At 29.5% G+C, this 55589-nt stretch carries 51 protein-coding genes, 2 tRNA genes and 1 pseudogene; 6 read left to right on the top strand and 48 right to left on the bottom strand.

Annotation, left to right across the window (positions count from 1 at the left end; translation table 11 throughout):
* Window positions 1–323 precede the first annotated feature (323 nt).
* Genes msrB through WAO56_RS09310 form a run of 4 tightly spaced genes read right to left on the bottom strand, consistent with a single transcriptional unit; the run spans window position 324 to window position 2939 of the window.
* The gene (gene msrB, locus WAO56_RS09325; RefSeq protein ID WP_422144147.1) at window positions 324–1298 is read right to left on the bottom strand and encodes a peptide-methionine (R)-S-oxide reductase MsrB; all 975 of its coding nucleotides are present in this window, start codon (window positions 1296–1298) and stop codon (window positions 324–326) included.
* 3 nt (window positions 1299–1301) lie between these two features.
* The gene (locus tag WAO56_RS09320; RefSeq protein ID WP_422144146.1) at window positions 1302–1751 is read right to left on the bottom strand and encodes a threonine/serine exporter family protein; all 450 of its coding nucleotides are present in this window, start codon (window positions 1749–1751) and stop codon (window positions 1302–1304) included.
* Between the two features lie 10 nt (window positions 1752–1761).
* Window positions 1762–2547, bottom strand: a complete 786-nt coding sequence (locus WAO56_RS09315) for a threonine/serine ThrE exporter family protein (protein ID WP_422144145.1) — start codon at window positions 2545–2547, stop codon at window positions 1762–1764.
* Between the two features lie 59 nt (window positions 2548–2606).
* Entirely contained in the window at window positions 2607–2939 is a 333-nt protein-coding gene (locus WAO56_RS09310; RefSeq protein ID WP_422144144.1) for an FMN-binding protein, read from the bottom strand.
* A 92-nt stretch (window positions 2940–3031) separates the two neighbouring features.
* Between WAO56_RS09310 and WAO56_RS09305 the strand changes: the two genes are divergently transcribed.
* Window positions 3032–4468: a leucyl aminopeptidase gene (locus tag WAO56_RS09305; protein ID WP_422146333.1), complete on the top strand. Its 1437-nt coding sequence runs from the start codon at window positions 3032–3034 to the stop codon at window positions 4466–4468.
* Window positions 4469–4770: 302 nt separating this feature from the next.
* Here WAO56_RS09305 and xdh read toward each other — a convergent pair whose 3' ends face one another.
* From xdh to WAO56_RS09160, 29 genes and pseudogenes are all read right to left on the bottom strand, one after another.
* Window positions 4771–7362: a selenium-dependent xanthine dehydrogenase gene (xdh, locus tag WAO56_RS09300; RefSeq protein ID WP_422144142.1), complete on the bottom strand. Its 2592-nt coding sequence runs from the start codon at window positions 7360–7362 to the stop codon at window positions 4771–4773.
* A gap of 583 nt (window positions 7363–7945) precedes the next feature.
* Window positions 7946–8971, bottom strand: coding sequence for a Gfo/Idh/MocA family protein (locus WAO56_RS09295; RefSeq protein WP_422144141.1), 1026 nt, complete (start codon window positions 8969–8971; stop codon window positions 7946–7948).
* Window positions 8972–8984: 13 nt separating this feature from the next.
* Window positions 8985–10316, bottom strand: a complete 1332-nt coding sequence (locus WAO56_RS09290) for a nucleotide sugar dehydrogenase (RefSeq protein ID WP_422144140.1) — start codon at window positions 10314–10316, stop codon at window positions 8985–8987.
* 4 nt (window positions 10317–10320) lie between these two features.
* Window positions 10321–10899, bottom strand: a complete 579-nt coding sequence (locus tag WAO56_RS09285) for a DapH/DapD/GlmU-related protein (protein WP_422144139.1) — start codon at window positions 10897–10899, stop codon at window positions 10321–10323.
* Entirely contained in the window at window positions 10899–12086 is a 1188-nt protein-coding gene (locus tag WAO56_RS09280; protein ID WP_422144138.1) for a DegT/DnrJ/EryC1/StrS family aminotransferase, read from the bottom strand. The genes WAO56_RS09285 and WAO56_RS09280 overlap by 1 nt, the downstream gene beginning before the upstream one ends.
* An 8-nt stretch (window positions 12087–12094) precedes the next feature.
* Complete coding sequence (locus tag WAO56_RS09275; protein WP_422144137.1) at window positions 12095–13345, bottom strand: glycosyltransferase family 4 protein; 1251 nt, start codon at window positions 13343–13345, stop codon at window positions 12095–12097.
* Window positions 13338–14027 carry a sugar transferase gene (locus tag WAO56_RS09270; protein ID WP_422144136.1) on the bottom strand — a complete coding sequence of 230 codons (690 nt, stop codon included), beginning with the start codon at window positions 14025–14027 and terminating at the stop codon, window positions 13338–13340. Before WAO56_RS09270 ends, WAO56_RS09275 begins: the two co-directional genes overlap by 8 nt.
* Window positions 14011–15216 carry a DegT/DnrJ/EryC1/StrS family aminotransferase gene (locus WAO56_RS09265; RefSeq protein ID WP_422144135.1) on the bottom strand — a complete coding sequence of 402 codons (1206 nt, stop codon included), beginning with the start codon at window positions 15214–15216 and terminating at the stop codon, window positions 14011–14013. The genes WAO56_RS09270 and WAO56_RS09265 overlap by 17 nt, the downstream gene beginning before the upstream one ends.
* Window positions 15217–15811: 595 nt before the next feature.
* Window positions 15812–17287, bottom strand: a pseudogene (lysS, locus tag WAO56_RS09260) (lysine--tRNA ligase); the annotation flags it as partial.
* 2 nt (window positions 17288–17289) lie between these two features.
* Window positions 17290–17766 (bottom strand): transcription elongation factor GreA, encoded by a 477-nt coding sequence (gene greA, locus WAO56_RS09255; protein WP_422144134.1) that lies wholly within the window; start codon window positions 17764–17766, stop codon window positions 17290–17292.
* A 95-nt stretch (window positions 17767–17861) separates the two neighbouring features.
* A complete protein-coding gene (locus WAO56_RS09250) occupies window positions 17862–18368 on the bottom strand; it encodes a hypothetical protein (protein WP_422144133.1) in 507 nt (168 codons plus the stop codon).
* Entirely contained in the window at window positions 18346–19344 is a 999-nt protein-coding gene (gene dusB / locus WAO56_RS09245) for a tRNA dihydrouridine synthase DusB (RefSeq protein WP_422144132.1), read from the bottom strand. Before dusB ends, WAO56_RS09250 begins: the two co-directional genes overlap by 23 nt.
* The gene (locus WAO56_RS09240) at window positions 19316–20101 is read right to left on the bottom strand and encodes a type III pantothenate kinase (RefSeq protein ID WP_422144148.1); all 786 of its coding nucleotides are present in this window, start codon (window positions 20099–20101) and stop codon (window positions 19316–19318) included. Before WAO56_RS09240 ends, dusB begins: the two co-directional genes overlap by 29 nt.
* A gap of 117 nt (window positions 20102–20218) precedes the next feature.
* The gene (locus tag WAO56_RS09235) at window positions 20219–20710 is read right to left on the bottom strand and encodes a DUF5673 domain-containing protein (protein WP_422146332.1); all 492 of its coding nucleotides are present in this window, start codon (window positions 20708–20710) and stop codon (window positions 20219–20221) included.
* Entirely contained in the window at window positions 20711–22639 is a 1929-nt protein-coding gene (gene ftsH, locus WAO56_RS09230; protein ID WP_422144130.1) for an ATP-dependent zinc metalloprotease FtsH, read from the bottom strand.
* 23 nt (window positions 22640–22662) lie between these two features.
* Window positions 22663–23214, bottom strand: coding sequence for a hypoxanthine phosphoribosyltransferase (gene hpt / locus WAO56_RS09225; protein WP_422144129.1), 552 nt, complete (start codon window positions 23212–23214; stop codon window positions 22663–22665).
* Window positions 23207–24565 carry a tRNA lysidine(34) synthetase TilS gene (gene tilS / locus WAO56_RS09220; protein WP_422144128.1) on the bottom strand — a complete coding sequence of 453 codons (1359 nt, stop codon included), beginning with the start codon at window positions 24563–24565 and terminating at the stop codon, window positions 23207–23209. Before tilS ends, hpt begins: the two co-directional genes overlap by 8 nt.
* Before the next feature lie 34 nt (window positions 24566–24599).
* On the bottom strand, window positions 24600–24998 hold the full coding sequence (locus tag WAO56_RS09215; protein ID WP_422144127.1) for a S1 RNA-binding domain-containing protein: 399 nt from the start codon (window positions 24996–24998) through the stop codon (window positions 24600–24602).
* Window positions 24999–25082: 84 nt separating this feature from the next.
* Entirely contained in the window at window positions 25083–25421 is a 339-nt protein-coding gene (locus WAO56_RS09210; RefSeq protein WP_422144126.1) for an FtsB family cell division protein, read from the bottom strand.
* Window positions 25422–25664, bottom strand: coding sequence for an RNA-binding S4 domain-containing protein (locus WAO56_RS09205; protein WP_422144125.1), 243 nt, complete (start codon window positions 25662–25664; stop codon window positions 25422–25424).
* 57 nt (window positions 25665–25721) lie between these two features.
* On the bottom strand, window positions 25722–26819 hold the full coding sequence (locus tag WAO56_RS09200) for an HAD-IA family hydrolase (protein ID WP_422144124.1): 1098 nt from the start codon (window positions 26817–26819) through the stop codon (window positions 25722–25724).
* Window positions 26820–26911: 92 nt separating this feature from the next.
* Entirely contained in the window at window positions 26912–27499 is a 588-nt protein-coding gene (locus WAO56_RS09195) for a CDP-alcohol phosphatidyltransferase family protein (protein ID WP_422144123.1), read from the bottom strand.
* On the bottom strand, window positions 27453–28475 hold the full coding sequence (locus tag WAO56_RS09190) for a lysylphosphatidylglycerol synthase transmembrane domain-containing protein (protein WP_422144122.1): 1023 nt from the start codon (window positions 28473–28475) through the stop codon (window positions 27453–27455). The genes WAO56_RS09195 and WAO56_RS09190 overlap by 47 nt, the downstream gene beginning before the upstream one ends.
* Window positions 28456–29037: a nicotianamine synthase family protein gene (locus tag WAO56_RS09185; RefSeq protein ID WP_422144121.1), complete on the bottom strand. Its 582-nt coding sequence runs from the start codon at window positions 29035–29037 to the stop codon at window positions 28456–28458. The genes WAO56_RS09190 and WAO56_RS09185 overlap by 20 nt, the downstream gene beginning before the upstream one ends.
* Window positions 29034–30866 carry a FeoB small GTPase domain-containing protein gene (locus WAO56_RS09180; RefSeq protein ID WP_422144120.1) on the bottom strand — a complete coding sequence of 611 codons (1833 nt, stop codon included), beginning with the start codon at window positions 30864–30866 and terminating at the stop codon, window positions 29034–29036. Before WAO56_RS09180 ends, WAO56_RS09185 begins: the two co-directional genes overlap by 4 nt.
* Complete coding sequence (locus tag WAO56_RS09175; protein ID WP_422144119.1) at window positions 30866–31105, bottom strand: FeoA family protein; 240 nt, start codon at window positions 31103–31105, stop codon at window positions 30866–30868. The genes WAO56_RS09180 and WAO56_RS09175 overlap by 1 nt, the downstream gene beginning before the upstream one ends.
* A 303-nt stretch (window positions 31106–31408) precedes the next feature.
* Window positions 31409–32317, bottom strand: a complete 909-nt coding sequence (locus WAO56_RS09170; RefSeq protein ID WP_422144118.1) for a TDT family transporter — start codon at window positions 32315–32317, stop codon at window positions 31409–31411.
* A complete protein-coding gene (locus WAO56_RS09165; RefSeq protein ID WP_422144117.1) occupies window positions 32310–32795 on the bottom strand; it encodes a C-GCAxxG-C-C family protein in 486 nt (161 codons plus the stop codon). The genes WAO56_RS09170 and WAO56_RS09165 overlap by 8 nt, the downstream gene beginning before the upstream one ends.
* Window positions 32796–32882: 87 nt before the next feature.
* On the bottom strand, window positions 32883–33014 hold the full coding sequence (locus WAO56_RS09160; protein WP_422144116.1) for a hypothetical protein: 132 nt from the start codon (window positions 33012–33014) through the stop codon (window positions 32883–32885).
* Window positions 33015–33104: 90 nt separating this feature from the next.
* Here WAO56_RS09160 and WAO56_RS09155 point away from each other — a divergent pair, with 90 nt between their 5' ends.
* On the top strand, window positions 33105–35015 hold the full coding sequence (locus WAO56_RS09155) for a bifunctional metallophosphatase/5'-nucleotidase (protein ID WP_422144115.1): 1911 nt from the start codon (window positions 33105–33107) through the stop codon (window positions 35013–35015).
* A 35-nt stretch (window positions 35016–35050) separates the two neighbouring features.
* Here the strand turns inward: WAO56_RS09155 and rpiB are convergent, their stop codons facing one another.
* Genes rpiB through WAO56_RS09135 form a run of 4 tightly spaced genes read right to left on the bottom strand, consistent with a single transcriptional unit; the run spans window position 35051 to window position 41741 of the window.
* Window positions 35051–35491, bottom strand: a complete 441-nt coding sequence (rpiB, locus tag WAO56_RS09150) for a ribose 5-phosphate isomerase B (RefSeq protein WP_422144114.1) — start codon at window positions 35489–35491, stop codon at window positions 35051–35053.
* 28 nt (window positions 35492–35519) lie between these two features.
* Window positions 35520–37274, bottom strand: coding sequence for a pyruvate kinase (pyk, locus tag WAO56_RS09145; RefSeq protein WP_422144113.1), 1755 nt, complete (start codon window positions 37272–37274; stop codon window positions 35520–35522).
* A gap of 13 nt (window positions 37275–37287) precedes the next feature.
* Entirely contained in the window at window positions 37288–38247 is a 960-nt protein-coding gene (gene pfkA / locus WAO56_RS09140) for a 6-phosphofructokinase (RefSeq protein ID WP_422144112.1), read from the bottom strand.
* Window positions 38248–38258: 11 nt separating this feature from the next.
* Window positions 38259–41741: a DNA polymerase III subunit alpha gene (locus WAO56_RS09135; protein WP_422144111.1), complete on the bottom strand. Its 3483-nt coding sequence runs from the start codon at window positions 41739–41741 to the stop codon at window positions 38259–38261.
* A 116-nt stretch (window positions 41742–41857) separates the two neighbouring features.
* On the opposite strand from WAO56_RS09135, the gene WAO56_RS09130 reads away from it, so the two are divergent.
* The 3 genes from WAO56_RS09130 to WAO56_RS09120 are packed head-to-tail and all read left to right on the top strand — an operon-like array spanning window position 41858 to window position 43599.
* Window positions 41858–42175, top strand: a complete 318-nt coding sequence (locus tag WAO56_RS09130) for a PadR family transcriptional regulator (protein WP_422144110.1) — start codon at window positions 41858–41860, stop codon at window positions 42173–42175.
* A complete protein-coding gene (locus WAO56_RS09125; RefSeq protein WP_422144109.1) occupies window positions 42168–42743 on the top strand; it encodes a DUF1700 domain-containing protein in 576 nt (191 codons plus the stop codon). Before WAO56_RS09130 ends, WAO56_RS09125 begins: the two co-directional genes overlap by 8 nt.
* Entirely contained in the window at window positions 42733–43599 is an 867-nt protein-coding gene (locus WAO56_RS09120; RefSeq protein ID WP_422144108.1) for a DUF4097 family beta strand repeat-containing protein, read from the top strand. The genes WAO56_RS09125 and WAO56_RS09120 overlap by 11 nt, the downstream gene beginning before the upstream one ends.
* 16 nt (window positions 43600–43615) lie before the next feature.
* On the opposite strand, the gene WAO56_RS09115 is transcribed toward WAO56_RS09120, so the two are convergent.
* From WAO56_RS09115 to WAO56_RS09105, 3 genes are all read right to left on the bottom strand, one after another.
* The gene (locus WAO56_RS09115; protein ID WP_422144107.1) at window positions 43616–44833 is read right to left on the bottom strand and encodes a metallopeptidase TldD-related protein; all 1218 of its coding nucleotides are present in this window, start codon (window positions 44831–44833) and stop codon (window positions 43616–43618) included.
* 7 nt (window positions 44834–44840) lie between these two features.
* Window positions 44841–45830, bottom strand: a complete 990-nt coding sequence (locus WAO56_RS09110; RefSeq protein ID WP_422144106.1) for a TldD/PmbA family protein — start codon at window positions 45828–45830, stop codon at window positions 44841–44843.
* Between the two features lie 83 nt (window positions 45831–45913).
* Window positions 45914–46165, bottom strand: coding sequence for a PmbA/TldA family metallopeptidase (locus tag WAO56_RS09105; protein ID WP_422144105.1), 252 nt, complete (start codon window positions 46163–46165; stop codon window positions 45914–45916).
* Between the two features lie 214 nt (window positions 46166–46379).
* Here WAO56_RS09105 and WAO56_RS09100 point away from each other — a divergent pair, with 214 nt between their 5' ends.
* Window positions 46380–46901 (top strand): hypothetical protein, encoded by a 522-nt coding sequence (locus tag WAO56_RS09100; RefSeq protein ID WP_422146331.1) that lies wholly within the window; start codon window positions 46380–46382, stop codon window positions 46899–46901.
* Between the two features lie 36 nt (window positions 46902–46937).
* Here the strand turns inward: WAO56_RS09100 and WAO56_RS09095 are convergent, their stop codons facing one another.
* The 8 genes from WAO56_RS09095 to WAO56_RS09060 form a co-directional block, all read right to left on the bottom strand.
* Complete coding sequence (locus tag WAO56_RS09095; RefSeq protein ID WP_422144103.1) at window positions 46938–47492, bottom strand: DJ-1 family glyoxalase III; 555 nt, start codon at window positions 47490–47492, stop codon at window positions 46938–46940.
* A 9-nt stretch (window positions 47493–47501) separates the two neighbouring features.
* Window positions 47502–50315 (bottom strand): excinuclease ABC subunit UvrA, encoded by a 2814-nt coding sequence (uvrA, locus tag WAO56_RS09090; protein ID WP_422144102.1) that lies wholly within the window; start codon window positions 50313–50315, stop codon window positions 47502–47504.
* 11 nt (window positions 50316–50326) lie between these two features.
* Window positions 50327–52294, bottom strand: a complete 1968-nt coding sequence (gene uvrB / locus WAO56_RS09085; RefSeq protein WP_422144101.1) for an excinuclease ABC subunit UvrB — start codon at window positions 52292–52294, stop codon at window positions 50327–50329.
* A 97-nt stretch (window positions 52295–52391) separates the two neighbouring features.
* Window positions 52392–53351 carry a DUF1002 domain-containing protein gene (locus WAO56_RS09080; RefSeq protein ID WP_422144100.1) on the bottom strand — a complete coding sequence of 320 codons (960 nt, stop codon included), beginning with the start codon at window positions 53349–53351 and terminating at the stop codon, window positions 52392–52394.
* A 69-nt stretch (window positions 53352–53420) separates the two neighbouring features.
* Window positions 53421–53765 carry a hypothetical protein gene (locus WAO56_RS09075; RefSeq protein WP_422144099.1) on the bottom strand — a complete coding sequence of 115 codons (345 nt, stop codon included), beginning with the start codon at window positions 53763–53765 and terminating at the stop codon, window positions 53421–53423.
* Window positions 53752–55047, bottom strand: coding sequence for a DUF1576 domain-containing protein (locus tag WAO56_RS09070; protein WP_422144098.1), 1296 nt, complete (start codon window positions 55045–55047; stop codon window positions 53752–53754). Before WAO56_RS09070 ends, WAO56_RS09075 begins: the two co-directional genes overlap by 14 nt.
* Window positions 55048–55322: 275 nt before the next feature.
* Window positions 55323–55399, bottom strand: a tRNA-Met gene (locus tag WAO56_RS09065).
* 72 nt (window positions 55400–55471) lie between these two features.
* Window positions 55472–55561: transfer RNA gene (locus WAO56_RS09060), tRNA-Leu, on the bottom strand.
* Window positions 55562–55589: the final 28 nt, after the last annotated feature.

The following is a 55589-nucleotide window of genomic DNA, read 5'->3' as shown; positions in this document are numbered from 1 at the left end:
TTCTTAATTTTACACCGAAAATTATTGTTTTGGTTGTACTTTTTCTCAAAGTTTTTTACACTTTTCTTTTGTCTAGGTTCTTGTTGCACTCTTGTGACAACTTTTTAAGTATACCATAGGGTATTTCTTTTTGTCAACACCTTTTTGTTTTTTTGTTTTCAATTAAAAAGGCACTTCATTTGAGTGCCTATTTATATTATCAAGTATTTTTAATATTGTCAAATCTTTTTTTACTTATTTTTAACTTTTCTTTAATATTTTGTTATTTTTAATAACATTTTAATATTATTAATTTATTTCTTCTTAATTTATACCTATTTTTCTTATTTAAGATATTTTATATATTCCTCATAACCTTCTTTTTCCATTGTATTTAATGGAATAAATTTTAAACTTGCTGAATTAATACAATATCTTAGCCCACCTTTTTCTTTTGGTCCATCGTTAAACACATGTCCTAGATGACTATCTCCTACTCTACTTCTTACTTCTATTCTTTCAGTTCTTAATTTATTGTCTTTTCTATATTGGATAACTTCCTCATCTATAGGCTTGGTGAAAGAGGGCCAACCACAACCGGCATTATATTTATCTGTAGATAGAAATAGTGGTTCCCCTGTTACAATATCAACATAAATACCCTTTTGAAAGTTATCATTATAGATGTTGTTATATGGTTTTTCTGTCATTTCTTTTTGTGTTACTAAATATTGTTCTTCTGTTAATCTATTTTTAATTTCTTCCTTATTGGGTTTACTGTAATTATTTTCATCTACTTCTGGCTTTTCATTTTCAAATTCTTCCATGTTAATATGACAATAGCCTAAAGGATTTTTCCTTAAATACTCCTGATGATATTCTTCAGCCTTAATAAAGTTTTTTATTTTTTCTACTTCAACTACTATTTCCTTACTATATCTATTAGCTACTTCATCAATATAATCCAATATTATTTTCTTATCTTCTTCTTTTTCATAGTATATTCCACTTCTATATTGTAAACCTACATCATTTCCTTGTTTATTTAAACTTGTAGGATCAATTATCTTAAAGAACTTTATTAGTAAGTTTTTTAAATCTATTATATTACGGTCATATATGATCTTTACTGTTTCACTGTGTTTTGTTTCTTTTAATCTATAATAATTGGTTTCTTCACCTATACCATTAGCATAGCCAACTTCTGTATATTCAACTCCTAGTATTCTTTTAAAATATTCTTCAACACCCCAAAAACATCCACCGGCTAAATATATTGTTTTATAATTATTACTACTATAATCTTTTTTTATTAGCATTTTTTACCTCTTAAATTTTCTACTTTTCATTCTTACCCTGTTTATAGATTTGGAAAATATTGTTGAAAGCACTATTCCTAGTGCCAATGCTGTTGCACAAATTAATGTATCTAAGGCATTTGATAAGACTGCATCTAAATTTTGCATTGCTAGTCCTTGCATTGTTCTAAACATTGCAAGACCTGGAACCTGTGGGATTAAACTAGGCACTAAATATACCGTTGCTGGAAACTTAAATATTCTAGCCAATAATTCTGCCATAATCCCTATTATAAAGGAACTTATAACCAAAGGGACAAATTTAGTGTCTAGTTTCCCAAAGAATATGTAATAAATAAACATTCCTATAAACCCTGTAATAAAGTTACCAATTATAGATTTTTTAGGAGAATTAAAAAATAGTCCATAAAATACAGATGAAGCACCTGCACTTATTGATTTTAATAAAATCATATACTTACCTCTAATAATAAAAATATAAAACTAAACTAACTCCTAAAGCCATACCTGCTGCAACTAAAATAGATTGCATTATTCCGTACATTCCCGACAATACATCTCCACTCATAAAGTCCCTTACTGAGTTGGTAAAATATATTCCAGGCAACAAGGGAATTATTGCTCCAGTTATTACAATATCTACATTGGTACCAATTCCTAAACTAATTCCTAGTACTGCTACTAGAGCAGCAGCAAAAGCACCTGCAATATTATTGAAAAAAAAGGAAAAACTAATTTCTGCAACTTTAAATAAGACTAAAATCCCTGCAAAACCAGCAAACAAAGTAACTATAAAATCTTCCCAGTTTCCACCAAAATTAAATATAAGTGCTGCAGCCCCTAGGCTACCAAATATTAAATAATTCTTTAAAGACTGATAGTTACTATATCCAATATCTTTAACAATTTGTGCTCCTTCACAAATACCATATTCTCCCTTTACAAATTTTCTAGAAAAATCATTTATTCTGGATATTTTACTTAAATCAAAGGAATATGAGTTTATTCTCCTCATAGTAATAATATCTTCGTCTTCATAATTAAAGGATACCATTACCATATTATAAGTTGCATATATATTTATATTTTTTATTTCTTTATATACACCGCACATTCTAGCTATTGTATCTTCTACTCTATAGATTTCAGCACCATTTTGAACTAATACTTGGGCAGTACTTACTAATAGAATTGAAAAATCCTTAGCTTCTTTATGGGTTTTTATTGTAATCTCTTTACTATTTTCCATACTGGAATTATATCATAGTATAACAAAAAAAAGACAATATATTGTCTTTTTCGTAAAAATTATTTAGCTTGTTCCACTGCATTTCTTACAGCTTCAATAATCCCTTTACTGGTTTCTGTTGCACCAGTTATTGTATCAACATCATATGAGTTTTTCTTTATTATCTCTTCTTTTATTTTTTCATAACAGGCTTCAACAAATTCTATATTGTCCTCATATTCAACTAATTCCACATCGGAAATTTCACCTTCTGAATTAATTGTAACTGAAACTTTTAAATCCCCATTTCGTCCTTTTCCTGTAGCCTCATAAGTTCCAGCCTTATTTACCCTACTACAAGAAGTAAAAAACAATAATGAGCCAATTAAAATACATGTTAAAATTTTTTTCATTTTCTCTTACCTCGAAGATTATATTATCAACTTATAATCTTTGTGTCAATTTCTAATAAATAGGGTATATTACATTTTGGAGGTGTTTGCAAATGCAATTAAAAATTAATAGTAATATTGATAATGCATTAGAAGTATATATTATTGACAATGATTTTGATGTTGAAAAAATTAAACCAAGTTTAAAAAAAGTATTAGAAGAAACAAATTATTTTGAAAGTGACAGATTCAAGATCTTCTACTATATTAATGAATTTGAAAAAATATATTTAGTAAATTTAGGAGACTCTAAAGATCTTTTATTAAATGATATACGTCATCTTGGTTTCAAAATTGCTAATGATTTAAAAAGCAAAAATTATTCTGATATAAATATTAATTATTTTGAAGTTGATTATTTCGAAAGTAATATATTTATTCCAGCCTTAATTGAAGGATTTTTACAATCTAATTATAGTTTTGATACCTACAAAACAAAAAAAGACAAAAAATTTGATTTTAATATTAATATTAAATTACCTAACAATGCTGAACTAAACGAAAGTTTTCTTACAGAAGTAAAAAATATTATTGAAGGTATAAATATAACAAGAGAATTGGTAAATACTCCTTCTATTGATTTATATCCTGAAACCCTAGCCCAAAAAGCAAAGGAAATATTAGAACCCTTAGGTATTAAAGTTACAATTTATAATAAAAAAGAAATTGAAGACATGAATATGCAGGCTTTTCTAGCTGTTGCAAAAGGCTCTTCAAAAGAACCAAAATTTATTAAATTAGAATACTCTCCTGTTAAAGACAAGAACAGTCAGTTAATAGCTTTAGTAGGTAAGGGATTAACCTATGATTCTGGTGGATATGCTATAAAAAACCCTGAAGGAATGGCTACAATGATGGGTGATATGGCAGGTTCTGCTACTGTTATTGGTACTATGTATTCTTTAGCAAAAAACAATGTTAAGCAAAATGTAGTTGGTTTAATTGCAGCTTGTGAAAATATGATTTCCGGAAATGCCTATAAAAACGGAGATATTATTAGTTCAATGAAGGGAACTACAATAGAAGTAAAGAACACAGATGCAGAAGGTCGTTTAACCTTAGCTGACGCCTTATATTATGCTGCAACTAAAACAGAAGCTAACACCATTGTGGATTTAGCAACTTTAACCGGCGCTTGTATTGTTGCCTTAGGCGAAGTTACAACAGGCATAATAACAAATAGTGACAATGTTTATAATAAAATTCAAGAAGCTTCAGAAAAATCTGGAGAATATGTTTGGAAATTACCATCTTTTAAAGAAACTAGGGATTTGTTAAAGAGTAAAATAGCAGATCTTACTAATTCTACTGGACCATTTGGTGGTGCTATTACTGCTGGTTTATTCTTAGAAGAATTTGTTGAAGGTAAGAATTGGGCTCATATGGATATAGCTGGTCCATCTTATACAACTAAACCATATAGTTATATTCCTTACGGCGCTACAGGTATTCCTGTAAAAACTTTATATAATTTTGTAAAAGATTTTTAATAATATATTTAATATATGTCCAGAGTAGAATTCTACTCTGGATTTTTTGTTTTTAAAATTATAATTTCATAGATTACTTTTTTTCTCTTTTATAGTTTAATAGCTTTTCTATCTACTGATTTCCCCAGTTTTAAGTTACTATCCTATTTCTAAATTAGGACTTTATATCCTTTGTAGGTATTACAGAGAAATTTTCCTAGTACTTTCTCTATAAGGTAATTCTAGCACTATTAATAAATTATAAATTCAAAGGGATTCATTCCTAAAATAGAAATGAATCCCTTTATTAAAAGAATTTTAAATTATTTTTTAACTACTTTTTTCTTCTTAACATAAGCTGTATCATCCATTGGTAATTTAGTTCTTAATACACCATCCATTGCATAATAAGCTCCTTGAGCAGCTGGTGCTGTAGGTATAGTTGCTATTTCACCAATACCTTTTGAACCGTAAGCAAATGGTAGCAACTCGTCTTTTTCTACATAAATCGCATTAATATGTGGTATATCTGTTGCTCTCATAAGTCCTAATGTACCAAATTTAGCTTGTGGAACACAATCTTTTAATGGGAAATCCTCTGTTAAGGCATAGCCTAATCCCATTAATACTCCACCTTCTATTTGACCTTGAATTGAAATTGGATTAACTACTTTTCCAGAGTCATGGGCAGCGTGAACCTCTTTAACTTTTCCGTCATCGTCTAATATTACAACATGTGTTGCAAAACCGTAAGCAACGTGACTTACAGGATTTGGTTTATCGGCACCTAACTTATCTGTTGGCTCAAAGAATTCTGCATAGTATTCTTTTCCTTCTAATTTAGATAAATCTCCACCTGCTGCATCTAGGTCTGCTTTTAAATCTTCTGAAGCCATACGAACTGCTTCACCTGTAATTAAAGTTTGACGAGAACCTGAAGTAGTTCCTGAATCCGGTGCTATTTCAGAGTTACATCCCATGTATTTTATTCTTTCTAAACCTATATTTAATGTCTCAGATATCATTTGTAGGAATACTGTAAAACATCCCTGTCCAATTTCAGAAGCTGCTGTATATAATTGAACAATTCCATCATGAACTTCTATTCTAGCTCTACCTTTGTCTGGCAAACCTACTCCTACTCCAGAGTTTTTCATAGCACATGCAATACCTGCACGACCAGGGTTAGCTTCATAAACATCCTTTACTGCTTCTAAAGTTTCTTTTAAAGCTGTTGAAACGTCTGCAATTTGACCATTTGGTAATACTTTTCCTGGTTCTATAGCATTACGGTAACGAATTTCCCAAGGGGAAATACCTACTTTTTCCGCCAATAGGTTTATATTTGATTCAAGGGCAAATTCACTTTGACAAACTCCAAAACCACGGAAAGCTCCTGCCGGTGGATTGTTTGTATAATAGCCATAACCTCTAATGTCTGTATTTTGATAGGTGTAAGGTCCAACTGAATGTGTACAAGCTCTTTCTAAAACTGGTCCACATAGAGAAGCATAGGCTCCTGTATCAAAGTAAATATCACAATCTAAGGCTGTAAATATTCCATTTTCGTCACAGCCTAAGGTAAATGTTCCCTCCATAGCATGTCTTTTTGGATGGAAATTAATGGACTCTTGCCTAGTTAATTTAACCTTTACTGGTTTTTGTAATTTATTTGCTGCAAGACAAGCAAGATGTTGTACAGAAACATCCTCCTTACCACCAAAACCTCCACCTACTAATTTATTTTCAACAACTATTTTATCTTCATCCCAACCAAACATTATAGCTATTTCTTTTCTTGTATCATAAACTCCTTGGTCAGATGTATATACTTTTACACCATCTTTATAAGGAAAAGCTACAGCACATTCAGGTTCTAAGAAGGCATGCTCAGTAAATGGCGTACTATAGGATTGTGTTACTACGTATTTAGATTCAGCTAAAGCTTTTTTAGCATCTCCTCTAGTAACATGTCTTTGTTGACATAAGTTACCATTTTCATGAAGCTTAGGTGCGTCTTCTGCCATTGCCTCTTTTATATTTCTTACAGGTTCTAATTCTTCATATTTTATTTTTACCATGGCCTTAGCCTTGTTCATTATTTCTTCAGTTTCTGCAACTACCATACAAATTGCATCTCCAACTGATCTAGAAATATCGCCTTTAGCTATAAATACATCCCAATCCTGTTGTATATGGCCAACCTTATTATTTGGTACATCTTCTGCTGTTAATACATCTACTACACCTGGAAGTGCTAAGGCTTTACTTGCATCAATATCTAAGATTCTTGCTCTTGGATATTTAGACCTTATTGCTGAAGCGTGTAACATACCATCCATTACAACATCATCACAGTATTCACCGGTACCTAAAACTTTTTCTCTTACGTCTATTCTAAAAGCTTTTTCTCCTACTCCGTATTCTTCGCCTTTTTCTAAATCATCTATTTTTTCATCTCCACGAAGAATAGCAGCAGCTAAATCAATTCCCTCTATTATTTTCTTGTATCCTGTACAACGGCAGATATTTCCTCTAATTGCTTTTTTAATATCTTCTTCTGTTGGATTTGGATTTTGATCTATTAATGCTTTTCCAGCTATAACCATACCTGGTATACAGAAACCACATTGTACAGATCCCTTAACTCCAAAGGCATATACAAAAGCTTCTTTTTCCTTTTCAGATAATCCTTCTACTGTTGTAATATTTTTCCCATGAGCTCTACTTGTTTTAAGTACACAAGCTCTCATAGATTTACCATCTACAATAACTGAACAAGTTCCACATGCCCCTTCACTACAACCATCTTTGACAGAAAATAAACCTAATTCATTTCTAAGATATGTAAGTAGTGGGATATCCTTTTCTGTTTCACACGTTTTCCCATTAACCGTAAAAACATACTTTTCCATTATAAATTACACCTCTACATTTTATTTTATATTTTTCTCTATAATATTTTAATTCCCATATGTATTAATTAAAATATGCCTACTTTTCCTAAACAAAATGAAATATTCCATAACCCCTTTATGTTTTACAAAATATATCGTATAATGATAATAACCATACTTTTGTTTATAATTCTAAATATAGTTTAACAATAATTCCAAATATTTACAATAGCTAAAAAAACCTTTTCAGACCTGCTATCTTTTGTTTTTCAATGTTATAAATATATTGTGGAATTATTTTTATAAATATAAAATCTCAGCTAAGCAGTTAAAATCCATATATAACAGATCTTTATTTTCTTCCGTATTTTTATGGAGCATTCTATAATAAAATATCGCCTTCTTTTTCAACATAATGTTTTCTTATGTAAAAATCTAAAATTCTTTTTTATAAAACAATTTTATAGGATTATTATTTCTCTAGCTAAGTCTTTAATCCCAAGGATTAAATCATAATCTAACAGATTTATCTTTAATATAACTTTATAATAAAGGCTCTATAATTAATTATTATTTCCAAATAAAAAGACCTTAGAAAATTCTAAGGCCATTTCTTTTCTTCATATGATTTTAAAATTACTTCAACAGGTTTTCTAGCTTCATATCCAGTAACTAATGGTTGAGTGTCATTATTTACTGCATCAATAAAATCTTTATATAATGGAGTATGTCCATTGCCATAAACATTTTCTACTTTTCCTGAATCTAAATCATCTGCTTTTTCATTCTCGTCTTCAAAGTTCCAAGTTTTTATTTCATTTACTGCAAGTCCACCTATAACTGCTGTTCCAGTTTCTCCAAAAATACTTAAAGTCTCCTCTAAATTCTTTGGATAAACACATGCTGAACCTTCAATTATTCCAATTGAACCATTTGCAAATCTTAAGAGTATAGCTCCAAAGTCTTCCATTTCAATATCCCTTAGGAATGTACCTCTTTCAGATTTTACAGATACTACTTCTGAACCCATCATCCATAATAATAAATCTATATTATGAATACATTGATTCATTAAGGTACCACCATCTAAAGCTTTAGTTCCCCTCCATGGAGCCATGTCATAATAATTCTGATCTCTTGTCCAAAGAATTCTTGCAGTACCATTAATTAAATTTCCAAATTTACCCTCATCAATTGCTTTTCTTAATTTTTGAATAGGAGGATTAAATCTATTTTGATGACTAACAGCTACCTTTAATCCTTTTTTGTCAGAAAGTTCATTAATACTATCTATTTCTTCTAAGGTCATAGCCATAGGTTTTTCTATTATAATATTAACATCTTCATTTAAACAATCTAAAGATATTTCACCATGATAGCCACTTTCTGTAGCTATTGCTACATAATCTATATCAACTTCTTTAAGCATTTTTTTATAATCTGTATAGATGCTAACTTTAGCTTCTGGAAATTTTTCCTTATATTGTTCTTGTCTAGCTATGGCTCTATCTTCTATTAAATCACACAAAGCCACTAGTTCTGTTTCTTCACTATTATTAATAATAGCTTCCACATGTTTATATGAAATTCTACCACAGCCAATTATTGCACATTTTAATTTTTGCAATTTTTGCCTCCAATTATAAAAGTTCTATATTATTCTTATTATTAACAACATTTTTTGTAGCATATCTTGTATCAAATACAAATTTCGCATTATCTGCTACCATTTGATAATCAACATTTGAATGATTAGTTGTTATTACAACTAAATCATAAGAAGATACTATTTCAGGTGTTATTTCTTTTAATGAATAAACTAAATTACCGTCCTTGTCCTTATAGGAAGGATTATAACCATCATAGTAGTCTATTTCAGCACCTTCTTCTAGGAAATGATCTATTACTACAAGAGCCGGACTATCTCTTAAATCGTCAATATCATTTTTATATGCTACACCTAAGATTAAAACTTTTGAGCCATTTAAAGCTTTCTTGAAATGCTTAGATAAAATTTTCATAGATCTTTCTACAACCCATTCAGGCATATAATCATTTACAGATCCTGAAGCTTCAATTATTCTCATATGTGAATCATATTCTTTTGCCTTCCAAGTTAAATAAAATGGATCTAATGGTATACAGTGACCACCTATTCCTGGACCTGGATAAAATGCTTGGAAACCATATGGTTTTGTTCTTGCTGCATCTACAACTTCCCAAATATTAATTCCCATTTTATCTGCTATTAAAGCAAATTCATTTACAAGTCCTATATTAACATTTCTATATGTGTTTTCTAATATTTTTTCTAATTCAGCAATTTTAGGTGAAGAAACTGTATAAACTTCTCCTTCTAAAACATTTCTATATAATGCTGCTGCTACTTCTGTAGAGTCTTCCCCAACTCCACCTACAACTTTAGGAGTGTTTTTAGTTTTATATACCTTATTACCAGGATCTACTCTTTCTGGTGAAAATGCTAGGAAGAAATCTTCTCCACATTTTAAGCCTGAACCTTCTTCAAGTAAAGGTAGCATTAATTCTTCTGTTGTTCCTGGGTAAGTTGTAGACTCTAGTACAACAATACTTCCTTTTTTCAAATATTTTGAAACATCTTTTGTAGACTTTTCAACATAGGAAATATCCGGTTGTTGATATTCATCTAAAGGAGTTGGTACAGCAATTGCTATAAAATCACAAGAAGCAACTTCTTCAAAATTATCTGTAGCTCTTAACATTCCCTTTTCTACTAACTCAGCTAATTCTTCATCAACTACATCTCCTATGTAGTTGTGACCTTCGTTTACCATTTTTACCTTATCTGGTAAAACATCAAATCCTATAACCTTATAACCTGCATTAGCTTTTTCTACAGCTAAAGGAAGTCCTACATAGCCTAGTCCTATTACACCGACTACTAATTCTTTTGATTCAATTTTTTCTAATAATTCATTTTTTATATTTGACATTGGATTACTCCTCTTCTTCTAAAGTATTATCTTTTAACCTATATATTTTACCACAAATATTGCATTTATATTTATCTGAATTAGATGACTCTTCTAATCTTTCACCACATTCACAAACATAACCTATTTTCCTAGCAGGATTACCTACTACTAATTCATAGTCACCAATATCTTTAGTGACTACAGCTCCTGCTCCAACAAGGGCAAATCTCCCAATAGTATTACCACAAACAATTGTAGCATTGGCACCTATTGATGCTCCCTTTTTTAAAAGAGTTTTTTTGTATTCATCTTTTTTTTCTATTAAAGATCTAGGGTTTATTACATTTGTAAAAACACATGATGGTCCTAAGAAGACACCTTCTTCACATTCAACACCTGTATATACTGAAACATTGTTTTGAACTTTTACCTTATCTCCTAATTTTACACCTGGAGAAATAACAACATTTTGTCCAATATTACAATTCTCTCCTATTATACACCCTGGCATAATATGTGAAAAGTGCCAAATTTTTGTCCCAGCTCCTATTTTACTACCTTCGTCTACATAGCTTGATTCATGAACAAAATAATCTGACATTAATTAAACTCCTTAACAGCATTAATAATATAATTTATTTCTTCAGCTTCTAGTTCCGGAAACATAGGTAGTGCAAAAGTTCGCTTAGATAAATACTCTGCATTAGGACAGTCTCCTTCTTTGTAGCCTAAAGGCTTAAAAACTTTTTGTAAGTGCATTGGAACTGGATAGTAGATACCAGTAGCTATTCCCTTAGTCTTTAAGAAATTACATAGTTCTTCTCTTCTTTCAGATTGTAATATATAAAGATGATATACATGCTTTCCATCTTTTTCAGTTACAGGAGTAACTAAATCAGTATCCTTTAATCCTTCACTATATAGTTTTGCATTTTTGATTCTATTATTTGTCCACTCGTCTAATTTTCTTAATTTTATTCTTAAAAGAGCAGCCTGTAATTCATCTAGTCTTGAATTTTGTCCTATTATATAGTTATAGTATTTTAAAGGATTGTAAACAGTATTATCGGTAGATTTATCCTCTTCTACTTCCTCATCTATATTATTTAATATATTATAGGCCCTAAGTCCATTTTCTCCAGAACCATGTACCCTTAATGCCTTTACAATAGTTGCTAGCTCATCATTGTTAGTAACTATCATACCACCATCACCAGCACAGCCTAGATTTTTTGTCGGAAAAAATGAGAAACAAGCTAGGTCAGATAAACTTCCTATTTGTTTACCCTTAAATTCTGACGCAACTGCTTGAGCAGCATCTTCTATAACAAAAAGTGAATGTCTCTTCGCTATTTTGTTTATTTCATCCATATTACATGGATTTCCGAAAATATGAACTGCAATAATAGCCTTTGTTTTGCTATTAATTTTTTCTTCTATTAATTTTGTATCTATATTATAAGTATCTATATCTACATCAACAAATACCGGTCTAGCTCCAACATAGCTAATTGCCTCAGCTGTTGCAAAGAAGGTATAACTCGTTGTTATAACCTCATCTCCATGACCAATTCCCAATGCTCTTAAGGCAATTATTAAGGCATCTGTACCATTGCCTACAGATATGGAGTTTTTTACACCTAAAAATTCCGAAAATTCTTTTTCAAAGGATTTTACATTTTCACCCATAATATATTGAGCATTATTTAAAACCTCTAAGACAGCCTTGTCCGACTCTTCTTTTATTGTCTTATACTGTCTTTTTAAATCAATTAAAGAAATATTCATATTTCCTCCTATTTTATTTTTCTAAAAGTATCTTCAAGTCTATCTGTTAAAACAGAAAAATCAAACTCTTTTACTAGATTTAAGGCATTTTCACAATAAACATCGTATTCTTCTCTGTTATTTTTAAACAGATCATAGAAGAACAGAATTCCATTTGCCATATCTTCTATTGAATCGCCTTTTACAGTCTTTCCACATTTATTTTCTTCTAAAAGATCATATCCACATTCACCATTTGAAATTACAGGCTTTCCTGCAGCCAAATATTCAAACAATTTATTTGGACTTAATCCATATTTAAATAAGCTAGGTAGATTTGCTAAGGATAATACCTGTAAGTCCGATTGAGTTAAAATTGAAGGAACTTCACTTTTATTAACTCTGCCTTTGAAGATTACATTTTCTATTCCCTTTTCTTTACAGTAGGCTTCTAGTTCTTCTTTTTCGCCTCTGTCACCAAAAATTAAAAATTTAATATCATCATAGCCTTCTTTTTTTATTATTTCAAAGGCTCTAATAAATCTTCCTAAATCATTAGCCCTTCCTATTGCTCCTGTAAAAACAACTTTAAAAATATTCGGGTTTGATAAATCCTCATCAATAAAATTATTGTTTTTTACATCGTTATAGAAATTCTTCAATACTATACCATTGTTAATATAGTCAGCTTTCGACGGATCCAGTCCTATTTCTCTAACATAATCTGCCCCACCAGGCATTGTAAAAACCAATCTGTCAGAAGCTTCAAACATCTTTCTTTCAATTTTATACAAGATTTTCGCTGGTATACTATTTTTTTTCATTTTACCCATAGCAACAAAAGTTTCTGGCCATAAGTCCCTTGTTTCTGTTACAAAATAAGCACCTGTTCTTTTTGCAACTCTTTGTGCTGCTATCCAAGTTAAAGGATGGGGTGAAGATGCAAAAACCAAATCTGGTTTACCAAATTTTTTTGTAACAAAAGGCACCTTAATAAAATATTGAAGAATATTCAATACCCTTTTATAATCACTATTATCATAGGTGCTGGTTTTTATAAAAACATATTCTACGCCATTATAATAGTCTACTTTATACTTACTACCATTTGTTATCATATTAATTGGTGTAGTATGAATTGTTGACGCTGTGAATATTTTAACATTATATCCTCTTTCTATCAAGTTTTTAGCAAAATTATAATGTCTATTAAACTTACCAATATTTGGTGGATCTGCATAGTGGTTAATTATCCATATATTTTTTATATCTTTACTCATTTTCACCTTTCCCAATTATCCTAAATAATGTTAAAAATATTAATTTTATATCATAAAGTAATGATATTTTTGTTATATACTCTAAATTAATATTTAACTTAATCGGCATAATTTCTTCTATATATGTTTTTTCAGGATTTTCACTTTTCCCTAATAATGTTGATTCATCTCTATATTTAATAGATGCTAAATCTGTAATACCCGGTTTAATCTTTAGTACATTTCTTTGAAAATCATCGTATAATTCAACATATTTTCTAACTTCTGGTCTAGGCCCTACAAAACTCATATTGCCTATAAAAACATTTATTAATTGAGGTAACTCATCTAACTTAGTCTTTCTTAGAAATTTTCCAATTTTTGTAATTCTCTTATCTTCTCCTACTGTAATTAGCATACCTTTTTTATCGGCATCAACTATCATAGTTCTAAATTTAAAAATTTTAAAATCCCTATTATTCTTACCAACTCTAGTTTGTCTATAAAAGACAGGTCCTTCAGAAGTAATTTTAATTATTAAAGCAATTATTGCTAATGGAATCCCTAAAATTAATAAACCTATAGTTGAAGCAACAATATCAAAAGTTCTCTTTAAAAAAAACTGTATTTTTTTACTTTCTAAAATTTCATCTACTGTTTTAGAATACAAAATAGGTTCTTTTATATTATCGAGTGAATTCATTTACTATTTCCTTAAAATTATCTGCAACATATTTTACCTCTTCATCTGTTAGTAAAGTATGTAGGGGCAAAGTAATTTCATTTTTATATTGGTTATATGCATTAGGGAAATCCTCTATCTTAAATCCTAGTTCCTTATAGGCTGTAAGCATAGGTAAAGGCTTATAATGTACATTAGCTGATATGCCTTTTTCTGCTAGTTTTTCTATTATAGTATTTCTTTCTTCCTCATTAATACCCTTTACTCTAGTTAAGTATAAATGCCCATTACTGTTGTAATTTTCACTACTGTGTTTTAAAGGTTCTATTATAGTATTTTTAAAAGATTCATCATACTGTTTTATTATTTCTTTTCTTCTTTTAAGTAGGCTATCGTATCGTTTAAACTGTGCAAGACCAATAGCTGCAGTAATATCTGGCATATTGTATTTATAGTTTAAACCAATAATGTCATATTCCCATGAGCCTAATTTAGTCTTTGATAATGCATCTTTATTTTGTCCATGTAAAGTTAATAACTGAAGTCTCTTGTAAATTTCTTCATTGGTAATTCCTTCTATGGTTTTCCATGACAAAGAGCCACCTTCTCCTGTTGTAAAATTCTTTACAGCATGGAATGAAAAATTGGAAAAATCAGAATCCTCGCCTGTTTTCCTGTTTTTATAAGTAGAACCTAAGGAATGAGCATTATCTGATACTATAGCTATTCTACCTAAAAGTTCTTGAATATCAGAATTAGGTTTAAACTTATATTTATTATTTAAAATAATTTCTTTTAATTTATCATAATCAACAGGAACCCCAGCAATGTCTACCGGAATAATAGCTTTGGTTTTTTCAGTTATTAAATCATTTAATTTGTCATAATCCATCATGAAACTATCTTCCAAGGTGTCAACTAAAACTATTTTAGCACCAACATGGTTAATTACACTAGCTGATGCAGTGTAGGTATATGCCGATGTAATAACTTCATCGCCTTTGCCTATTCCTAAAAGTCTTAAGGCTGTTTCCATTGCTGCAGTAGCTGAATTCAAACATATAGTTCCATCTACATTTATATATTCTGTAATTAGTTTTTCTAATTTTTTTGTTTTTAGTCCAGTTGTAATCCAACCAGATTTTAATGTATCGACAACTTCATCAATTTCAAGTTGTGTAATATCTGGTGGAGAAAAAGGTATATTCATATATCCTCCTAATTGTAATTATAATTCTCTAATATAGTATAAAACACTTAAATGACTTTTCCAAATCATAATAAAATTTCAATAAAATATTTTAATTTTCCAATAGATTTTCTAAATCTATCAAATAATAATTCAACTTAGTTTATAAGTCAAGTTTCCATTTTTTTAACATATTACTGCTACCTATAAAACTAAAATTTAATTATATGTACTTTTAACCCTAGAATACTTAGTTAGCCAAAAACAAGTTTTGGACTAGACTGCATCTTAAGAACCTAGTTCTAATCTTGATTTGTTAACAGGTTCTATGCAACTCCGTACCCAAATTTTATATTTGGCTTCAAGGATCTGCTGACCTACGACGTAATCGAAGATTTCTGTTAGGTCATAATACAACTTAGTTTGCCAAAACAAGTTTTGGACTAGACTGCATCTGACCTACGACGAAATCAAAGATTTCTGTTAGGTCATAATACGACTTCACCACCAAATCCGAGATTTGGGGTTCGCTGGATCTGACCTACGACGAAATCAGAGATTTCTGTTAGGTCATAAAAAAAGTAAGACATATGCTGTCTTACTCTTCAATATTTTCCTTTTCAATTCCTACTGGCTTCATTGTTGGGAACAATAAGACATCTCTTATTGAAGACTGGTTGGTTAGTAACATAACAAGTCTATCTACTCCTATCCCTAAACCACCTGTAGGTGGTAGACCTATTTCTAAAGCATTGATGAAATCATAATCCATCATTTGAGCTTCTTCGTCACCTTTTTCTCTTGCCTCAACTTGTTTTTCAAATCTTTGTTTTTGATCTATTGCATCATTTAATTCACTGAAAGCATTAGCAAGTTCATTACCATATACAAAGGCTTCAAATCTTTGAGTAAATCTTGGATCTTCAGGATCTCTTTTAGCTAATGGACTTACTTCAACAGGATGCTTAATTACAAATGTCGGTTGAATTAAATGGTCTTCACAAAAAGCTTCAAAGAATTCTGATATTATTTCTCCTCTTGTAAGATCTTCATCTATTTCCACTTCTTTTTCCTTTGCAATTTTCATTGCTTCTTCAGCAGTTTCAATAGTATTAAAGTCTACACCAGAGTATTCCTTAATTGCATCTACCATAGTTATTCTTTTCCATGGTGGTGTAAAGTCAAGTTCAGTTCCTTGATAATTTACCTTCATTGTTCCAAGAACTTCTTGAGCTATTGTTGATACCATATTTTCAGTTATATCCATCATATCTTCATAATCACCATAGGCTTGATATAACTCAATTGCTGTATATTCAGGATTATGGCTATGGTCCATTCCTTCATTTCTAAACATACGTCCCATTTCATATACTTTGTCAAATCCACCAACAATTAGTCTTTTTAAAAATAACTCGTTGGCAATTCTTAAATACATATCAATATCTAATGTATTGTGATGAGTAATAAATGGTCTAGCATTTGCTCCACCTGCTATAGTATTTAATATTGGAGTTTCCACTTCTAAAAATCCCCTACCATCTAGGAATTTTCTTATAGCAGAAATAATTTTACTTCTTGTAACAAATACATCTTTAATTTCAGGATTTACTATTAAATCAACATATCTTTGTCTGTATCTTAAATCTGTATCCTTTAATCCATGCCATTTTTCTGGTAGTATTTGTAAAGATTTCGTTAATAATGTTATTTTTTTAGTTCTTACACTTATTTCACCGGTTTTTGTTGTAAAAATTTCTCCTTCTACTCCAACAATATCACCAATATCTAAAGTTTTTACAGCTTCATATTCTTCTTCTCCAATATCATTCATTCTATTAAATAGTTGAATTCTACCAGTAGAATCTTGTAAATCCATAAAGCTAACTTTTCCATGACCTCTTTTAGTCATTATACGACCAGATACTCTTACACTTTTTTCTTCAAATTCACTATAGTTATCCTTTATAGTTTTAGCATAAATAGCATCTTTAAAATTTTCTATTTTATGAGGGTCTTTTCCTTCCTCAACAAGTTTTTTTAGTTTTTCTCTTCTAATAAGAAGCATTTCATTAAGATTTTGTTCTTCCATTTCTACCTCTTAATTTCCATAATTTCATAATTAAATGTTCCACCATTTGTTACTACAGTAACTGTATCACCTTTTTTCATACCTAGACAAGCTTGTCCTACAGGTGATTCATTTGATATTTTCCCATTAAAAGGATCGGATTCTGCTGAACCAACAATTGTATATTCTTCAACTTCTCCATCTGATAAATCCTTAAGAATAATTGTAGATCCGGCTCCAACAGCATCTGTTTTAATTTCTGACTCTTCTATTATTTTAGCATTTATAAGCATATGCTCTAAAACAAGGATTCTATCTTCAACTTGGGCTTGTTCATTTTTAGCTTCATCATATTCAGCATTTTCTGACAAGTCACCAAAACCTCTTGCTACTTTTATTTTATCTGCAACTTCTTTTCTTCTAACAGTTTTTAAAAATTCTAATTCTTCTTCGAGTTTATTATAGCCTTCTTTAGTAAGAAGAAATTCTTTTTCTGACATTTCATTGCTCCTTAAAAAATAATTAGCGAAAGAATATACTTTCGCGCATTATTTAAATTATATTCTTATTGGTCTTTAAAGTCAAGATTAACCCTTTAGTTTAAACTTGGATCTATATTTTCACCAATAGCTTCAACTATTTTTTCACATTCCTCATCTGTAAGATTTAAAGATGAAATAGTTAACTTTTTTTCATCCATACTATCATAGAAATAAAAAGAAAACTTAGTTTTATTTCCCCCTAGTTTCTTTAATCTATAAGTATATATTTTATCCCACTTGTAAAATTGACTTTTTAAAATCAGTCCATTTTCATAAATTCCAATTTGTTTCTTGTTATATTCTAAAATAGACAATATTACTAATATTAGTATTACAAGTGAGAATATAATAAAATTAGTAGTTTCAAAAGTATCGTGTACAAAATAATTATTTATAATATTTGTAATTCCAACTATTGCACATATAAAAATAACTAATAACTCTATAATTCTATCATTTCTAAAATTTGTTTTAAATATATAAATAGGATTTTTGGCTAAAAGTAGTCTTTTAATTATAAAAAATAAAGCTACTATACTAATTGACAAATAAATTAACATTTTCCACCTCATTACTTGACTCTAGAAACAAATCTAGCTTTTCAAATATTTTATCTAAATCATTTAAGGTATTGATTTCATTTTTTAAACTATTTGAATTTCTTTGTCCCTTTAAATACCATGCTACATGTTTTCTCATTTCTTTTATAGCAACTCTTTCTCCAATTAAATTAATTTTTAGGGCATAGTGTTTTTTTATTAATTCAATTATTTCCCTTAATGTTGGACTATAATTTGTTCTAGTAAACAAAAACGGATTTTGTAAAGCACCTCTTGCTAAAGAAACTCCATTACATTTTGTTAACTCAAACATATTTTCAATATCATTACAGGAATTTAAGTCACCATTACCAATTACAGGTATAGTTAAGACTTCCTTTAATTGTCTAATAGCCTCCCAATCCGCCTTACCTGAATAATATGCCTTTCTGGTCCTAGGATGTAACGTTACCATGGAAACACCATTTCCTTCAGCAATTTTACCTAGTTCTATATAGTTAATATTATTTTCATCCCATCCTAGTCTAAATTTAACAGATACTTCCTTTTCTGAAGCCTTTACAACAGCCTTAATAATTTCTCCTGCCAATGATAAATCCTTCATTAATGCAGAACCTTCACCATTTTTAACTATTTTAGGTGCAGGACATCCCATATTAATATCCACCATTGCTACTCTTTCATTTTCATTAATATATCTTTTAACTACTTCTGACATTATATAAGGATCATTTCCAAAAATTTGAACTCCTAAAGTAGTTTCCCTATTGGAGATTTTTAGAAGCCTATTTGTTCCCTTGTCCTTATAATATAAGCCCTTTGCCGATACCATTTCCGTGAAATTTAAACCTGAACCCATTTCTGTAACTATTTCTCTAAAGGCAGCATCGGTAATTCCTGCTAAAGGTGCCATGAAAATATTATTCTCAATTTCTAATTCCCCTATTTTAATAGGGACTCTTTTGATTTCTTTCATAAATTAATTTTAAACCTTCCATAGTCAACATTTTATCAACTAATTCTATATACTTACTATTATGACTAATTAAGGCAGCAAAACCACCTGTTCCAATAATTCTAACGTCATCCTTAGTTAAATTTTCAGATTCTAAAATCCTTTCAATTAAACTGTCTATTAGTCCAATAAATCCAAATACTAAACCGGACTGCATACTTTCCCTTGTGGATTTTCCAATAACTCTTTTAGGAATATCAATATCTATTTTAGGAAGCTTAGCAGTTTTATTAAATAAGGCATCTGCGGAAATTTCAATACCTGGTGCTATAATACCACCTATGTATTCACCATTTTTGTTAATATAATCCAAGGTTATAGCAGTTCCTATATCCACTATAATACTTGGACCACCATATTTTTCATAGGCTCCAACAGCTGTTACAAGTCTGTCTGTTCCAACTTCATTTGGATTTTTATATAAATTCTTAATTCCTAAATCAATATCATTTGATACTATTATCGGTTCCTTTCCTAAATATTTTGAACATGCCACTGATATGGTATGCATTAAATTAGGAACTACAGATGAAATAATAATATCCTTTAATTGTTCTATATCTAAAGTTGCAAAATCAAAAAAATCTTTAAACAATAGTCCATATTCGTCAGATGTTTTATTTTTATCAGAAGAAGTTCTCCAGTCAAAAACCAGCTCCTCCCCTACATATACACCATAGACTATATTTGTGTTTCCAACATCAATAACCAGTAAAATATAAAACGCCTCCTATCTAAATTAAGTAATTATTTAATATAATCGTTATAAATATTCTTCTTATTATATCACACTAATATTTCTTAATTTCTTTAAAAAGAAAAAAACCATAGTTTTCTATGATTTTTTTTTAGACTTACCTTTTTTCTTATTCTTTTTACTTTTTATAATAGTAAGAATTTCGTCCTTGTCTTCAAATTTAAGTGGTATTGTTCTATTAGCCTTGTTGCCTAGTCTAGTAGTTTCTATTTCTAATAGATTTGCTGAATTATCATAGGACCATTTTTTTATATCTTCCCATTTATCAAATCTACCACTATAGTATAAACCAGTGTCATAAACTAAAATCTTTTCCATTGTTAAATAACCAAATCCTAAACCAGCAGCAATATAGACTAATCCAAAATAATCTTTTGCAAAAACGGAAAAAGCTCCCATCATTGCAAGTAATCCTGCAGCTATTGCCATAACTACTCTGGATTTTGGCATATAAACAGCAATTATTTTACCATCTATTCTTCTTTTTGTATTTATAGCATTATAGATTTGCTTTAAAATAAACAATAAAATTATTACATATAAAACCTGTAAAACTTGTGTAAAATTCATTTATTCATCCCTTACTTCTTCATTATTTAAAATTTCTTCATTGTCTAATACATCTTTAATACTTTTTTCTGTTTCTTGCACAGTCTGCAATAACTCCGGCGGTTGTTCTCCACCATTTTTTAAATATTCCTGGTATATTTCTTCAAATTTAACTGCATCAATTGTTTCTTCTTCTAAAAGAACCTTTGCTAATTTATGAAGTAAGTCTATATTATTTTCAAGAAGTTTTAAACATTTTTCAAAGGCTTCATCAATAAGTCTTTTTACTTCCTCATCAATTGCAGATGCAACTTCCTCTGAATAATGTTTCGCTCTTCCAAAATCCCTTCCCATAAATACTTCATCATCTTCAGAATCATATAATATAGGACCTAACTTTTCACTCATTCCATACTTAGTTACCATAGCTCTAGCAATTTTAGTAGCTCTTTCTATGTCATTACTAGCACCTGTTGAAATATCATCTAAGATTAAATGCTCTGCAGAACGACCACCTAATAACATAATTAATTCATGTTTCATTTCATTTTTGGTTTTATAACTTCTATCTTCTTCCGGTGTATAAGCTGTAAAACCTCCTGCTCTACCTCTTGGTACTATAGATATCATATGAACTGGGTCTGTATCTGGTAGTAGTCGTGAAACTATTGCATGACCTGCTTCATGATAGGCTGTTAAGACCCTTTCCTTTTCAATTACTACTGCAGATTTTTTAGCTGGTCCTGCAACTACCTTTATTGCCGCTTCTTCAAATATTTCCCTGGAAATACTTTTTAAATTATTTCTAGCAGCTAATAAAGCAGCTTCATTACACAGATTTTCTAAATCTGCCGGTGTAAATCCTGAGGTTGTTTTTGCAATATTTCCTAAATCTACATCCGGGTCCAATATTTTATTTCTAGTATGAACCTCTAACATAGCTTCTCTTTCACGAACATCTGGTATACCAATATAAACTTGTCTGTCAAACCTACCTGGTCGTAAAATAGCCGGGTCTAATATGTCCGGTCTATTAGTTGCTGCCATAACAATAACGCCTTCATTTTTACCAAAGCCATCCATTTCAACTAATAGCTGGTTTAAGGTCTGTTCTCTCTCATCATGGCCGCCACCCATTCCGGCTCCTCTTCTTCGTCCAACAGCATCTATTTCATCAATAAAAATTATACAAGGTGAATTCTTCTTAGCATCTTTAAATAAGTCCCTAACTCTTGAAGCTCCTACCCCTACATACATTTCAACAAAGTCGGAACCTGAAATACTAAAGAAAGGAACTCCTGCTTCTCCTGCAACAGCCTTTGACAAATATGTTTTACCTGTTCCTGGAGGTCCTACTAATAAGATTCCTTTAGGTATTCTCGCTCCTAAGGCAATATATTTTTTAGGACTTTTAAGAAAGTCAACTACTTCCATTAACTCTTCCTTTTCTTCCTTTAACCCTGCCACGTCCTTAAAGGTAACAGAGGTATCATTTTTCGATAGTTTTGCCCTGTTTTTACCAAAATTCATAGTAGAGCTTCCACCCTTACTCTGAGCTTGGGACATTAATAAATAGAAAAATGCTACCATAATAATTACAATAAAGAATATAGGTAACCAATTAAAAATCCAATTAGTATCCTGTGGCGGTGCTGTATTTAAAATAATATCCTTGTTTTCTATAGGCTTTTTCAAGTATTCGTCGTAGAAGGTATTTCCTATATTATCAGGTAAATATATTTCAAAAAGACTATCGTCCTTTAATTTACCTCTATAATAATTACCTTCATTAGATACTTCTACAATTTTCTCAGAATTTATATATTCTATAAAGGTATTTACACTTATTTCCTTTGTTCCTGTTATATTCTTTTGTAAAAAAGACATGATTAGTATAATTACCAGAATAGGTCCAATATAATAAAATATATTTTTATAAGTTTTTTTCAAACCATATCCTCCCTATTGTATTCTTAAGAGTAAACTTCTTCTTTTAGAGCTGCAATAAATGGTAAGTTTCTATATTTTTGGTCATAGTCTAAACCATATCCAACAACAAATTCATCAGGAATTTTAAAACCAACAAAATCCACATCTACATTTACTTTTCTTCTGTCAGGCTTGTCTAATAATGTGGCAATTTTTATAGAATTAGCACCTCTATCTCTTAAGTTTTTAGTTAAATAATGTAATGTTAATCCTGTATCAATTATATCTTCTACAATTAAAACATCCTTATTTTTTATATCATCTTCTAAATCTTTTAAAATTCTAACTACACCTGAAGAAACAGAAGAGCTGCCATAACTAGAAACTGCCATAAAATCCATAGTTAAGTCTAAGTCAAGTCTAGTTACAAGATTGGTCATAAAAATTACCGCACCTCTTAAAATTCCCACTACTAATAGTTCCTTATCGGAATTTTTATAACACTCTGTTATTTCCTCTGCTAGTTCATTTAATCTTTTGTCTAATTCTTCTTCAGATACTAAAATTTCTTTATAAATATCTACTTTTTTAACCATTTACTATCCTCTCAACTGATATTTTTAATACTTTATTCATATTTTTATTAATTTTATATAGACTACTTCTTCGAATTCCCATTAGCCATAATATTTCATTATTTACTACTAATATAGGTATTGAGTCTCTATCGTATTTATTTATTTTCTCATTAATAAATATATCCTTGATTTTTTTTGTAAATCCCTCTAACTTAATTGTATCACCAATTTCTCTACTTCGTATAGTTAAATTCCCCTTTAAAATTTCAGGATTAAAATACGCAGTTTTTGAATTTGAATGCAAGTTTCCAGTATTTTCAACTAGCTGACTTTTTATTTTATAATTGTTAAATAGGATTTCTTCATTTATTTTATAATCTATTTTCTTATAGATTTTTTCTTCTTTTATTGCAAAAACAATGTTATTGTTATAATTATATATTCTATAGTTTTTTATTTCAAAACTTGAGTTTTTCTTATATACTAAATCTAGAATATCCTCTATATTTTCAAAGGATAAGTCCTTCCTATTTCCATTTAATCTTTCATAGGATTTTATTACCAGATTTCTTTGTATAGCTTTAGATTGTTTTTTTAACTTTTCAATATTTAAATAAAAGTTATTATTAACCTTTTTTATTATGTTTAAAGAATCAGTGTATTCTTCAATAAATTCCTGTTCGGATTTAATAATGTTAGACATATTAGTTAAAGTATTAATTATATTAGGGTTAAAATTTTCCTTTATATAGGGAATTAATTCATTTCTAATTTTATTTCTTCTATAATCGTTTTCTAAGTTAGTATAGTCCTCTACATAGGGAACACTATTTGCTTTTAAGAAATTAAGAATTTCAGACTTTTCTATAGACAAAATAGGACGTATAATATTTTCGTTTTTTTCCTCTATTCCTACTAGTCCATTACTACCAGAACCTCTTAAAAAATTCAAAAAAATAGTTTCAACTAAATCATCCTTATGGTGACCTACTGCTATTTTTGTATTAGTTCCTAGTTTCTTTGCCTCCCTATTAAATATATTATATCTAATACGTCTACCGGCATCTTCTACTGATAACCCCTTTTCTTTTGCAAAGGAAACAACATCCTTTTTATAGGATACAAATTTTATATTTAACCTATTGGCAAATTCCCTAGAAAATTCCTCATCCTTTCCTGCATCATTTTCCCTAATTAAATGGTTAATATGGACAGCAACAAGTTCCAGATTATATTTATCCCTTATACTGTTTAATAAATATAAGAGAAAAACAGAATCTGGACCTCCTGAAAAGCCTACTATGATCTTATCTCCAAATGATATTAAATTTTTTTTCTCTATAAAATTTTCTACTTTATTTATAATCATATCTAAAAAAAGAAAACCGGATAAATCCGGTTTATTAATAATTCTTTGATCTATGGCGCTTTCTTTTATTCTCCCTAGTCCTTATTTCCACGTAACGCTCATTACTATCTTTCAAAAATTTAGACATTTTATCCTCAAAAGACATGTCGTTACTTTCTGAGTCTTCTACCTTTATTGTAAATTCTTCAGGTTGTTTTACCTTTTTTGAGGTTGTTTTCATAGATAGACTTATCTTTCCATCTTTTGTAGAAAGTACCTTAACTTTTACATTGTCATCTTTCTTAACAAAATCCTCAACTTTTTCTACATATTCATTAGATATCTCAGAAATATGTACTAAACCATTACTACCATCTTCCAAAGTAACAAAAGCTCCAAATTTTGTAATTCCTGTTACCTTTCCTTCAACTATATCTCCTACTGAAATCGACATAGATTATAACTTCCTCCTAAAAATTTTTTACTCCTAAAATTATATTCTAAATAGTCATTTATGTCAATAAATGCCATTATTTACTTATTGTTCTTTATTTGATTTTTCTGTCTTGTATTTTACAATATATTCATCAGATTTAACCATACCTAACTTATCCCTTGCCATTTTCTCAACAAACTCAGGAGTATCAACTTCTTTATAGGTATTTTTCAATTCTGATATTTCATTTTCTAAAGATTCCTTCTCACTTACTAGGTCATTTAGCTCTTTATTTAATCTATTATAATCACCTATTTGCTTAATGAAAGTAGATGTAAAATATAAAGAAGATATTATAATTAAAATTATTATAAAGCCAATAAATCTTTTATTGCTTTCTTTTCTTTTTTTTATTTCTTTTTTGTAAGTTCTTCTTTCCATTTATTCTACCTTTTCAATCATCTCAGCAGCTTGATTTTTTTTAGGATTATCTATTATTTCCTTAACTACTACTTTTAATTCTCCAGTACCAAATCTTACTTCGATAATATCTCCTACTTTAACAGTATCGCCAGATTTTGCTACTTTGTTGTTAATAGATACCCTTCCACCATCACAAGCTTCTTTCGCAACGGTTCTTCTTTTTATTATTCTTGAATTTTTTAAAAATTTATCGATTCGCATAATATACCTCTAAAATACATCTTTAAAATAGTATAACATAATAAGAAAGCTAAAACATTAAATATTTTTATACATATCAAAATGTATAGAGTTCGTTAATGGTAATATATAACCTTCTGAAGTAAAATTATAGCCTAGTTTTTTAAAAAATCTAAGTCTACTTTCATTTGCTTTTAAATATATTTTTTTATAACCTAAGGATTTACACAACATTTCTGATGATTTCATTATATCTGTCCCAATTCCATTACTTCTATATTTTTCATTAACAACTACAGATTTTATTTGGGCAATATGATTTTTTTCTTTTTCTGAAATTGTAACAGCAGAAACAATCTCATCTTTATTGAAAATGCCAAAATGAACATCATCTTTCTCGTCAGTAAGTTTGGTATTAAATATATTTACATTAGTAACTTTTTTCAAAGCTTCATTTCTTAAAAACAAATTCTTTAAATATAATTTAGACCCGTAATTAAATATTTTATATTCAAAACCGTTGTTATTTCTATTTATAATATCTAAAATAGTAGGTATTGTAATTAAATTTCTTACTATAAAGTCTGCACTTTCTTGATTAATATCAAAATCTTCATCTTTTCTTGCAATAACCTTCATGCCAGCAGTTTTAGCAGATTTTATTCCATAAAAAGAATCCTCTATTGCTATACATTCACTTGGTTGTAATCCTAATTTTTTTGCAGTAGTTAAATAAATTTCAGGATGAGGTTTAGATTTGTCAAAATCTTCACCACTTGAAATAGCTTCAAAATAACTTTCAATATTAGATTCTCTTATTGCTCTAAATATAGAGTCTCTTAACGATGATGAAGCTAAAGCGATTTTATATCCTTGTTCTTTTAATGTACTTAATAATGGTGCTACATATGGAAATAAAAGATCTTTATAATTAAAATTTTCTCCCCTGTATATACGATCAAATTTTTCAAAGAAGGCATTTTCATCAAAATCACCATCATAATATTCCCCTAGCATAGCTATAGAATCTTCATGGGATTTTCCTACAATGGTTTTAAAATTATCAACATCAACTTTTTTACCATCGTCCTCTAGCATTTTAATAAAAGCATCAAAATAATAAACCTCACTATTTATTAAAACACCATCCATATCAAAAATAACACCTTTTATCATAAATATCCCTCCATATCCTAATACTATTCTATCATATGAAGGTACAAATAAAAAAGAGGATATTATTCCTCTTAACTAAATACTTTAATAAGTTAATCTATCACCTCTTTTTTCTTAGTGCCTAACCTAGGAACTGAAACTGTACTAACCATTAAGCCCGATAAGATAAATATTATTAAAGCTGTAAATGGTGCTAATTCATTTCCAAATATATTTATGCTAAAGGATAAGAGCAAACAATATAAGGCTACAATTGAACCTGCAGCAGTAATTGGTAATCCTAAAAAGAAATCACTAAAGTCACCTAGGTTATATCTAGCTAATCGGTATACTCCAGCTAATGGATAAATTATTATAGCTAGAAATAAAACATTGTGGGTTTGAAGTTCTTTAAAAGAATATAAAATTATCATTGGAGCTAGACCAAAGGTAATGCTATCGGCAAAAGAGTCTAATTGTTTTCCCATTTCCGAGTCAACTCCTAAGGCTCTAGCAACTTTACCGTCAAGTGCATCTGCAACCATTCCAACAAAAATTAATAAACAGGATATTCTCCTTGTATTAACAGTAAAATCTCCTATTAATAAAAATATTGCCAGTATTCCCATTGTTAAATTAATAGTAGTAAGTGTATTAGGTAGTTGTTCTTTCCATTTGCTTATTGGTTTTTTCTTTTTCATGTTTACCCCTCTCTCTAATTGAACCAACTGCCGATACTAAAAGACTTAATAATACAACAAACCAAAATGTAACAAATCTAAAAGTTACAGATGTTATTAAACTTTGCTCTGTTGTTAAACCCATCATTATCAATAAACCACTCATAGTCATTTCAAAACTTCCAAGTCCTCCTGGAAGTAAAGGAATCATCCCAATAACATAAGAAATTAATGTAGTTGCAAAAAGACCTAAAATATTTATTTTTAAACCAAATGTTGAAACTAAAATTATTAATTTAATTGGAAATATCATCCAAATTAAAGTCGATAAAGTAAATTGAAATACTAAAGCTTTTTTATTACCTTGAATTTTTAATATATGCTCAGAAAATTCATATGTCCATTTTTTTATCATGTTAAGCCATTTATTATTACTTTTTTTTCTATTAAACAAATCCACTATTTTTTTAGGATATATAATTAAAGTAATAAAAAACAAAACTAAGATACTAAGAACAGTTACAAGAACATACTTTAATCCCTTATTGTTTAAAAATAACAAATCCTTAGGAGTAAACAATAGGGCCAATAATCCCATAGTAACTAAAGACCCGACACTGATTATCTTTTGTATTGCTATAAGTGAAATAGACTGATTTGTCGTATAGCCTAATTTTTCTTTAAATAATAATCCTCTTAAAAATTCCCCTCCAACTTTAGCTCCTGGAGTAACAGAATCCATAATATTACCTTTGGCGTTAATAATCATCATTTTAAAAAAATTAACCGGTAATCCCATTAATTTTGAAATTTTATACCACTGAAATATTAAAAGAATTTCTGTTATAATTTGTAAAAAAATTATTATAAATAATATTGAAGGTTTTATTTCCCTTAAACTATATATTATTTCTTTAAAATTAGAAGTAGCTATAAGACATATTCCTAAAATCACCATAGTTACAATTAAAATTCTTTTAAGCCATTTGTTTTTCAAAAATTTCTCCTCCAACTGTGTGCAAGGCAGTTTTCCCAACATTACTTAACAAATTATGCCTTGCATTTCTACTATTAGTAGAAAAATCTTTTTCTATAGGCGAATATAGTCTATTTAAAGATTCCTTAGGTATTCTTACAAGAATTCTAGTGCCTTTTTTAGCTGTTTTCTTTAAACATTCAATAACTCTTTTTTTAGGAGTAATTTGTAAGGCTATATGAAGTACATTAAATTTACTTGTATCTATATCTAAACCATCTTGTAAAATAATATTTACATTTTTATTTAAACCCATTTTATTAATTAGTTCAGTAGAATATTTTACACAATTTTCAACATTATCTATAATCGTTACATTGGCTTTTGTTAATTGATGTATAAGAATTCCCGTATACGGGCATGGCCCTCCTCCAATGACTAAAACTCTGTCTTTGGAGGATATTTCTGCTAATCTTACTTCTCTTTTAACCATGTTTTTATAATACTTTTCCACTATTTTGTATATTAAGAAATTTTTTGAAGCTAAATATTCTATTTTTTGTGTACAGGAAGAAATTATCATCCCAAAACTCCTAAAAGAAATGTTCCTATATGGTTTATTAGTCCTCCTACAAATAATGCAGTGAAAATTGTACTAAGGGTTATTCCTATTGCTACTTTTGCATTAAATTCTTTGGCTAAAATACCAAAAACAGACAAACATGGTAAATATAACATACCTACCATTGCTCCAGTAAACATTTGTAAAGTAGTTAAATTCATTTCTAGTAATGGAGCAACTGCCATTTCCCTTCTAACAATACCTAAAATTAAAACTATTACAGATTCTTTTGGCATACCTAACCAACCGGACATAATAGGTTCTAAAACTCTAGCTATAATATCCAATAAACCACTTTCTTTTAAAACTGCTGCTATTACAATAGCTATTAACATAGGTCCTTCAGCTTCAAATATAAAACTCTTTAATCTAACTTTTAATTTTGTCCAATATGCTTTTCTCTCCGGAATTAGTAAATTAGGAACTTCTATAATTAAAGGATCTACCTTGCCTTTAAACAATCTTTTTGTAATTAATCCAACTATAATAAAAATTAATAAGGTCATTAAAACAATGCCTAATAACATAAATATAGAATAATCCCCAACTAAAGCAATTAAAGCACCGGTTTGTGAAATACAGGGTATGGCAAAACAAATCATTGTTGTAACCATTAGTCTTTCTTTTCTAGTTGTAGCTGTTCTTGTTCCTATAATTGCTGGAACAGCACAGCCAAAGCCTAGCATTATATTAATTAAACTACCGCCCTGAATACCTAACTTTCTCATTAAGCCATCAAATAATACTGCTAATCTAGGTAGGTAACCTGAATCTTCTAAGAAGGAAAACACTACATAGAATAAAATTACATAGGGCATAATCAAAGCTACTACCCATTCAAAAAATATTACAAAAACACCATATTCACCAATCATAATATTTTGTAACATACCTGGTGATAAAATAGCTGTAAAAATACTTCTGAAAAATGGAACTATTATGTCATTAACCAATGGTAGCAAAGCAACAGCTCTTAAAGCCTTTCCACCACCAACAACTACCCCTAAGGATAAACCTATTATTAAAATTGCCAATGGTATTCCAGGCCAGGGTTTCATCATTGCTTTTCCTAATTTATCTACAAAACTAGGAGATTCTTTTTTCGTTGATGTTACTTCCCTAGCTATTTTTTTTGCTTCTTCCCAATAAACTTCGCCATAATCCTTATTATTAGTTGCTTTTTCCTCTAGTTTATCCATTTCCTTACACGGTGGACACTCCAGCGGTTCAGGACAAATTATTTTACCATCAATTGCTCCTTGTAAGGCTACTTTTATATCATCAAAGCCTTGTTTTTTAACAGCTACTGTAGGAATAACAGGCCCACCTAATTTTTGTGAAAGTAATGGAATATTAATTTCTATTCCCTTTCTACTAGCTACATCCATCATATTTAAAGCATATACAATTGGCACCTTATACTTTCTTAATTCTAAAGCCAATCTTAACCCACCCTCTAAATTTGTAGAGTCTAATACAAAAAGAACAGCTATTGGCTCAGCCTCCATAAAATGAATAGCAACCTCTTCAGCTTCAGATGTTGCACTCATTGTATATGTACCAGGTACATCTATTAAATGGTAGTGTTTACCATCTTCTAATTCAATATCACCTTCCATAAATGATACAGTCGTTCCTGTATAGTTTGAGCTTACAACATAAACACCTGTTAATTCAGAGAAAAAAACACTTTTGCCGACATTAGGTCCACCCATTAAAAGTAAATGCTTGTGTTCTGTCCCTGCCCTTATTTTTTTATTTTTTTCTATATTTTCACTATCGATACTCATTATTTAACCTCACTAACAATAATATTTTCTGCTATATCCTTTCCAATAGCTACTTCTCTATTACCAGTTACTAAAATTACCGGTCCGCCCAATCTATAACGATATTTTTTTGAAACTATGCTTTTTGGATATATGCCTAGACAAGGAAGTAAATTTGCATTTGGCACCTTATCTATTACATAATTATTATTTGCTTTAACATTATATAAACTATTAGGATTAGTTTTCTTTCTACTCATAAAATCCTCCTATATTATAGATATAAATTTAGGTATAAAAAAAATAGTTCCACAAGGTACATCAAAACTATATTTTTATAGCTATTAAATTACTACAACTTCCTAATTGATTTGTAATATCAATACGAGTATATCAAAACAAAAATATCTTATCTAGTAATTGATAACAACTTTCAGAATTCAGTATTTTTCTTTTATAAAATGTAAAATTATTATTTATTATTTATATATATTAGTCTTAGTTCCCCATAACAAATAAAAAATAACAATAAAAAAATTCCCCTTTCGGAGAATTTTAATGTTCTATGCATTTTTGACTTTTAATAAAAAATTAATATATCTAACTAATACATAAATAACAATTAATGCTGCTATTACTGTTTCAATAATAATTAAATACTTTAAAAATCCTAAGTTGAATCCCATATTAATAAGAAATCCTGCTGAAAGTTTTAATCCAATAGCAGAAATAACTAGTGGGAAGGTAAAGGCTGAATAGCTAGGATAAAATTTAAGTTTTAACATTTTAGTCAGTAAAAATAATATAGCAAAATATATAACTTGGGATAAAATTAATAATCCTATAGTTAAGTATATATTTTTATTATCATAAATACTCATATAGCCTGCTAAACATAGAGAGCCTGGTGCAGCTAAAATTATTTTTGTTGGAAGTGCTGGCTCTGGAATATCTATATTTTTAATTCTTTTTAAAACTACAAATAATAGGATAAAATAGGAAACTAATCCAAAAATAAATGCAATTTTACCAATACTTTCATTAAAAGCTTTACCAGTTACTGATGCAACTACAATTCCTACATAAACTATGAACCAAGATGCAAAAACATTTTTTAACTCGAAAGAAAAAACAAATTTAACAGTAAAGTAAATAATGAAAAGTATATGTAAAAATACACCAATATACCAAAAAATATTAGCAACATTTCCAACAAATGCTTTTAAATAGCCAGACAATAACATTATAGTCATACTATATGTTGGAATTACAGAAGCCACTATAGGATTTTTCATTTCTTCTTTAAATTCCTTAAAGTTCAAAACAATCTTTAAGGTTAAAAAAATAAAAATAAGAAAGGATAAAAACCCAAAAAATAAACGTATATTTTCACTATAACTTTGAAGTAGATTTCCCAAAGCAGCTAAGGCCAACATTAATCCTGAAATAACTGTTGGCATCTTCTTAAGCATTCTTTTCGCCACCTATAGTTAATTTTCCGTCTTCAATTAATTGTTCTGCTACCCATTCAGCTACTCTTCCAGTTATTTCAACACAGTGGGCCTTTCTCTCTGGTGATTGAAAATTATCCCCTGCCCATTGTCTAGTAATTACACGACAACATAGAGATTTATATTCTTTTCTAATAAAATCATGTAATTCCTTAGCCTTGTCAAACATTGCAGGATTCATTTCTTCTCCATGAACTCTTCCATAAACCATACCAAGTGCCATTTCTCCACCGGATACAGCCCCACATAAACATTGAGCCTTTCCTAAACCAATTGGAAAACCAGATGCTAATTTTACAACTTCATCAGGATATAATTTTCCTAAAGCGTCATTAATAACCTGTAAAACTGCTTCCGAACAAAAAAATTCACCTCTTTGGAAATATCCCTCTGCTTCTTCCCTAACTTGTTTTAAATATTCTTCTTTTGTAATACTCATAATTCCCCTCCTTAAAATGTCCTTCCTCATTATAAGGGAATTTATTGTAAAAGTAAATATATAACAAACTTGTTTAATATATGGTCTTTAGTAATCTTCATCTAAAAGCTCTATATCATCATCTTCATAGTCAAAATCTCTAGATATTTCAGGATATTTTTCCTCATCGTCCTCTTCATAATTTGGATCAAAAATTTTTCTTAAATAATTATCTTCCATAATTTTCTCCTTAATTAAACTATATTTATTATAATACAAATTATATTATATATTTATAATATTAGGGTATACTTTTACTAGGAGGTTGCTATGAAGAATTTAAAAAAGCTATTATTTACAATTTTTTTAAGTATTTTTATTATTTCTAGTAGTTCTTTCGCAAAAGAGAATAGTACTATAAACATCTTTTTTACTCATGATATTCATGACCATGTTGAGGATTTTAATATATCTGAAAATGGACAAAATCTTAATATTGGTGGCTATGAAAGAATTAACCAGGCCATACAAAATCAATTAAAAGAGGATAAGGATAGTTTAATTTTAGATGCTGGAGATTACTCTATGGGAACTTTATTTCAAACTATCTTTAGTACAGAAAATCCCAGTTTAAGATTACTTGGAGAAATGGGTTATGATGCGACAACATTAGGAAACCATGAATTTGATTTTAGGACTAGGGGACTTGCCGATAGTTTACTTGCTGCAAAAAATAGTGGCGATAAACTACCAGAGTTACTAACAGCAAATATAGACTTGGAAAACTATGAAAACGTAGATGAACAGGAAGTAAAAAACTTAAAAAACGCCTTTGATGAATATGGAGTAAAGGAATATATAGTATTAGACAAAAAAGGCTACAAAATAGGTATATTTGGTTTAATGGGTAATGACTCTATATCAAATGCTCCAATGGCTGGAGTTAACTTTAAAGACCAAATTGAAACAGCTAAGAAAATTACTAGTATATTAAAAGAAGAAGAAAAGGTCGATTTAATAATTTGCCTTTCCCATTCAGGTACTTGGGAGGACAAAAGTAAATCAGAAGATGAAATAATGGCCAAAGAAGTTAAAGATATTGACTTAATTATTAGTGGCCATACCCATACTGAACTTTTAGAGCCTATAATTGTCGGAAAAACTATAATAGTTTCTTCTGGTGAATATGGTAAAAAATATGGGAAAATTGAAATTCAAAAAGAAGATGATAAATGGAAAGTTAAAAACTATAATTTGATTAAACTAACAGATGAAGTTGAAAATAAAGAATTAGAAGAAAAAATCCAGTACTTTAAAAATAAGGTTCAGGAAAATTATCTTAACCATTTTAACCTAGAATTTAATGAAATACTTGGAAAGACAAACTTTTCTTTTATATCGGAAGATGACCTAGGAACAGAACATAAGGAAGAGCCTTTAGCAAATTTAATTACCGACTCCTATATTCATGCTATTAAGAATATTGAAGGTAATAATTATGAAAGAATTGCTGCTTCAATTGTTCCCTATGGAACTATTAGAGGAAGTTTAACAAAAGGCAATATAGGAGTAGCAGATGTTTTCAATATAAGCTCCTTAGGAATTGGACCAGATAAAATATCGGGCTATCCTTTAATTGAGGTTTATTTATCTGGCAAGGAATTAAAAACAACTGCAGAAGTTGACGCTTCAATTCAGCCTATAATGGATGTAGCCCAACTTTATATTTCCGGTATGAATTACTCCTTTAATCCTAATAGACTTATTTTTAATAAACTCGACAGTATTTATTTAATTGATGAAAATGGAAACAAGGAAGAAATAAAAGACGACGAACTCTATAGAGTAGTTACTGGACTTTATACAGCTCAAATGCTTTCAATAGTAAAGGACCAATCCTTTGGACTAATGTCCATTGTACCGAAAAATAAATCTGGCGAAGAAATAAAAGATTTTGAAAAATATATTATACACGATAAGGACGGAAAGGAAGTTAAGGAATGGTATGCCTTAGCAGAATATATAAAATCCTTTGAAAAAGAAGATGGTCTACCTACAATACCAGAGGAATATTCCAAACCATTAGGTAGAAAAATCGTAAATAACGACAAGAGTTTTTCCGGAATATTTTCACATCCAAATCACATAGCCCTTGGACTCTATGCAATAATTCTAATAATTATTTTAATAGTAGTTTTTGTAGTAAGATTTATTATAAAAAGACGTAAGAAGAAAAAATAGAAAAAATTGTCAGAAATTTCTTCTGACAATTTTTTCTATTTATTTTCATAGTCTGTTATTATTTGTATTCTTTCAGAATGTCTTCCTCCTTGAAATTCTGAATTCAACCATTGATAAACAGCCATTTTTGCTACTTCTTCACCTATTACTCTCGCTCCTAATGCAAGAACATTTGCATTGTTGTGCTCTTTTGCCATCTTTGCTGAAAATACTTCATTTGCACAGGCACATCTAATTCCCTTTACCTTATTTGCTGCTATGGAAATTCCTATTCCTGTTCCACAAATAACTATTCCTGCGTCATATTCTCCACTGGCAACAGCCTCTGCAACTTTTATTCCATAATCCGGGTAATTGGCTTTTTCTCCTGATGATACTCCAAAATCTACAATTTCATGGCCTAATTCTTTTACATAATCAATTAGTGCAGGTTTTAATTCAAAACCTCCATGATCACTTCCTATTGCTATTTTCATATATCCTCCAAAAAATTAAAAAATATTTTTATAATACTCTTGCAGAACCATTATATACTAAGCCGGAAATAGGATCTACTGTAATTATTTGTCCATCTTTTAATATTTCTGTAGCTTTTTTTGCACCAACTATTGTAGACTTTTTAAAATGTAATCCTACTATAGCTGCATGGGATGTTAGTCCACCTTCTTCTACAACTATTGCTCCTGCTCTTTCAACAAAATTAATTATTTCAGCATCTGTAGATTGGGAAATTAAAATATCACCATCATTAAATTTGCTTTCAAGTTCTTCTACTGTATTTCCCACTACAACTTTTCCAGTGATGGATTCTTTACCTATTCCTTGTCCTTTTACTAGGATTTCTCCTATTGTATGAACTTTAATTAGGTTAGTAGTTCCACCAACTCCTACTGGAACTCCTGCAGTAATTATTACTAGTTCCCCTTCTTTTACAAAGCCCTTTTCCATTGCTGATGTTATAGACAAGTCTATTACAGCATCTGTACCTTCACAAATTTCAGATTGAATTGGGTAAACTCCCCAGGTTAATGCTAATTTTCTTAAAACATCTCTATTAAAGGTTGTTGCTATAATTGGAACTAATGGTCTTATTCTAGATATTGCCTTAGAAGTTGAACCTGTAGCTGTTGCTGTAATTATAGCAGATGCACCTAATTGAACAGATAGGGCTCTAGTTGATCTACTAATAGCATTAGTAGTGAAGTTATCCATCCAGTCCATTCTATTTTTAGTGGTTTCTGTAAATTCACTGGATTTTTCTGTTGAATCTGCTATTTCACTCATTACCTTAACTGCTTCTATTGGATAGTTACCAGCTGCTGTTTCTCCTGAAAGCATTATAGCATCTGTACCATCTAGTATAGCATTTGCCACGTCTGTTACTTCTGCTCTAGTTGGTCTTGGATTTCTAATCATAGAGTCTAGCATTTGTGTAGCAGTTATTACAGGTTTTCCTGCAAAACTTGTCTTTTTAATTATTTCTTTTTGGACTATTGGCATTGTTTCTGTTTTTATTTCAACACCTAAATCACCACGGGCTACCATTATACCATCTGAAGCTTCTATTATTTCATCTAAGTTATCTACACCTTCTTGTGATTCAATTTTTGAAATTATTTGTATATTTGAACCACCATTATCTTCTAAGATTTTTCTAATATCTATAACATCTTGGGCTTTTCTTATAAAACTTGCAGCAATAAAGTCAAGTTCCTGTTCTACTGCAAATATTAAATCGGATTTGTCCTTTTCTGTGATTGCAGGTAAATTAATAGTAGTATTTGGAACATTTACTCCCTTTCTACTTTTTAAAATACCATGGTTTTGTACTTCGGTAATTATATCTGTATCGGTTTTCTCTATTACCTTTAAGTCCACTAAACCATCATCTACTAGTATATGTCCACCAATTTCCACGTCTTTAGGTAGTTCTTTATAGGATATTGATACCATTTCCTTAGTTCCAACTACATCTTTTGTAGTTAAGGTAAATTTATCCCCAATAGCTAGTTGAACTTGTGGTACACCAAAATCTCCTAATCTAATTTCAGGTCCCTTAGTGTCTAACATTATCGCAATTGGCAAATCCAATTCTTCCCTAGCTTTTTTTATATTATTTATTCTAACTAAATGTTCTTCATGATCTCCATGAGAAAAGTTTAGTCTACAAACATTCATTCCTAATTTCATCAGCTCTTTTAAAGTATCTAAGTCTTCTGAAGCTGGTCCTATTGTACATACTACTTTTGTTTTTTTCATATTTTCCCCCAAACTATATGGATATTTCCCCTGCCATAGCGTATAATTCTTCATTTAATACTCTTTTGGTTTCAACTGCTTCTTTTATTGGTACAGGAACAATTTTACCATTTATTGTTGCCAAAGCTAATCCTGATTGTCCTTCTATTAAAAGTTGAACTGCCTTATTTCCCATTTCAGATGCTAAAAGTCTGTCATAAGGACAAGGACTGCCTCCCCTTTGAACATGGCCTAAAATAGTAACTTTAGTGTCTACTCCTGTTATTCTCTTTATGTCTTCCTTTAGTTCATATGGCTTACCTACACCTTCTGCTAATACTATAATATGGTGTAATTTGCCTCTTTTTCTACCTCTTTTAATTTTACTTGTTATTGCTTCCATGTCTAGTTCACGTTCCGGAATTATAATGCTTTCTGCACCACTGGCAACTCCTGAATAAAGTGCAATGTCGCCACAGTGTCTACCCATAACTTCAACAATATTAGCTCTTCCATGAGATGATGATGTATCTCTTAATTTACTAATTGCTTCAGAAACTGTGTCTATTGCAGTATAAAATCCAATGGTAGAATCTGTATAACCCATATCGTTATCAATTGTACAAGGAATACCTATGGTTTTAATGCCCATATTACTTAAAACCTCTGCTCCTCTATAGGAGCCATCTCCACCTAGAACTACAAGCCCATCAATTCCGAAGTCCTGTAAAATATTATATGCTTTTTTCTGTCCTCTTTCTGTCATAAATTCAGAGCTTCTTGCTGAGCCAAGAATAGTTCCCCCTCTTTGAATTATGTCGGCAACAGATGAAACATTCATTTCATATATATTTCCATTAATTAATCCGTCATAACCAAACCTTATTCCCATTATTCTAATTCCATTAAATATTGCCGTTCTAGCTACTGCTCTAATTGCAGCATTCATTCCAGGCGCATCTCCACCACTTGTTAGAATAGCTATTGTTTTCATTATTACACCTCTCATACAATTTTAATATTATCGTTTCCTAATATACCTAATAATTCCCCCATTACCAAACTATCATTTATGTCTATGAAGTATTTTTCTGAAAGTTGGTAACATTTATTATTCTTCTCAAAATATAAATTTACTGGATCTTTTCCGTATGACTTTAATAATATATTTTTTATTTCATTAAGTTTTTCATCGGAAATATTCTTTTCTATTCTTAAAAATAATTTATTTTTTATTTTATTATTTAAATTTTCTACATCTTCTAAAGTACTAACAATAATATTGGCTTCATCTCTTTCACTAATATTAATAGTACCTTTTACTATTAGCACCTTGTCCTCTTCTAAAATCGAACTATATTTTTGGTAGATATTTGGAAATACCGTTAGCTCAATAGTTCCATATAAGTCCTCTAATTTAACAAATTCCATAATTTTATTATTTTTTGTAAACTTTTTATTTATTGTGTCTACAATTCCAACAATTGTAACTTTTTTATTGTCCCATTTTTCTTCTATTATGGAAATATCGCCTTTTAATTCTAGGGTATTAAAATTAGAATACTTGTTAATTATGTCTTCATATGGCCTCATTGGATGATCTGTTAAATAAATTCCAAGTACTTCTTTTTCCAATTTTAAAAGATCTTTTTTATCATATTCGTCAATGTCGGAAATATTACTTTCCACTTCTTCGTTTTTATCATCTTCAAACATATCAAATAAGGAAGCTTGTCCCGGTATGTTTTTCTTTTGTGATGACTGAACAGAATCTATTACTAATGAATATTCTACCATAAGTCCAGCTCTTGTTACACCCATGGACGAAAATGCCCCAGCTTTTATTAAACACTCTATGGCTCTTTTATTAATTACTAATGGATTATCATCTATAATACGTTCAATAAAATCTCTAAAATTCTTAAATTCTCCATTTCTTTCTCTTACTTTTACTATTGTATCTATTAAATTTTCACCTACGTTTTTAATAGCCATTAATCCAAATCTTATTTTTCCATCTTCAACACTAAATTTTTTTAAACTATAATTTACATCTGGCTGTAAAATTTCTATATTTAATCTTTTAGATTCCTGAATATACAAGGCTATTTGTGATGTATTTCCCATTACCGATGACATTAAGGCTGCCATAAATTCAACAGGATAGTAATATTTTAACCAGGCTGTTCGCATTGCCACTAATGAATAGGCAGCTGAATGTGATTTGTTAAAAGCATATTTAGCAAAATCTATCATTAAATCATAAATTTTATTTGCTATTTCTTCAGATACGCCATTTCTTACAGCTCCAGGAATAATAATATTTCCTTCACTGTCTTCTTCTCCAAAAATGAATTTCTTTCTTTCAGCTTCCATTACATCCATTTTCTTCTTACCCATAGCCCTACGTAAATTATCGGCTGCTCCTAAACTATAGCCTGCCAATTGTTGAACTATTTGCATTACCTGTTCTTGGTATACAATTGTCCCATAAGTTACATTTAATATAGGCTCCAACTTAGGATGTAAATACTCTATTTCATCAACATGGTTTTTATTGTATATATATGTTGGAATTTCATTCATTGGCCCAGGTCTAAACAAGGAGTTTGCTGCAATTAAATCGTCAAATTTAGTCGGTTTTAATTCCTTTAAAAAATTTCTCATACCTGGTGACTCAAACTGGAATATTCCCAAAGTTTCTGCAACAGTAAATATTGAAAGTACTTTAGGGTCGTTTTCATCCATGTCCTCTATGGAAATTTTTTCCTTGTGATTTTTATTTACCAAATCAATAGCATCTTGAATTACAGTTAGAGTTCTTAAGCCTAGGAAGTCCATTTTCAACAGTCCTAATTCCTCTAATTCTATCATATTGAATTGAGTAATAACAGCATCTTTGTTTCTAGCCAGTGGAACATATTCCACTATAGGTTTTTTAGATATTACAACACCTGCTGCATGAGTTGAAGTATGTCTAGGCATACCTTCTACCGCATTGGCAATATCAATTAAATTTTTTATAGCTTCGTCACTATTATAGAGTTGTTTAAATTCAGGACTCATTTCTAAGGCTTTGCCTATGGTCATATTTAAAATCATTGGAACTTTTTTTGCAACTTCGTCTACAAGCTTATATTCCATGTCTAAAACTCTACCAACATCCCTTATGGCTCCACGAGCTGCCATAGTACCAAAGGTAACTATTTGAGCAACTTTATCTTCGCCATATTTTTCAATTACATAGTCTATTACCTCTTCTCTTCTTTCATAACAGAAATCTATATCAATATCAGGCATAGAAACTCTTTCAGGATTTAAAAATCTTTCAAAAAGTAAATTATACTTTAATGGGTCAATATCTGTAATTTCTAAAGCATAACTTACAATACTACCTGCTGCTGAACCTCTTCCAGGACCTACTGGAATATTTTTACTTTTTGCAAATCTAATAAAATCTGAAACAATTAAAAAATAATCAACAAAACCCATTTCTTCTATGGTGCTAATTTCAAACTCTAGCCTGTCTAATACAGTTTTATTAACTTCCTTATACCTTTTATATATACCCTTAGTTGCCAGTTCCCTTAAATAGGATTTGTTTGTATATCCTTCTGGTATTTCAAAATAAGGTAAATGTAAATTTCCAAAATCAAGTTCTACCTTACATCTTTCTGCAATTTTATTTGTATTTTCTAAAGCTTCTTCATAACCTTCAAAAAGTTCAAACATTTCATCTGCAGATCTTAAATAAAATTCAGCAGGGGCATAATGCATTCCACCTTCATTTTTCTCCTGTATGGTTTTTCCAAGTTGAATACAAAGGAGAATGTCGTGAATTTTCCAGTCCTCTTTTTTTACATAATGAACATCATTAGTTGCAACCATTGGTATGCCAGTTTCTTTAGAAAGAATTGGCATTTGATTTAATATTATTTCATCCTTATCTATGCCATGGTTCTGTAGCTCTAAAAAGAAGTTTCCCTTTCCAAAAATATCTTGTAACTCAAAAGCAACTTCTTTAGCTTTTTCATAATCATCATAGATAAGATTTTCTGAAACTTCTCCCTTTAAACATGCAGATAAGGCAATAATTCCTTGGCTATGCTTTCTTAAAACATCTTTATCTACTCTTGGCTTATAATAAAATCCATTTACATAACCTAAGGATACAATTTTCATTAGATTTTTATATCCTATTTCATTTTCAGCAAGTAAAATTAAATGGTTGTATCTTTTAGTATTGTTGCTTTTTTCTAAGTAAGAACCATTTACTGTATATATTTCACAACCTAGTATAGGATTTATTCCACGCTTTTTCGCTTCTTTATAAAATTGAACAATACCAAACATGGAACCATGGTCGGTTATTGCTAAAGATTTCATATTCAATTCTTCTGCATAATCTAATAGTTTTGTAATTGGACTAAATCCATCTAGTAAACTATATTCTGTATGCACATGTAAATGTGTAAATTCCCTGTTCATATAATATCCTTTCTAAACTACTATTTTAACACATTGTAGTAATTAAATAAAAATGCTTGTTGACGTATCATACTATACGCTATATAATATTATACAAGTTAAGCAAGGAGGTTAAAATGATATTCCAATATGGTAATCAAGTCTTAGATTTTTGTGTATTAGCGATTTTAGAACACCAGGATTCTTATGGCTACGAAATTACTCAAAAAATTTTAGAAACAATAGAAATTTCTGAATCTACCATGTATCCTGTTTTACGAAGACTAAAAAAATATAATCATTTAGAAACCTATGATGTTCCCTATCAAGGTAGAAATAGAAGATATTATAAAATAACCGATAGTGGAAGAGAACTTCTTGAAGTATATAAAAGTGATTGGGAAATTTATAAAGATAAAATTGATTATATAGTTAAGGGGGAAGAAGATGAATAGACTTTCTTTTAATATAGCATTAGAGAATAGACTAAAAGATGTATATGAAGAAGATAAAAGAGATGCAATAGAATACTACAATGAATTATTTGACGATATGGGCCTAGGAGATAATGATGAAATCCCTTTAGAATATCAGAATATAGATAAAATTGTTAAAGATATTAAGGCCGATATGAAAATTAATAGGGTAATAGAAAAATCAAAAAAAGATAATAATAGTATTTGGAAAAATATTTTAATAATTTTAGGAGCAATATTTGCAGTTATGTTTGCAATACCTGTGGCAATTCCATTAATATTCGCTTTTCTTATTTTAGTTCTGGTAATTATTTTTATACCTATAATAATATTTCTATCCATCATATTTTCCGCCGGAGTATCTATTTTTGCAATAATTGCTTCAACAATAAGATTTAGCGTTTTTCCTTTAGGAATTCTAGGATTGTTTTTTATTTTATTAGGCTTATCTATTTTAACTTTTAAATTTGCTAAGTTTATCGTTATTAAAACCAAAGATATTGTAGTGAGAAAACTGGATGAAAGGAAGTATAGAAATGAAAGGTAAAAAATCAACGATTATTGCAATTATATTTATAATAATTGGTTTAATTATTTCCATTTTTGCTTTTTTCCAATATGGATGGGAAAGTTTTTCATATAATTCAGAATTTGGAACTATTGGTTTTAATTATCATAACCATGATTATAAAAATAATAACTATGTATTGTCAACAGAATCTTTTTCCCTTGACAATTTTAATTATTTAGATATAGGTTTAGAATATTCAAGTGTGGAAATATTGACTACAAAAGATAATAAACCTAAAATTGAAATAGAATACAGGAATAAAAACAAAATTAATTATTCTCTTAAAAATAACAGATTGTCCTTGTATGATGACTATTATAGAAGTTCTCACAGAAATAAGAAAACCAATATTGTAAAATTATTTATTCCTGAGAATACAGAAATTTCAAGTCTAGAATGCTCTTTAGACCTAGGTGAATTAGAAATTACAGGAATAACTTGTAAAAAATCATATATTGAAACAAATTTAGGCTCAATAAGTATTACGGATTCTAATTTCGAAAATTCAGAAATCTCCCTTGATTTAGGAGAATTTATAGCTAGTAATACTATTTTAACAAATACGGAAGTAGATAATGATTTAGGTTCTATTGAAATATCAGGGCAGGTTTTAGGATACAATGAATTATCAGTTTCAATGGGAGCTGTTAATTTAAATCTAACCCAAAATAAAGATGACACACAGATAATTGCCGATAGGGACTTAGGTTATATAAATATTGACGGTGAATCCTTTAAGGGAATGTCTGAAGATAATCCTATTAACCCTTCCGGTTCTAATATAATAGAAATAGAAACAGATATGGGTTCCATTAATATTAATTTCAAGTAGAAATAGCTAGAAGTAGTTAATTACTTCTAGCTATATTCATTTTCATAACCAAATTTTTATATCCACCAAATTCATTGGCTTTACAAACACCTATAAAATCTTCTCCAAACATGTCATAGATATTGTTATATACTGAAAATTCCGGCAGTCTCCCCTTAATTTCTCCATTTTCATATAAGTATGCACTTTGAATAGGTGTAGAATAATCACCTTTTTCAGTATAGGCTCCACCTTGACACATATCTACATATATGGCTCTTTCATTTCCCAATAGTTTCTCTAAAGAATCTGCTGTTTTTTCAAAGTCAATCTGGACCTTATCTATATTTGGTAAGTCATTATATTCACCGAAAGCTGCCGCTGTATTTTCTATACTATATTTATTAGAAGTTGTTTTATCAGCGAAGGCTTGTCTAAATATTCCATTTTCGATTAAATAAAATTTATCATTTTCAATGATACTTCCTTCTAAGTCAAAAAACGGAATGTCGAAGTTTTCTTTAGTCCTATTAATTGTTACATTAAACTTATTCTTAAAAATCTGTTTTCCCTCTTTGTTTTTTAAATTAGAATTTCCTGCTGCTATATTCTTTGGATTTAACCATTGAATTAACTTACTATTAAAACTATCATTATTAAATATAATAGATATTTTACTTTCTTTTGGTAAATCTACCTTATTTTTAAAGCCAATTAATATTTTACTTATCTTATTTATAGAATCCCTTAAATTAAATTCTCTTGAAATATCTACAAAACCAGAATCAAAAATATTAATAGATTTTCTATGTTTAATTAATATAGTTAAAAGATAGTAAAGATCTTCATCATATAGATTTGTATTTAAATCATTTCTTAACTCGTATTTACTGCTATACATTTTAATATTATTCGAAAAAATAAAGTCCGGGAATTTTTCATTTAATTCAAATATGAATTCTTTAGCTTTATTAATAAAGTCTTCTTCATTATACTCATATGCTATACAGTTTTTTCTAACTCTGTTTTTTGTTATTTCTTCCTTGTATTTAATGTTTTTTCTTAAATTATTTCTAGCCCTTTCATAATATTCTTTTTTGTCCTCTCCTAAAAAACTATAAAATCCTATATTATTTCCATCATAATATCGAATAGAATTATTAGTCTTGTCCTTTCTACTAATCTTGTTAATTTTATTATTTATTATATTTGCTGTTATTTGCTTTTCTCTTTTTATGTATAATTCTTTAATCATATTCCACCTAACTTACCTGCATTTTATTTACCCTTATGTATGGTCCTCCAAAAGCTACCTTTAAAGGATATTGGTCAATTTTACCACAACTACCTCCTGATATTATTTCAATTTCATTTGAAAGACCAGTTATTTCATTTAATGTATTCATAACATTTCCCGTAATTACCGATACTAATACAGGGCTTGAAACCTTTCCATCTTTAATTAAATATGCTCTTTGAGGGGCTAAGGTAAATGTACTCATACCTGAACCATGATTTACTGTGTCGATATATATTCCGTCCTTTACTGAGGAAAATAATTCTTCAACTGTCTTATTACCTCCTTCAATAAAGGTTGAAGTCATTCTTACAATTGAATCATATTCAAAATTAATTGCCCTAGCATTTCCTGTAACTTCCTCATCTAATAAAGCACTGGTTTCAGTAGAGTGTAATCTTCCTTTTAAGAGTCCATCTTTTATTAAGTATGTTTTCTTACTTTTATTACCTTCATCGTCATAAGGTAGAAATCCTGAGTTTATTTCATAGCCACAGTCTACAATATTTAAAATATCTGAACCTACTTTTTTACCTATTGCCCATTCATTTAACATCTTTTCATCTCCTACCATAAAATCAGCCTCACTTTTATGGCCAAAACTCTCATGGGCAAATATACCTGCAGCCATAGGTGATAATATACAGGTATATTCATTTGGAATAATAGGTTCTGCTTCATTATAAAATTCTATGTTTTTTTCAATATCTTCCTTTAACTCAGTATATTGATTCTTTAATTCATTAAAATTATTTTTAAATATTCTTTTAAAACATTGTGGATTATTATTTTTACTTTTTATATAATAGCCTATATTTACAGAACATTCTACATAATCATATTCAACGTTTGTACCCTTGCTAGTAATTATTTGCTTTCTTATGTAGTTATCAATATAGAGCAAATGTTTTGGAATAATATTATCTATAGAATTTAAAAAATTGCTATAATCCAATATTACATTTTCTTTTTCTTCGTTTTGAACCTCTAAAATACTATCAAATTGAATTAATTTATCTACATTAACTTCATACTTCTCTACGATTTTATTTTTTTTATATTTGGATTTTCATTGGCCAATTTTGACAAGTAATTTATTTCTTTTTGAATATTATCAAAATTTGTTATAGAGCTTGTATACCATAACTTACCATCAAAAACCCTTATTATTGCTCCATTTTTACTATATTCTTTATTTTCCACTATTGCATTGTTTTCTATTCTTATATCTGTGGAAATATTGTTTTCTATTCTTATATCTGTATATAAATTTGGATTAAATTTATACATGTTTATCAACTCCCCTATATGTTATTATAACATTATAAATTAAAACTTTGGGAAGTGATTATATGAATATAGATGATTTAGAAAATTAGAGTATTTGTCTGGAATACCCTTTTTAATAGTTCTAGCAATTTTGGGGATAATATTATTTGTTTTCTTCTTTAATTTAATTTATTCTGGTAAAATTGCAAAAATAATTTCCACAATTATGTTTCTTGTGTCTACCACAACTCTACTTGGATTTTTCCTTTATTTAAAGCCCTATAATAATTTAATTTCTTTAAATACACCTGCAATAAAAAATTATCAGTATATATTTGGCCATAAAAAATTTTATTTAAAAGATGAATTAAATCTATACAAAAAAGGTTATTTTTTAGATACTTTTGATAAAAATCCATTATATGAATATAAAGAAGAAAATATACCTATTGAATATTTAGGTATAAATCAGGGAGAATATTTTTTTAAATTTAATGAAGATGTAATTTTCACCTATAATAAGGTTGATTTTACTAATGTAGACAAGCCAAGTATTTTTATTAGGCAATATTTCCTAAAAGATAAAGAATATATTAATGAGGGATTTATTGAAAAATCTCCTAAATTTTTTATTAAATATAAAATCCCAGAAAATTTACAAAATTTAACTTTTAATAATGAAAATAGTAGGACAAATGCTATATATGATAAGTCCTATAACTATTTAATACATAGTTTAGCTATTAAATACCATTAAAAATAGACAAAATAAAAGGCTGTGTATTACAGCCTTTTAATATCTCTTGTACAATATGTCTTTTTTTAGTTCTTTTACAGCATTTCTTCCTAGTAGGTCCTTTACTATATTAAATGCAAATTTTTGTGCATAGGCAGGTCCTGCTGCTGTTATTATATTATCATCTATTACAACTGCTTCGTTTCTATGTCTACCATTTAAAATCCTATTTTCTATTCCAGTATAGCAAGTATATCTTCTATCTTCTAATATTCCTGCTTTATTTAAAACTAAAGGTCCTGCACAAATTGCTGCTATAATCTTTCTAGCTAAATGCATGTTTTTTATAGTTTCCAATACTCTTGCATCTGCCATAAGATTTTCCACACCTTCTAAGCCACCAGGAATTATTATTCCATCATATTCTTCAATGTCAATATCCTTTAAAAACTTTTCAGCTTGAAATATTATTTTATGAGCTCCAGTAATTGTTAAGCTGTCTGATACTGAAACCATATCAACTTCAATTCCTACTCTTCTTAAATAGTCAACCTGTGTTAACGCCTCTACTTCTTCTAATCCATCAGCTAACAAAATAATTACCTTACTCATTTTTTCCTCCTATAATATTTTCTTTAAAAACTGTCCTGTATAGGACTTTTCAACTTTAATAATGTCTTCTGGTGTTCCGGTAGCTATTATTTCTCCACCACCATCTCCACCTTCAGGGCCTAAATCAATAATATAATCCGCTGTTTTTATTACATCTAGATTATGCTCTATTACAATTACTGTATTTCCTTGTTCTACAAGTAATTCTAAGACTTTTATTAATTTATGAATATCAGCAGTATGAAGTCCTGTAGTTGGCTCATCAAGAATATATATAGTTTTTCCTGTTGATCTCTTACTTAATTCTGCTGCTAATTTTACCCTTTGAGCTTCCCCTCCAGATAATTCTGTAGAAGGTTGTCCAATCTTTATATACCCCAAACCAACATCATTTAAAGTTTCAAGTTTTCTTGATATAGAAGGAAGGTTCTCAAAAAACTTTACTCCCTCTTCTACTGTCATTTCTAAAATATCGGAAATGTTCTTTCCCTTATACTTTACTTGAAGAGTTTCTCTATTATATCTTTTACCATGACATACTTCACATGGTACATATATATCCGGTAAAAAGTGCATTTCTACTTTAACTGTTCCGTCTCCATGACAAGCTTCACACCTTCCACCTTTAACATTAAAACTAAAACGTCCTTTTTTATAGCCCCTTAGTTTAGCTTCTGTTGTTGATGCAAATAAATCTCTAATTTGATCAAATACCTTTGTATAGGTTGCCGGATTTGACCTTGGAGTTCGCCCTATTGGAGATTGGTCTATTTGAATTACCTTATCTAATTTATCCAATCCCTTAATAGATTTATATTTACCTGGCTTTAACTTAGCTCTATTTAATTCCTTTGCTAGTATTTTGTATAATATTTCATTTACTAAACTACTTTTTCCGGAACCGGATACACCTGTAACACAAGTAAATACCCCTAAAGGAAATTTAGCAGTAACATTTTTAAGATTATTTTCCTTACAACCTGTTAATGTAACAAAGTCTTTTGGTTTTCTTCTTTCCTTGGGAACTTCAATTTTTTTCTTTCCTGACAAATACTGTCCTGTTATTGAATTAGGATTTTTAACTATATCCTCTATTGTACCCTGGGCTACTATTTCACCACCATGAATTCCAGCACCTGGTCCAATGTCCACAATATAGTCTGCTACCTTCATTGTATCTTCGTCATGTTCAACAACAATTAAGGTATTGCCAATATCCGTTAAACCTCTTAAAGCCTCTAATAGCCTGTCATTATCCCTTTGGTGTAAGCCTATACTAGGTTCATCTAATACATAGCAAACTCCAACTAAGGCCGAACCAATTTGAGTTGCAAGTCTAATCCTTTGAGACTCTCCACCAGATAATGTTCCTGAAGCTCTTGACAAGGTTAAATATTCTAGACCAACATCTTGAAGAAACTGTAGTCTGGATATTATTTCCTTAATAATTTCAGAGCCGATTAATTTTTCTTGCTTATTTAATTTTATTTTCTTAAACCATTCTAAGGAGTCCTGAACTGCCATATCGGTTATATCTATTATGTTTTCTTCATTGATTTTTATTGAAAGATACTCATCCTTTAATCTTTTTCCATGACATTTTTTACATTCTATTTCCGTCATATATTCACTGATTCTATCTTTCATAGCCTCACTTGTTTGGTTGTATCTTCTTTCAAGATTTCTAATTATACCTTCAAAAGGACCTTTGTATTTTTTCCAACCACCATAGTGACTATCAAAAGAAAACTCTAAATCCTCATCACCGGTACCATATAAAATTTCATTAATAAGTTCTTCTGGTGCTTCTTTTAGAGGTTTATCTAATGGATACTTGTATTTTTCAAATATGGCTTTTAATATTTCATAATAATAAGTTCCTTCTTTAGATGTTGCAAAGGGTTCTATTGCTCCTTCCGAAAAAGACAAATTATAATTAGGAATTATTAAATCCCTATCAATTTCTGTATGAAAGCCTAGTCCATGACATTCCGGACACATACCAAAGGGATTGTTAAATGAAAATGATCTTGGTTCTATTTCATCATAGGAAATATGTCCATCGGGACAGGTTTTCTTTGAACTTAAAACCATAGTATCTCCATCAATTACTTGAATTTTAACTATTCCTTCAGCTAATTTTAAGGCTGCTTCAATAGAGTCAGCTAGACGGGCATCTATTCCTTCTTTTACAATTATTCTATCTACAACTATATCTATATTATGTTTTTTATTTTTTTCTAATTTTATTTCTTCACTAAGTTCATATAGTTCATCATCTATTATTACACGAATATATCCTTCTTTTTTCATGTTTTCAAGTAGACGAACATGTTCACCTTTCTTACCTTTAACAACTGGTGCTAGGATTTGAATTCGAGTTCTGTCGGGAAGTGTTTTAACCTTATCTACCATTTGGTCAATTGTTTGACTTGTTATTTTCTTTCCACAAACCGGACAAAAAGGCGTACCAATTCTAGCATAGAGTAATCTTAAATAATCATAAATCTCCGTTACTGTACCTACAGTTGAACGAGGGTTTTTACTAGTGGTTTTTTGGTCAATAGAAATAGAAGGAGATAATCCTTCTATTGATTCTACATTTGGTTTTTCCATTTGTCCTAAAAATTGTCTTGCATAACTAGATAAAGATTCTACATATCTTCTTTGTCCTTCTGCATATATAGTATCGAAAGCCAAAGATGATTTTCCAGAACCACTTAAGCCGGTAAATACTATCATTTTATCTCTAGGGATTACTAGACTTACATCTTTTAAATTATTTTCTTTAGCACCTTTTATAACTATTTTATCTAAACTCAATTTATCACCTGCTAAAAATCCTTCTTTAATTTTCTAATTTCATCTCTTAAATTAGCAGCTCTTTCAAATTCCAAAGCTTCTGCTGCCTTATACATTTCCTCTTCCATACTAATAATTAAATTATTAATATCTTCTCTTGTAATAGTATCACTTTCAAATTTATATTCTGATAATTCTTCTGCTACTTGTGTAACAGAAATGGTATCTCTAATTTCTTTATTAATGGATTTAGGAGTAATTCCATGTTTTTTATTATAGTCATCCTGTATTTCTCTTCTTCTATTTGTTTCACTTATAGCTGAATCCATAGATCTGGTAATATTATCTCCATACATTATTACCCTACCATCTACATTTCTAGCAGCCCTTCCTATTGTTTGTATTAAGGAGGTTTCAGATCTTAAAAATCCTTCCTTGTCTGCATCAAGTATGGCTATTAAAGACACTTCCGGTAGGTCCAACCCTTCTCTTAATAGGTTAATACCTACTAAAACATCATACTTACCTAGTCTTAAATCCCTAATTATTTCCATTCTCTCTAAAGTGTCAATATCAGAATGAAGATAGGTTACTTTAATATCTAACTCCTCTAGATATTTTGTAAGGTCTTCTGCCATTTTTTTAGTTAAGGTTGTAATTAATACCCTTTCCTTCTTTTCTATATTTTTATATATTTCTGTAGCTAAATCATCAATTTGACCTTTTGTTGGCCTAACTTCAATTTTCGGATCCAATAATCCTGTTGGTCTAATTATTTGTTCTACAACCTGCTCCTCATGCTCTTTTTCATAAGGTCCGGGAGTAGCAGATACAAAGAGAATTTGATTTATCATAGATTCAAATTCATTAAATTTTAATGGTCTGTTATCCAGTGCAGAAGGTAGTCTGAAACCATAGTCAACTAGATTTGTCTTTCTTGACTTATCACCTTCATACATTCCTCTTATTTGTGGCAATGTAACATGGGACTCATCAACAATTATTAAAAAATCATCTGGAAAATAATCAATTAATGTGTACGGTCTTGAACCAGGCTCTCTACCACTTAAGTGTCTTGAATAGTTTTCTATTCCGGTGCAAAAACCCATTTCAGATAACATTTCCAAATCATAATTTGTTCTTTGCTCAATTCTTTGGGCTTCTAAAAGTTGATTATTGTCTTTAAAATACTTGATTCTTTCCTCTAATTCTTCTTCAATAGTTACTAAGGCCTTTTTCACTTTTTCTTCTGATGTAGCAAAGTGAGAAGCAGGGTAAATGGCTATATGATTTCTAGTACCAATTATTTCTCCTGTTAAAGAGTTTATTTCTGTAATTCTTTCAATTTCATCTCCAAAAAATTCTACTCTAACGCTGTTTTCATCTTGTGAAGCTGGAAAAATATCCAAGCTGTCCCCTCTAACTCTAAAAGTACCTCTAGTAAAGTTAATATCGTTTCTAACATATTGAATATCAACTAATTTACGCATTATTTCATCTCTGTCTTTAATCATACCCGGTCTTAAAGAAACAACTAAATTTTCATAATCTATAGGATCTCCTAAACCATAAATACATGAAACTGAAGCAACTATAATAACGTCCCTTCTTTCAAAAAGAGCCATAGTTGCTGAATGTCGTAATTTATCTATTTCATCATTAATTGAACTATCCTTCTCTATATAGGTATCACTTTGAGGAACGTAAGCCTCCGGTTGATAGTAATCATAATAGCTAACAAAAAATTCAACGGCATTATCCGGAAAAAATTCTCTAAATTCACTAGCTAATTGATAAGCCAATGTTTTATTATGTGCAATTACCAAAGTCGGCTTTTGGACCTTTTCAATAATATTAGCCATTGTAAAGGTCTTACCTGAACCGGTTACCCCTTTTAATGTCTGCGCCTTCATTCCTTTATTGATTCCATTTACTAATTTATCTATAGCCTCTGGTTGATCACCAGTAGGTTTAAATTCTGAATTTATTTTAAATTTCATATTACACCTCTTTGAACAATTGTTCGCTTATATATTATACCCTACTATATAAATCTAATCAAAAAAAATAAATAAAGAACAGGAAATATCCTATTCTTTATTCAAATAAATTTATTATTTTATTATATACATCTTTGAAGAATGCTGAGATTTTATCTAACAAACCACTTTTTTCAGCCTCATTATATAAATCTTTTGCACCATCTACAATTTTATCCTTCCATTTGTTTAATTGATTTAATACTTCTTCTGATGTTAATGCATCGGTATTAACATATTTATTAAAGTAAGAAATCAATTTATCCATTTGTTCCTGTGTAACAATATTGTCTAAATCATACTTTTCTAATGATTCTTCAACAACTTGTCTAATTTCATCTATTGTAGGAATTTTATCCTGTTTTTCATTTATATTAGCAAGTTCCCTTTTTATTTCAGTAATTGCATTATTTAATTCACTAGTAGAAAAACCTTTAGTATCCTTGTTTTCTTGGGAAATTTCATTTACTGTATCAAGTTCTTCCTGTGCAACTTCCATTCTTTCAGTATCCAATACTTCTCCATTAGCTTCAAAAGCCTTATAGACACCTGTTAAAGCAGATTCTCCAGTAACCGGTCTAATTGCACCTACTAAAATTGTAGCATCTTCAACTCCAGCTGTAATACTAGCATTTGCATATTGCTCCTCTGTTATCTCGGTAATGTTTTTAGGAGTTTTAATAACTACATTTACTCCCTTACCGGAGTTTTCTTTTGTAACTAATACTGAAGAAATCATATTTCCTGGATTATTTGGATCTCCACCAATATATTTAATTAAATCATCATAAGTTACTTTTATAGTATTAATATTATCCTTGTTCTTAATACCTAATAATTTCATTGTTTCATCTATTTGTCCACTTTTTAATGAACCACCATAAACATAGGTAGGTTTACCCCATCTTTCATTTATTACTTCAGTATCTATTTCATTAGCAAATGATGGAATTGTAGAACTTGCTAGAATTGAAAAAGTCATTATTCCTATAAATATTTTTTTAATCTTATTATTCATCTATACCTCCTTGATATAAATAGATTATAACATAGACAGCGATAATGAATTTCTACGAAATATCTACAATTAATTAGAAACCCTCATTGCATAAAAAGTTAACAAATTATCGTTATAATTAATACATCCTTCATCAACCATAGAGCCTAGTAAATCAATATCATTTACATTATCACTATAGCCTAATAGAGTACTATAATATTCCTCTAAAGTAGAAGTTCTTTTTTGATTAATTAAACTATTTAATTCATCTATGTCATTGGGTTTTCTGTCTGTATTTCCCTCAGCTATAATTGTAATTTTATCATCTTTTACTTTTAATCTAATTGTAATGTCTTCCACTCCATGTTCTATCATATAATTTAATACTGAATTAGTAATTCTTTTTGAAACAACTGCATCACTGGTTTTCATAAATATTTTTTCTCCTTTCAATAGCAGATATAATAGAATCATAAATCGGAACCAAGGTAGCTGCTATAAATCCACCAGAAAAACCATTATTATACAAGTTCATACCACCATGTAAATATCCAACATTAGCAACTAAGGCTGCGTGACAAAAACCTGCAAATATCCCTGCAAATGCCCCATATTTACCTGCAATTGGAGCAAGTGTTGTTCCAAATAAAGCTGCTAATAATGTACTTGCACTTAAATTGTCATATGTATTTAAGAAGGTAGCCAGTCGAACTCCTATTAATATAGGAATAGTGTTTTTTGGATGCTTACCAAAAGCAGCAAAACCTACAATAGTTAAAATTCCACCTACTGTTGGCCCTGTTAAGTCCCCTCCTATAACCAAAATAAATGTTGTACCGATAATTCCCATAATCCCCATATTTATTAAAGTAATAGGAAATCCATATAAACTAATAAAATCAGCCATTAACTGACCAGTATTTTTTAAAAGTTCCTTATAATCTCTAAAAGATTTATTATTTAAAATAAACCCTATAATTATCATTAAAATAAAATAAAAATAAAAAACTACAGCATGTTGAACATTATTTCCCGACGAAATAATATTAACAGTTTCTACGTCCATATCAAACATCTTTAATACTGCCGTAGCAAACATACCTACCATACCTGCTGTAAATCCAACATTATATAAATTAAATCCTTGATGAAATCTTAAAAATGCTTGTGAAAGAGGTGGTAGGACAAAACCCACTATAATTCCCGCTAAATAAGCAAGTAAAATTGATTTACTTAAGGGAATACCAAATCCAAAAGCAATTTCACCAACTAAAGGTCCTAAAGCAGAACCAAATAAGGCAGGCAATAGATAATTTTTAAATTCTGTTTTTTCAAATTTTGAATATAAATATACTCCCAAAGTAATAGGAATAGAGTTAAAAATATTTTTTCCAAAAAAAGAAAAACCACAAACAGTAAAAATAGCCGCTATTAAGGGTCCATTTAAACTTACTCCAGTTTTACGTACTAAAAACACTGATAGTATTGTTAACATACCACTATTAAAATATGCTCCACCCATTCCTCCAACTTTTACATAATCTGTAATTAAATTATCTGGAGAAAGGATAATATCCTTTAAGCCACTTAAAATATCCTTAGGAGAATCAAAAAACAAAGAAACAATTATTAAATAAATCCCTAATAAATATACAAGTAAATACTTTTGCGATATCTTATATTTTTCATCTTTTATTTTTTTTACATTCGACATAAATTTCCCCTTCAATTTTTCTTCTTATTCAATTATAGTATATAAACCGATATAATCTCAACTATATTAAGTAAATATATCAATAAAAAAGGAATAGTCTTATATAAACTATTCCTCACAAATTTAAATAAAGTTAAATAATAACCTATTTGATTTTTTTTGTTTATACTGGTATTTTTATATTTTCTAAATCAAGATAATATCTATTAAAGTCTATTCGTAGATATTGATAAATAATTATAATAGAAAAGCATCTACATGATGTAGATGCTTTTTGGTTGCGGGAGCAGGATTTGAACCTACGACCTCCGGGTTATGAGCCCGACGAGCTACCAAACTGCTCCATCCCGCGATATAATAACTACTTTACTAGTTATAATTATTACATATTAGCCAAATATAATCCAGCTTATTATATATAAAATGGTGCCGGAGATCGGAATCGAACCGATACGATCTGTTAAGGATCGCAGGATTTTAAGTCCTGTGCGTCTGCCAGTTCCGCCACTCCGGCTTATTTGGCTCCCAGGGTGGGACTCGAA

The sequence above is a fragment of the Miniphocaeibacter sp. genome (assembly GCF_049276255.1).
GTDB lineage: Bacteria > Bacillota > Clostridia > Tissierellales > Peptoniphilaceae > Miniphocaeibacter.
This window is presented reverse-complemented; position numbering and strand designations above follow the sequence as displayed.

Coding starts and splice junctions, on each gene's coding strand:
- msrB (WP_422144147.1), bottom strand. CDS start 1,298: ATGCTAATAAAAAAAGATTATAGTAGTAATAATTATAAAACAATATAT.
- WAO56_RS09320 (WP_422144146.1), bottom strand. CDS start 1,751: ATGATTTTATTAAAATCAATAAGTGCAGGTGCTTCATCTGTATTTTAT.
- WAO56_RS09315 (WP_422144145.1), bottom strand. CDS start 2,547: ATGGAAAATAGTAAAGAGATTACAATAAAAACCCATAAAGAAGCTAAG.
- WAO56_RS09310 (WP_422144144.1), bottom strand. CDS start 2,939: ATGAAAAAAATTTTAACATGTATTTTAATTGGCTCATTATTGTTTTTT.
- WAO56_RS09305 (WP_422146333.1), top strand. CDS start 3,032: ATGCAATTAAAAATTAATAGTAATATTGATAATGCATTAGAAGTATAT.
- xdh (WP_422144142.1), bottom strand. CDS start 7,362: ATGGAAAAGTATGTTTTTACGGTTAATGGGAAAACGTGTGAAACAGAA.
- WAO56_RS09290 (WP_422144140.1), bottom strand. CDS start 10,316: ATGTCAAATATAAAAAATGAATTATTAGAAAAAATTGAATCAAAAGAA.
- WAO56_RS09285 (WP_422144139.1), bottom strand. CDS start 10,899: ATGTCAGATTATTTTGTTCATGAATCAAGCTATGTAGACGAAGGTAGT.
- WAO56_RS09280 (WP_422144138.1), bottom strand. CDS start 12,086: ATGAATATTTCTTTAATTGATTTAAAAAGACAGTATAAGACAATAAAA.
- WAO56_RS09275 (WP_422144137.1), bottom strand. CDS start 13,345: ATGAGTAAAGATATAAAAAATATATGGATAATTAACCACTATGCAGAT.
- WAO56_RS09270 (WP_422144136.1), bottom strand. CDS start 14,027: ATGAATTCACTCGATAATATAAAAGAACCTATTTTGTATTCTAAAACA.
- WAO56_RS09265 (WP_422144135.1), bottom strand. CDS start 15,216: ATGAATATACCTTTTTCTCCACCAGATATTACACAACTTGAAATTGAT.
- greA (WP_422144134.1), bottom strand. CDS start 17,766: ATGTCAGAAAAAGAATTTCTTCTTACTAAAGAAGGCTATAATAAACTC.
- WAO56_RS09250 (WP_422144133.1), bottom strand. CDS start 18,368: ATGTTAATTTATTTGTCAATTAGTATAGTAGCTTTATTTTTTATAATT.
- dusB (WP_422144132.1), bottom strand. CDS start 19,344: ATGAAAGAAATCAAAAGAGTCCCTATTAAAATAGGGGAATTAGAAATT.
- WAO56_RS09235 (WP_422146332.1), bottom strand. CDS start 20,710: ATGAATTTTACACAAGTTTTACAGGTTTTATATGTAATAATTTTATTG.
- hpt (WP_422144129.1), bottom strand. CDS start 23,214: ATGGTTAAAAAAGTAGATATTTATAAAGAAATTTTAGTATCTGAAGAA.
- tilS (WP_422144128.1), bottom strand. CDS start 24,565: ATGATTATAAATAAAGTAGAAAATTTTATAGAGAAAAAAAATTTAATA.
- WAO56_RS09215 (WP_422144127.1), bottom strand. CDS start 24,998: ATGTCGATTTCAGTAGGAGATATAGTTGAAGGAAAGGTAACAGGAATT.
- WAO56_RS09210 (WP_422144126.1), bottom strand. CDS start 25,421: ATGGAAAGAAGAACTTACAAAAAAGAAATAAAAAAAAGAAAAGAAAGC.
- WAO56_RS09205 (WP_422144125.1), bottom strand. CDS start 25,664: ATGCGAATCGATAAATTTTTAAAAAATTCAAGAATAATAAAAAGAAGA.
- WAO56_RS09200 (WP_422144124.1), bottom strand. CDS start 26,819: ATGATAAAAGGTGTTATTTTTGATATGGATGGTGTTTTAATAAATAGT.
- WAO56_RS09195 (WP_422144123.1), bottom strand. CDS start 27,499: ATGAAAAAGAAAAAACCAATAAGCAAATGGAAAGAACAACTACCTAAT.
- WAO56_RS09185 (WP_422144121.1), bottom strand. CDS start 29,037: ATGATAATTTCTTCCTGTACACAAAAAATAGAATATTTAGCTTCAAAA.
- WAO56_RS09180 (WP_422144120.1), bottom strand. CDS start 30,866: ATGAGTATCGATAGTGAAAATATAGAAAAAAATAAAAAAATAAGGGCA.
- WAO56_RS09175 (WP_422144119.1), bottom strand. CDS start 31,105: ATGAGTAGAAAGAAAACTAATCCTAATAGTTTATATAATGTTAAAGCA.
- WAO56_RS09170 (WP_422144118.1), bottom strand. CDS start 32,317: ATGCTTAAGAAGATGCCAACAGTTATTTCAGGATTAATGTTGGCCTTA.
- WAO56_RS09165 (WP_422144117.1), bottom strand. CDS start 32,795: ATGAGTATTACAAAAGAAGAATATTTAAAACAAGTTAGGGAAGAAGCA.
- WAO56_RS09160 (WP_422144116.1), bottom strand. CDS start 33,014: ATGGAAGATAATTATTTAAGAAAAATTTTTGATCCAAATTATGAAGAG.
- WAO56_RS09155 (WP_422144115.1), top strand. CDS start 33,105: ATGAAGAATTTAAAAAAGCTATTATTTACAATTTTTTTAAGTATTTTT.
- rpiB (WP_422144114.1), bottom strand. CDS start 35,491: ATGAAAATAGCAATAGGAAGTGATCATGGAGGTTTTGAATTAAAACCT.
- pyk (WP_422144113.1), bottom strand. CDS start 37,274: ATGAAAAAAACAAAAGTAGTATGTACAATAGGACCAGCTTCAGAAGAC.
- pfkA (WP_422144112.1), bottom strand. CDS start 38,247: ATGAAAACAATAGCTATTCTAACAAGTGGTGGAGATGCGCCTGGAATG.
- WAO56_RS09135 (WP_422144111.1), bottom strand. CDS start 41,741: ATGAACAGGGAATTTACACATTTACATGTGCATACAGAATATAGTTTA.
- WAO56_RS09130 (WP_422144110.1), top strand. CDS start 41,858: ATGATATTCCAATATGGTAATCAAGTCTTAGATTTTTGTGTATTAGCG.
- WAO56_RS09125 (WP_422144109.1), top strand. CDS start 42,168: ATGAATAGACTTTCTTTTAATATAGCATTAGAGAATAGACTAAAAGAT.
- WAO56_RS09120 (WP_422144108.1), top strand. CDS start 42,733: ATGAAAGGTAAAAAATCAACGATTATTGCAATTATATTTATAATAATT.
- WAO56_RS09115 (WP_422144107.1), bottom strand. CDS start 44,833: ATGATTAAAGAATTATACATAAAAAGAGAAAAGCAAATAACAGCAAAT.
- WAO56_RS09105 (WP_422144105.1), bottom strand. CDS start 46,165: ATGTATAAATTTAATCCAAATTTATATACAGATATAAGAATAGAAAAC.
- WAO56_RS09095 (WP_422144103.1), bottom strand. CDS start 47,492: ATGAGTAAGGTAATTATTTTGTTAGCTGATGGATTAGAAGAAGTAGAG.
- uvrB (WP_422144101.1), bottom strand. CDS start 52,294: ATGAAATTTAAAATAAATTCAGAATTTAAACCTACTGGTGATCAACCA.
- WAO56_RS09080 (WP_422144100.1), bottom strand. CDS start 53,351: ATGAATAATAAGATTAAAAAAATATTTATAGGAATAATGACTTTTTCA.
- WAO56_RS09075 (WP_422144099.1), bottom strand. CDS start 53,765: ATGAAAACCAGTGATGCAGTTGTTTCAAAAAGAATTACTAATTCAGTA.
- WAO56_RS09070 (WP_422144098.1), bottom strand. CDS start 55,047: ATGTCGAATGTAAAAAAAATAAAAGATGAAAAATATAAGATATCGCAA.